The sequence below is a fragment of the Ruegeria sp. AH7 genome, from assembly GCF_056541325.1.
Genome location: NZ_JBQFYF010000007.1, coordinates 1 through 57,671, shown reverse-complemented (window position 1 = coordinate 57,671; position 57,671 = coordinate 1). Strand labels below are relative to the sequence as shown.

Genomic DNA, 57,671 nt, shown 5'->3' with positions numbered 1-57,671 from the left:
TCGCCTCGGCCCAGACCGTGGGCGAGACCGTTCTTGGTGTTGAAGTCAACGTCGCCAAGGTGGTGACCGAAGGCTACAGCGCCAACAAACTGATCGGCGCCAATGTCCACAACGATCAGGACAAGAGTATAGGCTATGTCCACGATCTGATCCTGGCACCCAATGGTGAGCTGAGCTTGGCGATCGTCGAGGTTGGCGGGTTCCTTGGCCTTGGATCCAAATGGGTCGCCGTGCCTGCCGACATGTTCGAACCCGGCAGCAAGGACAACATTGTCGTTCTGCCCAAGGCCAGCGCGGAAGAGCTGACCAAGATCCCTGAATTCAAATACAAGAGCTGATGTTCAGCACGTTCGAAAAAAGGAGAACTCACATGACTTCTTCCATCGAAGCTCAGCGCGGCAACAAATGGTTTGCGGTTCTTGGCGTGATTATGGTCCTTACCGGGATCGGCGCATTTGCATTCCCGCTTGTTGCGTCGCTCTCGGTCGAGGTTCTGCTAGGCTGCGCCTTTCTTGTCGGCGGTATCGCGACATTGGTTCAGTCTTTCCGCGAGAAAGAGTGGAAGGGCATTGTTTGGCTCCTTGCCATCGGCGTTGTCTACCTGATGGGCGGGCTGGTCTTTCTGATCAACCCGTTTGCTGGTGTCATCGCCCTGACTGTCTTGTTGGGCGCGGTTTTCCTTGTCGAGGGTACCGCCCGCATCGTCATGGGCTTTCAGATGCGATCTCAACCCAGATGGGGATTGCTAGTCGCATCCGGAGCCATGTCCGTTCTGCTGGCCATTCTGGTCTTCAGCGGATTCACTACCGGCGCTTCGCTTGGTTTCATCGGCGTGATGCTTGGCATCAACTTTGTCTTTGCCGGAGCGTCCCTTATCGCTCTGGGAAGTGCCAAGCCCGGTCCAGTCAAAGAACAGGTCGCCTGAGATATTCCAGGCGACTGTGGCGATGTGTGGCCTCAAAGTATGATTGAAACAAGCGCTATCGATCGCAAAACCTACTAAGCTTCTAAATCAAAGGCCGTGCCAACGCGGCCTTTGCAAGCAAAACACTCTGCAGGCACTAGGTTTATCAGCCCGAAGTGGAGCCCTGCGACCGTGCAATAATATTGCTAGCTCAACGTCTGATGGATGGCTGTGCGGTCCAGAGCCGACCTTTAGCGACGGCGTCCGATGCTGCGATTGCAGCCAGCTTTCCGGACATTCGCTGCGAAAGCAAAATACACGCAGACTAAATTGGCGAAACGTGAACAAATCTGACGTTAAAAAATGCAGCATAGCAATCTCCGCCTTCGAACTTGGAGTTCGAAGGCGGAGATGTTGTTTCAAGAGATTGGTTCAAACTGTCTGCCAATCCGAAATGAAGGTTTACGACTACATTTGCTGCCGTTTCGTATTTTTAGCGACTTGAACCACTCAAGTAAGGGCGCAGGACATATCCACCTGCTTCACGCACCTTGAGCTGTGATCAATTGGAAATGTAGAACCTGTTCATTTCGTCAGGTTCTACTTTCCATAAACTGGCCCGCGACTAGGCTAGCTCACGCGCAATATGACGTGCCTGGGCCTGAGCTGAGGCAACCGAAGCTTTGTGACGCTCATCGGCGAATTCCTGATACTCGGCCGCAGCTTCGAACATGCGTTCTGCGCCCAGGTACTTGCGCAGTGTGCTGATATGCGCAGAAAGGTGGCCAGAGTCATTGCGAATCCCACCGTTCTCAAAGCCGAATTCGCCAGCCGATGTCAGCAGCACCAGTGTTTTTCCGGACATGATCGGTTCCAGAGGGAAGTCGCCGCGCGCCAAATCAAACGTAAATGTCTTGTTGATCCGGATGATCTGATCAAACCAAGCCTTAAGGGCTGCGGGCATGCCATAGTTGTACATGGGCGTCGAAATCAGAAGGATGTCGGAGCGGTCGAGCTCGTCAATCAGCGTATCAGACAAGCTGACCAAAGCGTTCTGTTCAGAAGTGCGTTCTTCATCCGGTGTAAAGACGGACGCGATCCAGTCGTTGGAAATGAAGTCCGGCGGGGTCATTCCGACGTCACGCACAATAATTTCGACGTCCGGATCAACCGTTTTCCATTCTTCCACGAAACTGTCCGCCAAAGCGCGGGAAATGGAGTTATAGGCCGCAACAGGGTTATCGGTGCGGCGCACGCTGGCGTCAATTCTCAGGATTGTGGTCATCTTGTCACCTAGTCTGTTTGCAATGAACCATTCAAAGGTGAAGCCAGAGACGCAAAGGTACAAATGAAGAGAATTCTGAATAGAGTGAACTGACCTCAGCCATCTCTAATCGCCAAAAAATTCTTCTCCGGATCAGACGCCGTCGCAAGTACATCCGCGTCCCTATTGGGAAGGGTCAAAACTTTGCATGCGCAAGAACTCCTGATTAGGGGTTCAGAAACAAATGCTTCTCGGCAGTTTAGAAATGACAAAAATTCAAGCGGCAGATTAGATCGTTGCGGACGCGCTAATCTTCAAAAAAACCTTTGACCAACGGCACTGTCGCGAAACTCATCTGCTTGGTCCAACAGCCATTCCCGGAACACACGAACGCGAGCACGATTGGCGTATGTTTCAGGGCAGACGAGAAAATAGCTCTTGTTCTTCAATGCCGTGTCAAAGGGGGCAACCAGCATATTACGTTCCAGAAAACGCGCGGCGGCCAAAAGGCTGACCAGGGCCAAACCATGACCATCGCTTGCCGTCAGCAAGCAGATGTGTTCCTCGGAATAGGTGACATAGGGCTCGACATCACCAGTCTGCAAGCCAGCCGCGTCCATCCAGCGTTCCCAACTCGGATCCGCATCGGAGAACCCGCTCCATTGGTATTCGATCAGACGAGACTTCAGAAGATCTTCGGGGGAGCTCAGTGACTTCGCCTTTTCCACGCTGCAGACAGGGGCTACCCAGTCATTCAAGACCCATGCCACATTGCTGTCAGGATAATCGCCAAAGCCATACCGAATGGCCACATCCACGTCGCCGGATTGGAAGTCCACCAGTTGATCGCTGGACAGAACCCTTACCGAAATCTCCGGGTATTTCTCGTAAAAGCCTCGCAGCCGCGGGCTAAGCCAGTTGGCGGCAAAAGACCCGGTTGTTGAGATTGTCAATGTGCCCGCAAGGTCGTCTTCTTCCAGCGCGAGAGAAGCGGCTTCGATGTTCTTGAAGGCCTCAATGATGTGAGGCGCATAATTGGCCCCATCCTCCGTCAGTTTCAAGGCGCGGGTCAGCCGGTGAAACAGGGGCACCCCAAGTTGATCCTCCAGCGATTTGATCTGATGGGAAATGGCAGTCGGAGTGACGCATAATTCATCGGCGGCATCCTTGAAACTCAGATGCCGACAGGCTGCTTCGAAGGCCTGAATGCTTTTCAACGACGGTATCTTCGCCATGACGTGCGGCTTTGCTCTCCTGATGCGATGCTAGTTCACCGCTCCACTCTAACCCGATTGCCAGTTCACATGTGGGCGAAATTCTCAGCCGTGAGGTAAAAACATCTAATTTGAGAAGATAGGGGACCAAGGTAGAGCTTTCGGTTCTTCATGTCTGTAGTCTCCTGCGTGCGGACTTCGTCTGCTTTGCGGACTTTTCCGACATTGGATTTTATCGCTTCGCTAACGCAGCATTTACATGCGTTCGCGTCGCAGTTGTCGCCGCGTCGTGGCGGATGTCATTAGATCGGTCAATCACCGATGCCACGTTGATCAGACGTGAGATCTTACTTTCTCGTATGATTGATCAGAGATGCTTAAGGTATTTCAACATCTCAGCTCAACGGTTCTGAAGATTATCCGCCCTATTGTATCTCGCCATTGTCAAAAACCCGAAACTCAATCGCGATTGGTTAACTGAGATAGTCTATGATTGGGCGGTCGGGTCGATTGTCTCCACGACAGGTTTTCACAAGGTGTGTCAGTTCATCATGCAAGGATTGCAATTCTCTTTGTTTTTGTTCGATTTCGATCAATCGTTTGGAGGCAATGCGTTTTACCTTGGCACTGGAACGCTCGTGATCTTGGTAGAGACCAAGAAGTTCCCGGCACTCTTATATACTGAACCCGAATTCTCGGGATCTGCGGACAAACACCAGTTTCCGAACTGAAGCATCATCGTAGCTGCGATATCCGGCTTCGGACCGCGCAGGTGCGTCGACCGGACCAATGTCGGCATAGTAGCGAACGGTCTTAACAGGCAGTCCTGCTATTTTTGCAGCGGCGGAGATATTCGTGAGCATACCTTCTTGACCTTCCAGTAACTGGAAAGACTACATGTGCAGCAACATCGATTCAAGACCTCTCCTATCGGGCCTATTCGGGACGCTGCCAATGCCAAAAAATTCAGCTGAAACAACAGCCATTTTGCACCGCATGGTGATGAAGGATCACATGTGCCCGTACGGGCTGAAAGCCAAGGACTTGCTGGAGCGCAACGGATATGTCGTCGATGACCACCATCTGACAAATCGCGATGAGGTTGACGCATTCAAAGCAGAACATGGCGTCGAGACCACGCCACAGATCTTCATCGGAGACGAACGCATTGGCGGATATGATGATCTGAGTGCTTATCTCGGGAAGCCTACCGCGTCTGAAGCCGCCACCACCTATCAGCCGGTGATCGCGCTGTTCTCAGTTGCAGCACTTCTGGCGATCGTCGTGACGTGGCTGAGCCTTGGAACAGCCTTTTCCGGACGCACTGCCGAATTGTTCATTGCCATCTCAATGGTGTTGCTCGGACTGCAGAAACTGCAGGATGTGGAGCGATTTGCAACAATGTTTCTGAACTATGATCTGCTGGCCCAACGATGGGTGCGCTATGGCTATATCTACCCCTTTGTCGAAACCGGTGCCGGGCTGCTGATGATGGCGGGGGTCCTGACCTGGCTTTCTGCCCCGGCAGCATTGATTGTCGCGAGTATCGGGACGGTCAGTGTGTTCAAAGCTGTCTATATCGACAAGCGGGATCTCAAATGTGCCTGCGTTGGCGGCGACAGCAAAGTACCGCTTGGATTTGTATCACTCACTGAGAACCTGATGATGGTCGGTATGGCCATCTGGATGCTCTCGAAACTGTGATCCAAAACCGTTTGACCTTCCACTTACTCGAAGCCGTAGGCCTCAAAAGAAACAACATCACCCACGTGGACCAATGAAGAACACAATCTTGATTTCAGCAATCGCAGTCGCAGGCATTTTGGGCTACATTTTCTGGCCTGACGTTGAAACTGACCGATTGACTGCGAACCTGACAACGGCTCAGGGCACGGCGCTCGTTGACATCGTTTTGCCAGAGACTCTTTCCACGAATGCACAGATCGGCCAACGAGGCTTTGAAGCGAACTGCGCGGCCTGCCATGGATTGAATGGGATCGGGCAGCAAGGCATCGCACCGCCGCTGATCCATGTCATCTACGAGCCGGGCCACCACGGCGATGAGAGCTTTCAACGCGCTGTTGCACAGGGCGTCAGAGGTCATCATTGGCCCTTCGGCAACATGCCCCCTGTCGAAGGTTTGACGCGCGCTGATGTTACGATGATCACGCAATATGTGCGCGAGTTGCAACGCGCCAATGGCATCAACTGATCATGCGTATGTTGACCAGAAAACGTATGATCGCGACAACAAACCGGATCGCCATATCCATGTTGTTTGCGTCCCCCTCATTGGCGGATCATGAGCTTCTTGACCGTGACCTCAAGGCTGGTCAAACGCTCTACCAAGAGCAATGCGCTTCCTGCCACGGTAGCAATCTCGAAGGCCAGGAAAACTGGCGTTCACCCAACAGCGACAGCGTATTGCCTACGCCCCCTCATGACGAAACGGGGCATACATGGCACCACGATAACCAACTCCTATTTGACTACACGAATCTGGGTGGGAAGCTTGCGCTTGCAGAAATTGGAGTGCAGGACTTTGACAGCGGGATGCCAGCATTCGGCGACATTCTCTATGATGAAGAGATTTGGGACATCCTGGCTTACATAAGGTCAACATGGCCGGAGCGCGTGCAGAAGATCCAAGCAAGCCGCAACCCGCCACATCCGTAAAGCATAGCAATGCTGGCGGTACATAAATTTGCTCAAAAAAAGTGAAAAACTTGCTTGACCCTCCACCTACTGGAGGCCCTATCTACTACCAAAGCTGAGCAGAAGAGTTACAAAGAACAGGCCCATGAGAGTGAAATGCACAGTCCTGAAGATGCCCCAGATCGTGATGGCGATCGGGCTTTTGGTGTCTGTCGCTTTCTCGTCAACACATGAGCATGTTTCGCAGGCTACGTCAGTGCACACTGAACATACCCAAATGAACCACGCCCCCAATCCGGTGAACAGCACTCATTCAGAGACTTGCCGGGTTCATATTGCGTGCAGTCTCGCCGCGATGTTGGGTCAGACAAACCTGGAGATTGCATTGTCCTTGTCCAAGACGATGACTCTGCCTCTTTACGACATCTTACAACCGTCAGCCTTGTCGCTTACTGAAACGCCACCTCCGCGCGTGTGAGAACGTCCTTTCAGCCGCTCGGTCGATTGACTGAGTCTGACTGACTTTGTCGTTCACCTAATTTCGTTGGTCTTCAACGCGCCATGCCGCGATGCCGACGTCACTCCAAACTAGAGAAAACCAATGACAGCAACGCAATTCATGCGTACGGCTGCCACTTGTCTTGTCGTCGGGATTACCGGAACAACAAGTGCGTTTGCCGACGTGTACGATATCACCGTGGACCGCATCCGGATCGATGCGGGCACATTCAAAAAGAAGGGTATTGGCTACAATGGCAGCCAGACGCCCACGGTTCTTCGTTTTAGGGAGGACGAGGATGTCACCATCCGGGTCAAGAACAACCTGCAACAGTCGACCTCGATCCACTGGCATGGGCTGATCCTGCCTTATGATCAGGATGGTGTTCCGAAGATCAGTTTTGCCGGCATCAAACCCGGTGAAACATTCACCTATCAATTCCCCATCGAACAGGCTGGAACCTATTGGTTCCACAGTCATTCCGGGTTTCAGGAACCCGACGGGGCATATGGCGCCATCGTGATCGAACCAAAGGGCGGAGAGAAGCCCCGCGCGGATCGTGACTATGTGGTGCAACTGACCGATACGCATCCGCATCAGGGCCAGCGCATCATGCGCAACCTAAAAATGTCATCGGACTATTACAACAGAACTCAGCGCACAGTTGCTGACCTCGTCCGGGATTCTCGTGCCGACGGGTTCAAACAAGCTATGGAAGAACGGAAGATGTGGGGTCGCATGCGGATGATGCGCACCGATGTCGAAGATGTTCAAGGCTTCGCCGCGATGATCAACGGTGCGACAACCAGTCAGAATTGGACAGGGTTGTTCAAACCCGGTGAGAAAGTCCGCCTCCGCTTGGTCAATTCGTCGGCCATGACCTACTTCGACCTGCGCATTCCCGGCCTCAAGATGACGGTCATTCAGGCGGACGGGAACGATGTGAAACCGGTGGTGGTTGACGAACTTCGTATCGCCGTGGCCGAGACCTATGACGTGATTGTGCATCCGCGCAAAGCGCAGGCCTACAGCATCATTGCAGAGTCCATGGGGCGTAGCGGCGTGGTGCGCGGAACGCTTGCTCCTGCCGAAGGCATGGTGGGGCCGATGTACCAACGGCGCAAGCCGCCGCTGCTCACCATGGCTGACATGGCCGGTATGATGGGCGGTATGCACATGGAAGGCCATGTGATGCAGGCGGACCACTCCATGATGGACATGACGCCAGCTACCCCGACCAAAATGTTGAACCCGGGCGAGATGGACCACAGCCAGATGGATCATGGCCAAATGAGCGACGGTCAAATGGATCACGCTGCCATGGGACACGGCCAGATGAGCGGTGATCAGATGGATCATGCCGCAATGGGGCATGGCAAGCCATCCAGGGCCGACGCAAAGCCGGCACATGCCGGTCATGGGCAGGCACCCAAAGCGATGAGCGGCATGTCACATGCACAAATGGGCCATGGCGCAGGGAATGGGGCCTCGGCACCGTTTTATGCCGATGGCAGCGGGTTGGTCCCCGAGGCGGCGAATGGCGGGAAGTTCCTGTCATACCAGGACCTGTCGGCAGCAAAGCCGCTCTATCGGGATCGTCCGGCAACGCGTGAAATCGAACTACGGCTGACCGGGAACATGGAGCGCTACATCTGGTCGATCAACGGCAAGAAGCTCTCTGAGGCCGAGCCGTTGGTGCTCTACTATGGTGAGCGGGTGCGCTTCAAATTCGTCAACGAAACCATGATGGCGCATCCCATGCATCTGCATGGCATGTGGTCGATCCTAGATACCGGCAAAGGCAGCAGAGACCCAATCAAACACACGATCAACGTCAACCCCGGCACAACTGTCTACACAGAAACAGAGGTCGATGTGACAGGCCAATGGGCCTTCCACTGCCACCTGTCCTACCATGCCGATGCAGGGATGTTCCGAAAAGTCGTTATCAAAGGAGCACCGGCATGACAGTGCACCGATCACTCAACCGACGGCTAACAGCTTTGGCACTGTCAATCGTGGCGGGTGCGGTCGCGCAGCATGCAAGTGCAGAGGCTTTCACTTACGGCATTCAGGTCGAGCAACTGGAATATCGCTCGACCGATGACGGCGGGACATATGTCTGGGATTTCGATGCTTTGGTGGGCACAGACGAATTGAAGTTCGTGTGGCGCAGCGAAGGCGAAGTAACAGAAGGTTCTGGCGACATCGAGAGTCTGGAAAACCAGCTTCGCTTGCAGATGCCCATCTCCAGGTTCTTCGATGCGGTCATCGGTGTGTACGCACAGACGCCGGACCAACTGCCCGACAGATATGCAGCTGTTCTTGGTGTCAAAGGTCTTGCTCCGCAGTGGTTTGAAATCGACGCAGATCTCTACCTTTCAGACCGGTCATTCCTTCGGTTTGAAGGGGAATATGAAGCTTTGCTGACCAACCGCTTAATCCTGACACCCTCCTTGGAGGTCACTCTGCCACTGCGGGATGACCCGGCTTACATGCAAGCAGCGGGCGGGGCCACTGTCGAGATCGGCGCGCGCCTTAGCTACGACCTCATCGATCGGTCGGTCGCTCCCTACATCGGAGTCAACTACGAAAGATCGTTCGGCGGCACTGCCAACATGATGCGAGCGGCTGGTGAGGAAGATGACGAATTCTCAGTCGTGGCCGGTGTCCGTTTGATGTTCTGAAAACCCCGCGCGGCGGGATCCCCGCCGCGTATCCTCAGTCTCTCCTACCTTAGAAAGGAAAACTCAATGAGAGCAGTATTTGTCAGCACAGCAATGGTTATAGCCATGTCCATTCCAGCGATGTCAGGGCCATCCGGTGGCAACCATGGCTCGGATCATGGTGCGGGCCATGGTATGGACCATTCGGCGATGATGCCAGCGGGCATGCCAGGAGAAAAAAGGTATGCACGCCAAGTGGTTAGCATTAAAATGAAGGAAACCGACGATGGCGAGATGATCTTCACACCCAACAGCTTTGCGGTGAAGAAAGGAGATACTGTCCGGATCAAGATCTCGAACCGAGGTGAACTCGAACACGAGTTTGTGCTGGATACCAGTGAGAACAACCAGATCCACAAGGAGTTGATGGCAAAAGGGCAGGATGAAAACGCTCATCAGATGCCCAATGCGATCACTCTGCAACCGGGTGCGAAAGGCGAAATCGTCTGGACCTTCTCAAATTCCGGCGAGTTCGAGTTCGCCTGCCTGATCCTTGGCCACTATGAATCCGGCATGTTCGGAACGGCCAGCGTAAGCTAATCGAGAAGAGTTGCGCGCCGTTGTGGCGCGCAACCTCACCACCAAAAGCTCCCCAAAAATGGATAGTATGATTCACGCAGCGGTCGAAACCGTAATGCGGTTCTTCGGCATCGCCCTAAACAACGAAGTACCCCAAGTGCTGCACGCTCTGTTGCACATGGTCCTGATTGTTGGACCCGCTCTGCTGTTGGCGTTGGCGGTGTGCTACTTGCTGCGTCTGACAAGGAAATTCAGATCGAGTGGTGCCCGGCGAGCAGAGCCGGTCATCGATGTTCAAGGTATGGAAAGGTCATTGCTCGCGCATGCATTTGTAAGGACTCAACGCAGGCAAATCTACCTTGTCTTTCTGAGTCTTGCGATGATGCCCATTCTTTATATGACGTTAGAGCTGCCCAAGCAAATTGTGAACAATGTACTTGGAACGTCACACCAACAGGACATCCATTGGCTCCTTTGGACATTTTCGCAGTCTGAGCTTTTGAGTGTTCTGAGCCTCTTGTTCCTGGCGGCCATATCTTTGAATGGTTTGATAAAATATCAACTGAACACGGCAAAAGGACGGGTCGCCGAGCGCTTTTTGCGCCACCTGCGTTTGCGTATCTATCGTGGATGGCGATTACGGAAAACGTCAGCAAGAAAGTCGGAGATACACCAAGTCATGGGCCCCGAGATTGAACCTTTGGGAGGGTTCGCGTCAGATTTTCTGGCGCTTCCGATTACCCAAGGCGGGACGTTTGTCACGATTTTGACCTTCATGTTTGCGCAGGATCCAATCCTCGGGGTAGCGGCTATCGCCATTCTACCTGTCCAACTCACGATCCTTCCCAAGCTTCAAGGCTTGGTCAACCGTCTTAGCCGCTTGCGCATAATGCACATGAGGCAGTTGAGCCAAAGGCTGACGTCCCAAATGGAACCAACACGGGATCTCCCCCATGATTTGTACCCAATTTTGGCAACGCTGCGCAAACTTGAAGAAACGCGACTTCGAATTCACCGCGTGAAATTTTTGGCCAAGGTCCTCACGAATTTCCTGACGTCACTAACACCATTCTTTTTCTACCTTTTAGGAGGATTTCTCGTTCTGCAAGATCGCATCACCCTTGGAGCACTGATTGCTGTACTCGCGGCTCACAAGGATTTTTCCGCCCCCTTAAAGGAGCTGTTTCGCTTTTATCAACAGCTCCAAGACACAAAGGTCAGATACCGGGAAGTCCTACGTTTCTTGCACAGCGCATGTCACGAATGACCGAATTGATGGCTGCGCTTTGTCAGGAAAATCGAGTTCACAGGTGGGGCTCAGTCCAGAACTAGGATGCAGCGCAGTATCTGACCTGTGGAAAGCAATCTACACATTCATGAACGGCCCATTCCTGCCATTGACCAATGGGGCGCGATGCTGCGGTCGCGCCCGCTTTGCGGTCATTCGCTGCAAATGCAAAATCCGATGCGGGTCAAACTCACGCAATGCGGGACGAAGCTGCCCTTGGGTACCGCTTAATCAATGTCCGCATTTGTTGTCGGCGGTGTAATCAAATGCTGCCTCCAGCTCTGCACTGAGACTTGCGGCCAAATCAAAAAACTGCCGTCGCACGGTCTCGGCGTAGGGATTGGCCTTCTCAATGGCTTCGAATACTTCTGGCGCATCGTGCTGAACCATGGAAATCGCCTCAGACAGCAAGTCAAAACTCTTCGTGGTCATGCGCGTCGGCAGCGGTCCCATTCTCAGAAGCACTTTGGCGATGAGGTGCGTGAGCCCTTGGACTACTGCTGCTTCTTGGTCGTGATCTTCTGGCGTCGTCATGATGACAGTCAGACCCAGTGTCTTGCGCAAAAACGCAGCAAGTCTGGCATGTTGCCTTCCCTGAATGGGGCAGACGGCAATTTTTAAACCCTTAATACCAGTCGTGGCACTCTGAGGACCAAACAGGGGGTGAGTCGCGATTATGTCTACATGGTTCGGTAGTCGCCGCCGCATGATTTCCGAGGGACCTACCTTTACTGAGCCTACATCAACAATCAGCGCGCCAGGTTTACAAGCAGCTGCAACCTCGCGGACAACCCGCTCAAATGATGCCACTGGTGCCGAAATGAGGACTACATCAGACTGCGATACTGAGTGCATTGATGAAAGACGTACCCCGAGTTTCTTCGCGACCTTGGCAACGTCCGCGGACGGATCGTAAGCCGATATCTCGAAGTGCTGACCGAGATGAAAGGCTGCAAGTTGTCCGAACGCACCAAACCCCACGATGCCGAGCGACTTGTTTTGACTTCTGTTGTTGTTCATTTGTCGACCTTTGAACTTGCCGCCCGGCACAAGGTCGATTGTTTGTTCACCGCTGATAGGGGCAGCGGAAAACCAATGATGAGATACCCGCAGCTATCTAAGCTGAGGATAGTAGCTCTGCGATGCGAAGAACGACCCGATCATGACGCAAGCGATAAAGCACACAAGAGAGTAGAGTCAACGATGTTGATGCCTAGCAAGGCGGGAAAATCGTCTCTGATACTGACGGTTTTCGAAACCTAAAAGGCCAACGTCTTGCATTATTTCCCGGGAAAATGCGGTGTGCTTGGCTCGATACTAGACAACAAAACCACCATACGGCGCCGGTCTAGTCATGAGAAAAAAATAGAGACGGATTCTACATCCAAACAACGGAACCAAGGGGCTGTGGGTCACGTAGACCAACCTAGTTTTCGTCAGAAAGACGCCAAACGTATTGCTCACCGAAACCCCGGATCAATTTTGGCCCGATTTCTTCAAGATCGAACTGTTCTTTGAGAACATGAGCAACCTCGTCCTGCACAGTAATCTGCATCGGTTCGGAAAACTCTTGAAGTCGGGACGCCAAATTAACGGCCGGACCAAAGATGTCGTAGACATACTTCTGGATACCCACGACCGAACCAACCACTGACCCAGAAGCCAATCCAATTCGACAGTGCCACTGATGCGGGTGGCTCAGGTTGCGGCGGTTTAGATAGCGCACGAACCGTATGGCCGTGTTGGCAATCGCTTTGGTGTGATCTGGAGTTGGGTCGGGCAGACCGGCGACAGTGATGTAGGCATCACCGATCGTCTTGATGCGTTCGCAACCGAATTGTTCTCCGATGCGATCAAAGGCACTGTAAATATCGTTCAGTTCGGTGACCGTAACGCTTGGATCCTGCGAGGCGACCATTTCCGTGAACCCAACAAAGTCGAGCATCAGGACAGACACAGGATCATAAAGCTGAGGCGTGACCACACCGAAAGTCTTGTATTCTTCGTATACAGAGCGCGGCATCAGGTTCAGCAACAGCTTTTCCACCTGTTCCTTCTCGCGTTTCAGTTCGCGCGTGTTCCGTTCTACCATCATTGAATAAGAATCGATCATCGACTCGAGTTCTTTGATCCGGGTGATATTCTGACAGACCAGAACCAGCACATCATCATGCGCGACGGTAAAATCGAGCGCGATCACCAGCGTTCTGCGCTTTTTCTTGAAACTGATTTCAGATGTAAATCGCCGCGCCTCAGACAGGCTTTTCTGAACCGCATCGGTATCCAGGTCGGGAAAAAGCTGATGCAAGTGATCCAAGGGGGTATCGCTGCTGAACCATTCATCAAACGTGTCATTGCGGAAACCAAACTGCAGCGTTTCACGGTTTAGTAGTGCGACGCCTACGCCAATTGCGCGCAGCAACTGTTCATTGATGGCTTCAATAGTCATGGCTTACCTAACAATCAGGGGGCGGCGCTTGCCGAATTCCGCGACAACAACAGCTATATCTTCTGCTGCCACGTTGTGTTTTTCCAAAGCATCCTGCAACACCGTTACCAATTCATCGAAATGGGCGTGTGTGATGCTTAGGTGGGCATGCAACTGACGCAGCTGGTTATCTGTGTAGGATGCCGGGCCGCCAAGAAGCGAAGCAATGAACTTTGTCTGGTGATCGACCATACGGCCCATGTCGACATTGTCGAAAAAGGGTCCGACCTCATCATTGTCTAAAAGACTGTCGTAGAATGAGATCACGATCTTGCTAATCTTCGAGAACCCACCGTATTTCTCATAAAGTGTGCGTTCAGCCATCTCAAAACCCTTTTCAAAAACTGGTCAAACAAAGCCAATTCTCACCGCTCTTTGAAACCATGACCCAAGAGCGGTGAGCGCATCGTTCCCTTAGCGGCGCTGGACGATAACCTCGGCATACTCAGACGAAATACACAGCGCATCATTGGTGGAGATATCGAACTTCTCAATCAGAGCCATGATATCCTGGCGCAGGGCCGCTTGCCCTTCCGTATCCAAGGCATCAAAGGCTTTCTGCATTGGTCCATAGAAAGTCCGAAAAAACTCCAGAAAGTGTTCTGCCGATCTGTAACGGAACATGAAGTTCTTGCGCCGGAACGAGACGATATCGCACTTGGTGCCGAAAGCGTCCTCGACCCAGTCTTGACTGCCCCACAAAGCCGGAGAGTTTACGCCAGCCGGCGGAGGAACATGTTTGCCGATGGTTTTGAACAGCTGCCCAATAAAGCTATCGGGCGTCCAGTTTGCCATACCGATCTTGCCACCGGATTTGACGACACGTTGAAGCTCTGCCGCAGATTGCTCCTGGTTCGGCGTGAACATCACCCCGAATGTGGACACGACGGCGTCAAACGATTGATCCGCAAAGGGAAGCTTTTCCGCGTCGGCAACCTTGTATGTAACGAACAGACCTTCGGCTTTTGCGCGTTGCCTGCTGGCTTCTAAAAGGGCCTCAACATAATCTGTCGAGGTGACATCGCAAAAGCGCCGCGCAAAGGCCAGTGTGGCGTTACCGTTTCCTGCCGCGACATCAAGCACTTTGGTGCTCGGTACCATATCCATGGCTTCGGCGAGCTCTTCGCCGGTGATCTGAAGTGTTACGCCAACCTTGCTGTAATCACCTGACCCCCAAGCCACGTTCTGCTTGGCCTTGATCGCTGCAAAGTCCGTTGTGGAATCGATTGTTGTCTGAATACCCATTTTTTTGTTCCTCTTGGTTTAACTGGTCATTCGCCAGCAGTTGAATTGAAGGCCGCATCATCGAATGCGGACGGTTTATGCAGCTTGCCGTTTGGGCCAGCTGATATTCACCACAGGCCGCTCTGCGCTGGCCACGTGTTCAAGTATTCGAGAGTTGATCCACTCGGGCTGAAAAACCGGAGCCATATGGCCGAGCTCTGGCAAAAGGGCGATCCGCGAATTCGGCAGTGTATTGGCAATCGCCGCTGATGCACGCTGCGCGATTTCCGGAGATTCCAGACCCGTCATCACCAGCGAAGGAACCTCGAGTCTGGACAGCTCGTTCAGGTCCCAGGTCTCCGCGAACCCGTTGGCAAAATCTGTCATGACCGACGTGATCTGTTGTGCAAAGCGGACTTGGACCGCAATAGGAAGAGCATCCCAGAACCCCTCTTCGTTCCAGAAATCCAGAAAATGACGCATCCCTGCTGCGGCATCACCATCTGCAGCGGCAGCCGTCACCATGTCGGACAACATTTGGATTTGTCCGAACAGTTGTTGGCTGACCTCGTTGCCTTGTTTAAGAAAGTGAAACGCGGCAGGTTCATAGACCGTCAGGCTTTTCACAAGATCGGGACGCATCAGCGCAACCTTGATGGCAACACCGCCGCCGTTTGAGTGCCCGACAAGATGTACCGCGCGCCCCATGGCCTCAATTTCCCGGATCACAGGAACTGCAGAGACAGCCGCGCCTTTTTGTGAGCTATCCCCGACCAAAGGGGCCTGGCCGTAGCCAGGCAGATCAAAAGCGTTAACCTCGAAACGGCCTCCCAGATCTGTTGCCAATTGGCCCCATTGCGCACCGTTCGATGCAGAGGAGTGTAACGCGACAACCGGTGCGTTGATCGTATCTGTCGGTCTGAATGAAATAGTCATCGTACTTACCCAACTAAATTTGCTATGGGCACAAACTGACCTTCCTCTGTTTCAATGTGATTTCTGAAACTAGGGTTTCGTGTTTCATTTGTAGCTCTGTGAACTGGGTCACACAGTGCGCTATCCGCTTCGAAAACAAACAGGTTTTCGACTGGCACTGGAACGAAACCGCGCAGTCTGAAACAATTGAAACGTAAGATGCTGATTTTGAAATGGCATTGAAACAATGATACCTTAGAAGATCAGGATGAAGACGGATATGGCAAACGATCTTGAAGAAATCGAGAAGGCAAGAGACCTTCTGCGTGACGCCATTGAATCCCTCAAGGAAGGATTCGCCCTCTACGATGATGACCGTCGCCTAGTAATGTTCAACCAGCGATATGCTGAGATGAACAAGGGTGTCTCGGACTTGTTGAAACCCGGTCTAGATTGGGAAATCCTGATGCGTGAGACAGCGCGCAGGGGTATTTACGCCGACGCCATAGGCAACGAACAGCAATGGGTTTCAGACCGGTTGGCGAATGGGATTGAGTTCATACAGGACTATGAACTGACGGAAACCGACGGACGGACGTATCTGGTTTCTGTACACCCAACAAAACTCGGTGGTTTTGTTGTCACGCGCGAAGATATCACCGCGCGGAAACAGGCCGAGGTCGAAGAGCGAGACGGCGATCTTTTGATCCGAAAGGTGCTGGACGCCAGCTCTGCGATTGTGACCATGGCCCGGATTGGCGACGGTCAAATACTGTATCGCACACCCGCTGCTCTTCAGCTGTTCGGTCCCGTTCGCTCAGCGAAAGAGCACTATCTGAATCCGGAAGAGCGTGCCGATTTTATCACGCTGCTCCTGGCCGACGGGCAAGTCAACGACTACAAGCTTGATCTGGTGAATGCGGAGGGAAAGACCTTCCCAGCCTCAATCTCTTCGCAGTTGATTGACTACAAGGGCGAAGAGGTCATCGTGACCAGCATCATAGATCTCACCGTCCAGAAGAAGGCAGATACTCTGATACGCCAAGTTATGGAGGCCTACCCGGCAGCCATAAACATGACGCATGCTGACACGGGCAAAGTGCTTTTTGCGACTCCAGAAATCAAAGCGTTGTTTGGAGACAGCGAAAGTTCAAAGTCCTACTACGCCGATCCCAAGGAACGTGAACGATATCTGAACGACTTAAGGCAGGCAGGTTCTCTCAAAGAGCGGCGTATGGAGTTCGTCGATATCAATGGGCGAGTATTCTGGGGTGCAGATTCTTCGCGTCTCATTAAGTTCAATGGCGAGGAAGTCATTGTCTCCAACACGCGCGATCTGACAGACGAGCTGGCAATTGAAGCCGAGCTTGAAAAGCAACGAGAGCTGGTTTTTCAAAACGAGAAGATGTCCGCCCTCGGCGAACTGCTAGCAGGTGTAGCACATGAGCTTAACAACCCTCTTTCAGTTGTTGTCGGCCACGCGCTCATGCTCAAAGAAGAGATCACCGATCCTGATCTGACCGTCAGGATAGAAAAAATCGGCAACGCGGCAGAACGATGTGCAAAGATCGTGAAGACCTTCCTGGCAATGGCGCGCCAGCAACCCAGCAAGATCGAACAGGTCAATGTACCTAGCTTGATCGAAACAGCAGCCGATGTTGCGGGCTATGGCAGCACATCAGGTGAAATCCAGATTACACGCACCCTCCCTGACGATATTGCGCCAATTGCCGGGGATGCCGATCAACTGACACAGGTCATCCTCAATCTGATTATCAATGCAGAGCAGGCCATGACCTCAACTGACATTGGTGACCAGATCGCGTTGTCCGCCGAAAACAAACCGAGCACTGGTATGGTAGAGATCACGGTTAAGGACAATGGACCCGGAATACCCAAAGCCATTCGTCCCCGCGTTTTCGAACCGTTTTTCACGACGAAAGAAGTCGGCGATGGGACTGGGATCGGGTTGGCGTTCTGTCATCGCATCGTCCTGTCTCATGGCGGTCAGATCAGGTTGGATCAGACCGATGACACCGGCACGTGCTTTCGGATTACACTCCCTGTCGCAGAGCCGCAGAAAAACAAGAGTGATGAGCCGATCAAAAACCTCTCGATCCCAGTTATGCGGCGGATATTGGTCGTAGATGATGAGGTTGAAGTGGGCGAATTGAACGCCGAAATCCTTCGAAGAGAAGGGTTTCATGTTGATTTCGTGACGTCCGGTGAAGAGGCGTTGAACCGCTTGCAGGCCGTTAACTACGATGTGTTTCTGAGTGATCTGAACATGCCGGGAGTTGATGGCCGCAAGATTTACGAAGCGTTGGTGACGCATTTCCCAGAAATGTTGACACGCACGGCGTATGTTACCGGAGACACGATGGGAGAAAACTCACTAGGCTTGCTGAAAGAGGCTGATCTTCCCTTCCTGGAAAAACCAGTCTCTCCCTCAGAGCTCAGAGCGCTCGTCGGAAGGCTGCTCACCGACCATGAGGACGAAGCTGATGGATGATCAAAAAGGACATATACTGGTCTGCGATGACGAGGTCGACGTGCGCGAGATGCTTCAGGAATACTTGGACAAGCGCGGTTACAAGGTCTCGGCAGCGTCAGGCGGCGAAGAGCTTCGCAGCATCGTTTCGGCAGAATCTGTGGATGCCATAATTATGGACATCAACATGCCCAAGGAAGATGGCCTGTCCATTCTCAGATCTCTTCGCCCCGAAAACGCAACGCCGGTGATCATGCTCACGGCGGCTGGAGATGTTGTGGATCGGATCATTGGTTTGGAAATGGGAGCCGACGACTATCTGAGCAAACCCGTGGACCTTCGGGAGCTTGAAGCCCGGATCAAGGCAGTTCTGCGTCGCGGGACTATCAATGAAACGGCATCGGCCGTGAGCGCTGGCAATGATAGAGCACGTTTCGGGGACTATACGCTGGACAAAAAAGCTGCGAAGCTACTTGCCTTAGACGGGTCCGAACTCCAGTTGACCGCGATGGAATACCGCTTGCTCAAGGTGTTTGCGGATAACAAAGGACGCGTGCTGAACCGGGACCAACTTTTGGAACATGCGCATGACCGGTCGTGGGATCCCTTTGACCGCAGCATCGACATTCGAATTTCCAGATTGCGTCGAAAGCTAGAAACTAATCCCGAAAAGCCTGAAATCATCAGAACCGTTCGCGGAATTGGATACTTGTACGATCCAAAGTAAACTTGATCGCTGTCAGCAAAACCAAGTTGGCCTGCATATTCAGTCAGTGATTGGCCAACGATCCGATTGTTTGCCAAGGACATAGTTCACGAACCGAAATTGCCATGGCGCTAGGCCCAGCAAAGTGGTTTCCCGCTTTTGCGGCAGCTAGAGAGTATTAATTAGACATAGGAGGTCGACCCCCGCAAGAACGGCACCGAAGGCACTGCGCACCTGTTTTGTCCGCTTTTTGCTCACTACCTGACAAAATTCCGCCGCGCCGGGCGTAAACGGCAGCTCCTTGAGCCGCATCGCCGCGATGAAGCTACCGCACATGCGGCAATATCTGCGATCCGCGCTTGTAGCGTGAAATCGCAAGGGTCGGGTTAGGCTAGGCGGGGTCATTCGGGCAAATATAGTGAATGTCTACCGTGCAGGACGAAGTGAGCTTTCGCTGCGGGTACACAAATGGCCGTCATTAGGTCTTTCTCGATGCGAAAGCGAGTTGTTCAATTAATAATTCCTGGCAACTGCTGGGGTCATGCGGTCCTTTGTACGCGGCCAAAGCGACGGACTCGAGTTGTGGTAGGCCCAAGGACGGATTGGCAGGAACCAAGGGCGATACAATCGTTTGCGACGGCATCACGGAAAGCGCTAGACCGGCTTGAACCAGCGTTCTGACCCCCACAGGATGCGGGCTGAGGTGGGATACGCGCCCCTTCAGTCCTGCGGCATCCAAAGCGCGCAATGCATAGCGCCTCAGGTCTCGACCATCCGTCAGAAATGCCAATGGGATTGGGCCTTCATCCGGCATTTCAAATGCAGGCGAAACAGCCCAGACCAATTCCACAGACTGTACGAATGCGCGAAAGCTATGGCGACCCTGATCCATCATGAAAGCAACGTCGATATCCCCGTCCTCGAGGCGCTGCAGCAGCCGGTCACTGCGGTCGCATTGGATTTGAATTTGAATGTCAGGCCGCAATTTGGCGAAGGCGTTCAAGGTCTCGGCTACAATTGACATGGCGAGTGTCACTGTCGTTCCCAACCTCAAGACCTGTCGAGCGTTGACTGTTTGTACCGCCTCCACCGCTTCCTCGGTGAGAGAAAGGATACGTTTGGCGTAGACCAGAAAAACCTCTCCATCTGGTGTAAGCGCGACTTTCCTGCCTCTTCCTCGAGATACGAGTTGTTGCCCAAGGCCAGCTTCGAGTTTGTTGATCTGCGCACTTACTGCGGATTGGACGGTATTTAGTCGTGCTGCCACCTGGGTGAAACTGAGTTCGTCCGTCAACATGACGAAGGTGCGCAGTTCTTTAAGGTCGGGTAAAATCTCCATGCGAGATTTTTATATTCAAATATGACTGTTTCATAGATTTCATTTTCTTCGATATCCGTGGACCCGAAAACCGAGGGTATCTCCAAATGGATCAATCAATTGCGTTTTATGTCGTTGCGGTCGTGGCTATTGTTTTGACGGGTGTGTCGAAAAGCGGTTTTGGCGGCGGTCTGGGTGTTATGGCCGTTCCGTTGATGTCGCTCTTTGTGACACCTCAGTTCGCAGCTGCGGTCATGATGCCCATCTTGCTGGCCATGGACCTGTTGGTTGTCTGGCGCTACCGCGCTACCTGGGATAGTCGGATTATCCTAGGGTTACTGCCAGCGGCCTTTGTCGGTCTGGGTCTGGGAAGCATATCGTTTCACTACATGGACGCGAATATGGTGAGGTTCCTGGTGGGGCTCTTGGCGGCGTTCTTTGTGGTGCAATTCATGGTTGCGTGTTCTGGGGAGCTTTCACACCAAAGAACGTCCCGACCGGTTGCTTTTGCGCTAGGGGCGCTCTCAGGCTTTGCCAGCTTCATCGCTCATGCGGGCGGCCCGCCGGTGAAGGGCTACCTGCTTCGACAGCAACTCGAGAAGTCTTGGTTTGTAGGAACCAACACAGTCTTTTTCTTCACGCTAAACTTCCTGAAGACCATTGCCTATGGGGCGTTTGGAACACTTTCAGTGACGAGCTTGCAGATCAGTGCCTTTCTGTCGCCCATGCTTTTGCTTGGTGTCTTCCTAGGCTTTCGGCTTCACACAGTCGTGGATCAGAGGGTCTTTGTGAAAATCGTCTATGGCTTTCTGGCGCTAACCGCCATGAAACTGCTCTTCGACAGCGGGACGTTTTTTCTTTTGTGAACTCGAACTGCAAAGCTGCCATTCGCACAAATTGCAGTATCTGTCGACTTGGGCTCAGTCCAGAACTAGGATGCAGCGCAGTATCTGACCTGTGGAAAGCAATCTGCACATTCATGAACGGCCCAAAGCCAGCCTTTAGCTTACGCATTACGCTCCATAGAGTTTTGGGATTGTTTTTGCAGTTCTCGAAGACATCGCATTGATCGAAAAACAGACCAGTAGCCCCGACCGGGACGCAGCCTTCGCGATGCGAGTTAGAGTTTACTCTTTCGATAAGGCAGATACCGGCCTTGAGTAGCTTGACGTCAAGAAGTAAATTGGGACGAATGCTCTTCGTCGGCCCTTACCAGCCGTTCATCGGGTCACGCATCCCCGCATTGCAGCTTCACCGAACCGGACTTTCGCTGCGAGAGCACAATTCGGCGGTGGTCTAACTCACAGTCCGCGGACTGAGCCGCCATACACCAACTCCAAGGCAATGTCCGCTCGTCGTTTCAAAACTTGTTGCGGCACAGGCTTTCTTCGATATCTGCCCAGTCCGGAAATGGAACGACCCGGCAGATGGAATCGATATTTTCCAACCAAACAAACACCGATAGAAAGGGGTGGTCATATGCGCGTGTGGCATGAGGTTCGCCGGGCGCATTCCATATGATCGATCCGGCCTCGTAGTCTTGCCACCCTTTGGACGACAACCTCCATCCCGAGCGAGGGGACAGGTTCAAGTAAAGCTCGGGTGCATCATGGGCATGATCGCGGTATAGCGTTCGTGGTCCTAGCATGAAAAGGCCAAGACAGAAGTCTTGCGCTTCAAACCCACATGCGTTCGGCCCGATAAGCAGGCTGTGCAAGTTGCAATTGCGATACCCGTCGCCAAGATCGGCATTCGGCGCGTAGAATTGTGCGTTGTCTTCGCGCCAGACCAGATCGCGTCGGGCGCGTTTGAGGCAACTGGCAATGTCACGCAAGTCCGGCGAGGTTATGTCTTCAATCGCTTCGGTCAGAATAGTAGCATGACGTGTGTCACGCGGTGGGACATCCTCGGAGGCCCTCAATGACAGGTCCATGGCCCGCATCTTCTCCAACGCCTGATCTATGCCCATTGCACGGGCACGATTGGCCTCGAAAAACTGCATGATCGCGTGCACGAGCGCATGGATGCGCATGGATTTTTCTGTGTTCGTACCAGACATGGATGATCCTGATGAGCCGGATTTTGCGGCCGTTTTTCTTCAGACAGATTGACCGCCCGGCCTCGCGTTGAGTAGTGAAATGAATTGTTTCACCGTCAAAAGATATTTACCGTTTGCTGCGGGGTTTTTCAGCTGACCCGCACTTCACTCTGAAGGGAAGAACACTTGGCTACGCGCATACCCAGCTTGACGTCACTTCGTGCTTTTGAAGCTGTCGCGCGTTTCAGGAGCTTTCGAAAGGCGGCCGACGAGTTGCATGTCACCCACGCCGCCGTCAGCCATCAGATCAAAACACTGGAACAGACTGTCGGCATCCAGCTTTTCGTCAGAAACAGCCGGTCGGTGGAACTCACTCCGGCAGGGGCGCAATACTATCCGTCGATCCGCGAACATATCCAGGGCATCATGGACGCAACGCAGCGCCTGCAAGCGCCCGACGAAGCGAATGTGCTGCGTGTGCAGTCCTATAACAGCTTCAATACGATGTGGTTGCAGCCCAGGCTTGCCGAATTCCTGCAGGACAACCCAACGATCCGGGTCCGCATCATCTCGTCCTTTGAGGAAGGGAACTACGACATTCACCGCTTTGACGTAGGCGTTTTCAACGCGCCGCCTTTTGATCCCCGGTATGACTATCGGTTCCTGTTCGAAACCGACATCTTCCCGGTGTGCGCGCCGAGTTGGGCGGGGATACAAGAAGGTTCTGCTGATCTGGCCTTGTTGGAAACGGCCGACCTTCTGTCCGTCCCTAACACCGGGAATGTGGCTGATTGGGATCGCTGGTTGCGCCACGTTGGTCTGACTCCAGAAACCATGACCTACGGGTCGGTTTTCGATCACTATCCTCTGGTCCGAGAAGCAGTGTTAAATGGCAAAGGCATTGGGATCGCGCGCGCGTCCTTCGTTGATCGTGATCTGGCCAGTGGTCGCTTGATCAAGCCCTTCGAGCAGACGGTACCCGAGCCTCTACCGTGGTTTGTCGCGACGAAGAAGGAGGGCAAACCTGATCCGAGTGTCGCCCTATTCGTGGACTGGCTGATGGCAGAGATGGAGTCTGACCCAACAGTCAGAACCACACAGACCTCTGCTTGAGACGGCAAGGGATCGGCCTCACCGGCACCGGATGGAGACCGCCAGTCAGGCACTCAATTCACATGCATACGTTTCTTGGTTGCGCGCACACGTTCCGTCGCCTCGGGGCCGCCATCGTGATAACTGCCGAACCAGTTGTCCCACGGCATTTCCGGGCCGCCGTAATTGCATTCGAAATAGCGGTGATGCAGCTGGTGATGGAACGATCCGATCTTCAGGTGGACCTTGTCCCCGATCACCAGTTTTTCAAAACCGGCATGCGACGTGGCAGAAGCAAGCGCCAACGAAAATCCGATGAAGAGAAAGTGGATCGGATGCGCGGGCAGAACCAGGAAGATCAGCAGCAGAGACATGTAGCCGACATGCTCGACCGGATGCATGGAAAAGCCAGACCACGGTGCCACTGAAACGCTGCGGTGATGTACTGAATGAACGCGTCTGTAGATCCATGGGATGTGCAGTGCGCGGTGCAGCCAATAGAAATGGAAAGACTGTACAACGGGTAACAAGAGGAACAGGGCAAAAAACCAGATCGGGTTGCTTTGAAGAGTGATCATCGGTGCCCAGCCATTGGCGTAGCCCATCCAAACGATGGCATCGTAGAACGTCCACATGGTCACGCCAGACAGGAGCGCGTAGGTGACATTGTCCCAATACTGATCGTTCCAAAGGAAGACGCGCGCATTCCTTGCAGGCCCGCGCCGGTCGAACTTGTAATCGTCGCCTTGCTTCTTCCATCCGTAAAGCCACAGGTGCAGCCCTTGAGCAAAGAAGGTCATCAGGATCAGATTGCGCGCCCATAGCTGCAACACCCATCCCCAGCTTAAGTGCTGCATTTGCTCCAAGGGTGGCACCACCCAAGCCCAGACGGCCCAGGCCATCAGCGCGTAGATCAGGTATTCGGTGATCGGTAGCCAGTTGGTTGCAAACCACCGCAATGTTGCCATTGGCCTTGGCGGCCAGGCAAACAGCGGCGTGACGGCGACAGGCAGGTCCGGATGCCAGTTCCATTCCTTGCTAGTGCCAGCGTTCAGCTGCTCACCCCTGGCCGACATGGACGTTGCCTTACCCATCCAACCAAATCTTATCCATGTGGATTTCAAAGGTCGGGTGCATACCCATGCCCTTCACATTGGGACGGCTGTGATTGTAGAGCGACCGCCAGTAAGGCTGCGTCACCACGCCTTCCTCCACCATGATGGTCTGCAGCTTGGCCATGATCTTGCGGCGTGCGTTGGCATCAGGCGTGGCCAACGCGTCGGCCAGCAGGCTGTCGAATTCGGCATTGTTGAGCCCTGTTTCATTCCATGCCTCGCCGGAACGATAAGCCAACGCCAAAATCTGCACACCCAACGGACGCATATTCCAGTTGGTCGAGCTGAACGGGAACTTTGCCCAATCATTCCAGAAGGATGATCCGGGAATGACGGTGCGTTTGACTTTGATCCCCGCATCACGCAACTGAGCCGCCATGGCATCGGTCGTGTTCTTGCGCCAGTCATCGTCGATCGAGATCAACTCATGCTCAAAGTCTGCCATCCCGGCTTCTTTCAGCAGGGCCATGGCCCCCGCCGGATCATATGGCAGGCGGTCGACCTCGGCGTACTCAGGATGGATCGGGCAGACATGGTGGTTTTGAGCCGGAATAGCCAGACCGTTAACCCCGAGCTCCAGAAGGATGCTGTTGTCCACGGCCATGGACAAGGCGCGGCGAACACGCACGTCAGCATATGGGTTGTCAGGGTCTGTGTCCGTGGATTGGTTTGTCCGCAAAACGATTGTTGCCGCTGTGACAGCCTCGTTCTGCTCAAGGCCGAGACCAGTCAGAAGAGCGACAAACTCACCGCTGCTCTCATAATTCGCATCGATCTCCTCGGATTCGTAGAGCGACGCAATGACCGTGGGGTCGGTGCCGACGTCGATGTATTCGATGCGATCCAGCCAGGCCCCGTTGCCCTCGTTCCACCATGTATGTCCTTCTTTTCGGACCAGCACCGCTTTCACGCCAACCTCATGGCTCTCAAGGGTGTAGGGGCCTGTGCCCAGAGGGGCCTTGAAGGGGTCCGCACTGCCGACGCTGGGATGCACGATGGCGGCCGGATAGTCGGCCATGCCAGCGATGAGGGTGATGTCCGGTGCGGGCAGGTTCAAGCGGACCGTCATGTCGTCCACGATCTCAATCGCGCCTTCCGCAGCCTTGCCTGTCTCGGGATCGATCAATGTCCCGAAACGCCCGGCCATGGAGTTGCCCTCGACATCCTTGTCGCACCAACCCGCAATGTTGTGCGCAACATGCTCCGCCGTCAGCGCATCGCCGTTGTGCCACGTCACGCCTGGGCGCACGTTCAGAATGTAGGTCTTTGCGTCTTCGCTAATCTCCCAGCTTTCCAGCAGCATCGGCTCAAACGTGAAATCATGCGTGTACCGCACGAGGTATTCCAACCAGCCACGGCTGATATTGGCCTGTGGACTGTCGTCATAGGATCGAGGGTCCTTGCCTGCCCGAACCACCATGCCAACCCGAAGCGTGCCTCCGGCTTTTGGGGTCTCGGACGCCATAGCGGGCGCATTCATCCCCAGCATGGCATAGGCGGTTGCCGTTGTGGCCCCGAACGTCGTTGCCATAGCCAGAAACTCGCGACGGTTGACATCGTCTGTTCGAGCGCCTTGTGACATAGCGGCGTTTTCGATGCTTGGTGGCAGGGTGTCGTTGCCGGACTTGTAGAATTTCATGGTTTCCTCCCGTGATCTGTCGCGATGGTAGGCCTTGAACAGAGCCTGGGAGAACTGAAAGTCGTTGGGCGATCATAAAGATTTTCTAACCAATGGCCGTTCCCAAATTTGAAAGATAGCGAACTTTACGAAAAGGCACTGCCGACATTTGTGTTCTGTGCAGCATCGGTAACTGTGGGCTCACAGCCAACCTCGGAGGCGGTGCAGCAATCTCGTGATATGTTACCTCGTCAACGTCGGGTTGTCGGTGTGGAGGGCATGGCGGATCGGAGGATCAGTCATGGAAACACCAAACTTACCGGCCATTCGCGCGCTTCGTCCAGCCTGGAACAAAGGACGTATCGTTGGCCAGAAACGGCCGCTGAAGCCAAAGCATGTCTGGGCGATCCGTGTTCGACTTGAATTGGCAGAAAATCATTGCGACCTCGCACTTTTCAACATGGCGATCGACAGCAAGCTGAGAGGTTGCGACCTGGTGAAGATGAAGGTCGTCGACGTTATGGCATCTGGCCAGATCAAAGAACGGGCTTCCGTGTTGCAAAGCAAAAAGCACAAACCGGTGCGTTTTGAAATGTCCGAAGGCACAAGAACCTCGGTAGAGAAGTGGATGGAGGATGAACTCATGGTCGGCTCTGAGTACCTTTGGCCGGGTCGCTTCCATGAGCGTCTTCATATCTCGACACGCCAATATGCACGGATCGTCCGAGATTGGGTCACATCGATCGGTCTGGAAGCGAGCGCATATGGCACGCATTCAATGAGGCGAACAAAGGTGACCCAGATCTACAAAAAACCGGCAACTTGCGGGCGGTTCAGCTACTGCTCGGTCACACAAAAATGGACAGCACGGTCCGATATCTGGGCGTCGAACTTGAGGACGCGCTAGCAATCGCCGAGGCCATTGAAATCTAGTAAATTCGGGCCGTCTTCGAGGGCGGCCCTTGGCAGCCGTTAACTACAGTTTGGACTTTGCATTATAGCATCTCATAAGCGGTCATCGATGTACCGCGCGATTTTTTTGGTAATATCACCTCACCAAAGGTATCAAGTTGAAATCGAGCCGATAATTCGCAAAACGGATCAGGCTTATCCTGCAACTGATCAATACACGTCACCCTTCTTTTTCATCGCAGACCCGAAGCTAGTGCAGAAAGCGAAGGGTCATCTGGATTGATCAAAAGCGCGCGGTCTAGTACCTGCCTTGCAGCACTTAAATCGCTTGTCGCGGCAGCGAGACGTACCTGCATCACCCACGCATCAACACGTTGTGGATCGAGATGAGTTACTTCTTCAAAAGCCATTTGTGCGGCAGCTAAGTTGCGCATCGACAAGGCCATCCCACCCAGAACCAAGTGAGTTTCTGGAAAATCTGCGCGGTTGAGCAACGAGCTTCTCCATTCGGTCATGGCCTGTTGCAATCGCTCTTGTTCCTGGCGAGACATTTGCAATCCATTCGCTGACAGCATTGCCCGCGCTGCTGCAATCCTGACTTTCCGGAACGGATCCTCCAACAAAGGCAAAATTTTTGAAAGCTCGTTTTGGTTGGCATCAGTTAGCAAGCCCACCGCAATGGCGCGAACCATAGGATCGGAATCATCCAACTGTCCAAGAGCCAAATCTCTCACATCCTCCGCCATGTCCTGCTGTAACAACCACAAGGCTGTTGCACGAACAATCGCAGGCTGGGCGGTGTCGCGTGCTAACTGGGCAAGATCATTGCTAGCCGCACCCGAACTGGTGCGCGCCTTAGCGAACACCTGCGCGAAATGTACATCACGATTTACGCTTTGCGGATACCAAGCCTCTACGGTCTTTGCGGCCCATTCGGAGGTTTGATCCGTATGGCAATCGGTGCAAGTATCCGGAGCCCCTGTCTCTACCGTAAGATCTGGTCGTGGGATGCGAAATCCGTGATCCCGGCGCCCATCAACGCCCATGTAAATCTGCTCTGGCATATGGCAGCTTTTGCACTCTGCACTTTCCGAACCCATAGGATGAAAGTGGTGGGCCGGATCGTCATAGAGCGCGCGTGTTAGGCCAGGAAACTCTTCGCGCCCTGCTGGCGAATGACACTGGGTGCATACATCATTTCCTTCGGCGATGAGCGTTGCAGAGTGTGCGTTATGACAATTGGTGCAGCTGACGCCGCTGGCATACATCTTAGACTGCTGAAAAGAACCGTAGACATAGACTTCGTCCAATATTTGGCCGTCCGAATGATAAAGACCAGGTCGCAGTAGCGCGAGGTTGTAGTTGTCGTGATACGATGATCCAGGCAGCGGATTACCGTCTCCAAACGCCTCACGACGAGAATGGCACGTGGCGCATTGCTGGATCGTCGCCTCCGCGCCCGCGTTGAAATCCATAGTCAGTCCGAGCGTGTTCAATTGCCCGTTGCTATTGGTAAGTTCGCTTCCTTTGGCCCAGTCGAGATGAGCTGAGCCGGGACCATGGCAGGCTTCGCAACCAACACCGATTTCAGCGTGGGTTGATGCGTAAGTACGCGTGTTCGGATCATAGTTCTTCTCAAACCCGGTAGCATGACATTCGGCGCATCGAGCGTTCCAGTTTTTGTAAGGCCCGGTCCAATGCAATCCGTCATCCGGCGGCAGGTCCTGATCGGGATAGAGGTGATACCAGCGTTCGTTTTCCACGTCCCAGACCACGTCGAAGCTTTGCAGCCGGCCTGGCTCAGTTTCGAACAGGTATTGCTGAAGCGGAGCGATGCCCACGACGGAATGCACCGGGTATTCAGTTGTGAGACCGTCTTTTTCGGTGACGGTGGCGCGATACTGCACTCCGTCGGTACTGAAACGGACGTTCATGCCATCATGGCTGAAGGAGGTGCCATCGAAATCTGCAATCACCGTATTCGGCTCCGGAGCGCTCCATGCCAGCGCGTGATGCGAACCGCTCCACGCAGCGGCGGCTTCGGTATGGCACTTGGTGCATTGCGAAGAGCCTACATATTCAAGCTCTTGAGCGGATGATCCGGTGGGAAGCCCCAGAACGGTTGTTCCAGCAATGGCAATCCATCTGATCAGGGGCGCTGATAAACGAATGGCTATCTTTATATCCTTCCCGCTACTGTTTCACACCGGTGTAGATGCGCGACCAATCGCTGGCCATATCGACGATGAGCCAGCCCAGATCAGGACCGCTTTCCAGCCCATCGCACAGCCGACCAATATGGCTGTCGCAAGCATAGGCCACTTCGCGTTCACCATCCGTATGATGCACGATCAGGCCCAGCCGAAGTCCGTCGCCCGCCGTGGTCCATTCAATCATCGCATAGTCGCCGTCCGAGTTTCCACCAGCAATGATCGGTCGTTTCCCGATGATCCGGTCGATATTGATTGGCTTACCTTCTTTATCGTCAACAAAACCGATCGCCGGTTGTTTGATGATGGTAGGAACACCGTCGATCACCTCATAGGTGGTTTCGGTATAGGTGCCGATGACCTGTTCGGTCGGGATGCCATAGGCGGCCTCGGCAAAGACCCGCATGAAATGAATCCCACCACCAGAGACGATATATGTCTTGAACCCTTCGTCACGCAGATAACGCAACAACTCCACCATCGGCTGGTAAGTCATCTGGTCGTAACGCAGACTCGTAACCGGGTGAGTTGCGGTGGCAACCCAGTCGCTCACACTTGCCTGAAAATCGTCTACACTCAGACCACTATGGGTCGCCTCTAGAACTTCGATCACGGCTTTTTCGCCACCCTCAGCCAGAGCCTTGTAATCACCTGCGGCAGCAGCCTTGAGCGCATCAGACTTGACCACTTCAGGGTCATCCTGCGCCATCTTCTGAAACGCTTCGACCGCATAGATCAGTTGGAAATATACCGGCTGCTCACCCCATAGCGTGCCGTCATTGTCAAAGACCGCTATACGGTCGGTCGGCGTAACATAACCATCGGAATTGGGGTCGGTGACGCTTTCAACAAACGAGATGATCCGCGCCTTGCTGTCTGTTTCATTCCAGGATGGCAAAGGGTCTGCAAATACAACCGAAGTGATGGAAAACAGCGAAAGGAATAGAAAATACCTGAGCATGAATTGGCACCTTAGCAGGGTCAAAGAAGACAGGCCGCCACGATTGTGGCGGCCCGGATCGGTTCATTATTTAGGATCAATCGCCCACAGGCGCGGTCATCTTTTCCATCACCTGTTCCAGATTGAAGCTGGCGGCTTTCTGGCGTGGTGGGAATTCCTGGAATGTCGCCAGGAAATTGCCCACATATTGCTGTGCTGGGACAAGGAAATAGGCCCTATTAAGCAACCAGTCATAATAGGTGTTCGAAGTCCGGTAGGCGCGCTCATAGGGGTCACGGCGCAGATTGATGATCAGGGGGATGCGCAGCTCGGTCCATGGTTCCATCCAGGCGCGCAGAGTGCCCCATGCTTTCTGCTCAAGGAAAATGAGCTTCCAGTCGTCGTACCGCAGCGCCGTTAGATCACCGTCATCCGAGAAGTAGAAAATCTCTTTGCGCGGTCCCTCTTCCACCTCGCCCTTGAAATAGGGCAGGAAGTTATAACCATCCAGATGCACCTTGTATTCACGTCCGATGGCTTGAACACCGCCCTGAATCAGCTCCTCCTTGATATTGTCACGACCCGCAGCGGCCAGATAAGTCGGCAGCCAGTCCATATGGTGCATAATTTCGTTCGAGACTGAGCCAGGCTCAATCAAACCAGGCCAGCGCACCATCGAGGGCACCCGCCAGCCACCTTCCCAGTTGGTGTTCTTTTCACCCCAGAACGGAGTCATCGCGGCATCCGGCCAAGTGTTCATATGCGGGCCATTGTCGGTTGAATAGTGAACGATGGTATTGTCGGCGATACCCAACTCATCCAGCAGGTCCAGCAGTTGACCAACATGCATGTCATGTTCCAGCATCCCGTCGGTATATTCGTCGTTGCCCGGGTTACGCCGGTCATCAGCCACATGAGTGCGGAAGTGCATCCGCGTACCATTCCACCAGACATAGAATGGTTGCCCCTGCTCATGCGAGCGCTTGATGAAGTCGATAGCCGCGGCAACAGTTTCGTCATCGACTGTTTCCATGCGTTTCTTGGTTAGCGGGCCCGTATCCTCGATCGTGCCATCGGCCTTGGATTTGATCACGCCACGCGGGCCATAGGCTTCGCGGAAAGTGCGGCCATCAGCCAGTACCTGATCGCCGGGATAGTCTTCGTTTTCGGGCTCTTCTTCGGCGTTCAGATGGTAAAGATTGCCAAAAAACTCATCGAAACCATGGTTGGACGGCAGATGCTCATCCTTGTCGCCCAGATGATTTTTGCCGAACTGACCAGTAACATAGCCTTCGGCTTTGAGCAGCCCCGCGATTGTCGGGTCTTCCTCTTGCATCCCGAGATCGGCGCCCGGCAGGCCCACTTTGGACAAACCGGTCCGAAACACCGACTGCCCCATGATGTATGAAGACCGTCCAGCCGTGCAGGATTGCTCGCCGTAATAGTCGGTAAAGATCATGCCATCATCGGCGATTCGGTCGATATTCGGCGTGTGATACCCCATTAAACCCATCGTGTAGGCCGAGATGTTGGACTGGCCAACATCGTCACCCCAGATGACAAGAATATTGGGCTTTTGCTCTTGCGCAGTGGCGGAAACGGCCAGAAAAATCGCGCAGGTGAAAGTTGTTAATGGCCGGATGATGCGCCGGGGCTCAAAGGCTGCAAACATGTTTTCAAACCTTTTTTGTGAGTAATAGGGAACCCTTACAGCTTACACGTAAATTTGAGGCTTTGTGTTAAAAAATTGATTTATGGGATTGCTCAAATTAGTCTGAGCCGCATTCGGGGTTCAACTCCTGCCATATTCTGGATGGTTTGAAAGCGGATTTAATTCAATGTTTTAAACAGAGGAGTGTGTTTTTCGAATGCTCTCAAAGATTGAGTGGAAGTGCGTCTTCTTCTGTTTCGAGTGTAAAATTGGCTCAGGGTAATGACGGAGTATTCCCATGTCCGCACATGATCAGATCCTCGACCTCAAAGCCAGGATGGGTCGGTCTATCATCGGTCAGACTGAGGTGGTCGAGCGCTTGCTGATCGGCTTGCTGGCCAACGGCAACTTGCTTATCGAAGGGTTGCCCGGATTGGCCAAGACACGCGCCGTCAAAGCGATGGCCAAAAATCTGGACGCGCAGTTCAGCCGCATCCAATTTACGCCTGATTTACTGCCATCGGATGTCACCGGTACCGAGGTATACGTCCAGGCCAGCAGCACGTCCGAATTCCGGTTCGAGCCGGGGCCGATCTTTGCAAATATCGTGCTGGCCGATGAAATCAATCGCGCGCCAGCCAAGGTGCAGGCCGCCCTGCTGGAGGCGATGGAGGAACGCCAGGTCACGGTGTCGGGAACGACACATACGATGGAACCCCTTTTTATCGTCATGGCTACGCAGAACCCTATCGAACAGGAAGGCACCTATCCCTTACCCGAAGCACAAATGGACCGGTTCCTAATGCACGTGAATATCACCTACCCCCCGGTTGAGGACGAGGTTGAGGTCATCCGACTGGTCCGGGGCGAGGAACAGTCAACCAATCAGCCCAAAAAATCCAGCGCGTCCAAGCCTTCCGCCATTCGGCAGCAGGCCATCTTTGATGCGCGCGCGGAAATCTCCGGCATTCACGTCGCGGATGCGATGGAGCGTTACTTTGCCGATCTGGTGTACGCTACTCGAACCCCCGCAACCCTGAGCAGAGAACTGGCCAGCTGGATCGAGGTCGGTGCCAGCCCGCGCGCCTCGATCGCCCTGGACAAATGCAGCCGCGCGCACGCTTGGCTGGCCGGGCGAGACTATGTCGATCCGCTCGATGTCAGAGCCATTGCCCATGACGTATTCCGCCATCGCATCACATTGAGCTATGAGGCGCAGGGCGCTGGTCTGTCGCAGGATAATGTGACCGGCGAGATCATCAAACTGGTTGCCCTACCATGATGACAGGCCTTCGGCCGAGGATGTTATGCCAATGAAGCAAACGGCAACGATTACAGAGCTTGGGCATGATCCCCGTATTCATGTCGACCTGCACCAGTTAGTCGCGCTCAGACGACGTGCCTCGCGACTGACCTTTCTGCCTCGGCAACCTGCGAATTCCGTTCTGAACGGTCGCCATGCCTCGAAACTGCGCGGCCGGGGGCTGAATTTCGAAGAACTGCGCGCCTATCTGCCCGGAGATGATATCCGCACTCTGGACTGGAAAGTAACAGCACGCACGGGCACGCCCCATGTCCGGGTCTATACCGAAGAACGCGACCGCCCAACGCTGCTGCTGGTAGACCAACGCATATCGATGTTTTTTGGTAGCCAAGTCTACATGAAATCCGTCATCGCTGCCGAGGCCGCCGCCATTGCTGCGCATCTTTTGTTGGCGCAAGGCGATCGGGTCGGCGGGTTGGTCTTCTCGGACGACACTGTAGCCGAACACCGGCCCGTGCGCTCGGCCCTGTCCGTGCGACAGATGCTAGCCTCGATCGCTGACGCCAACAGTCGGTTATCGGCCAGAAGTCGGGTCGTTCGGCCCAACGTATTCAACCGGATGTTGCGCTCCGCGCTCCGGATTGCCAAGACAAATTATCTGATACTGATATTCTCCGATTTCGACGGTGTTGACGCCGCGTCCGAGCCTTTGATCCGCAACCTCGCCCGGCACAATGACGTGATGCTGTTCAACATCGCCGACCCGATGGCTGCGCATATTCCTGCAAATACACGCCTCGCTATATCGGACGGTACCTTGCAGGCAGAGATCGACACTTCTACTGCCGAGACTCACAAACAAATAGAAGTCTTTGCACAGGACCGACTGGCGCATATCCGCGGCTGGGCGCAGAAATACCAACTGCCCTTCCTGCCGTTGTCGACGCAATCCCCTGCGCTGGATCAAATCTCTCGTTTGTTGGGGGCGTCATGAACCCGGATCTGCACGGCCTCAACCTTGTCGAGTTGATCGACCTCTTGGAGCCCGCGCCGCAACCTTCACCAATCTCGATGATGCCTCAAACTGTTGGGTGGGCCTGGCTTGGGATGGCACTTGCGCTGTTGGCCGGATGGTTGATCCGGCAGGCCATCAAACACCGCCAAGCCAACGCCTATCGCCGTGCAGCCTTGGGCGCGCTGGCCAAAGCAGAGGATGATCCGGCTTGCATCGCCGATATCCTACGCCGCACTGCATTGAGCGGATTTCCACGCGGCGAGGTTGCAGGAATGACTGGCAAAGACTGGCTATACTTTCTCGACCAGACCATGGACAACGACCGGTTTTCGAATGGCCCTGGACGCATCGTTGCGCAAGCTCCCTACCGCCCGGTCCCGGCTTCTCCAGAGCTGACCCGCTTGGCGCACGACTGGATCGTGACGCACAAGCAGCCGAAGCAAGAGGTCTGAAGTGATCAACTTATTGTATCCATGGCTCTTGATCCTTTTGCCGCTACCTTGGCTGGTTTGGCGGTTTCTCCCGCCACACCGTGAAGAGGCCACGGCGATCCGAATCCCCTTTTTCCGGCAGTTGACAGAAGCAGCGGGTGCTACACCAGAGCAAGGTGCAACAGTGCTGCATCGGAGCAGAGTTCAGATCATCACTGCACTACTGGTCTGGACAATGATCGTGATCGGTCTGGCACAACCTCAACGGTTGAGCGATCCCATAGTGATTGAAAAATCGGCGCGAGACGTTGTGCTGGCCCTCGATATCTCGGGTTCCATGGATCAACGGGATTTAATCGGCGCAAACGGGCAAAGGATGCAAAGGCTGGATGCTGTACGCGATGTGCTCAAAACCTTCATCGCAGAGCGCGATGGCGACCGTATGGCTCTGATTGTCTTTGGCACACGCGCTTTCGTACAGGCTCCCTTCACCGAAGATCTGCAAAGCCTTGACGGATTCCTCGATCAGACTCAGGTGGGTATGGCCGGGCCAAACACCGCCATCGGAGATGCAATCGGTCTGGCAATCCGAATGTTCGACAGCAGCGATGTCGATGAGCGTCTGATCGTCCTGCTCAGCGATGGTGCGGACACCAACAGCCGGGTCTCGCCAGTTAATGCGGCGGAGATTGCCGCTGACAAAGGCGTGGTCATCCAAACCATCGGCGTGGGCGACCCCGAAGGGACAGGCGAAGATCGGGTCGATTTGACAGCATTGGAAAATGTCGCGACCCGCACCGGAGGCGCCTTCTTCTATGCCGATGACAGCTCAGCTTTGTCGCAAATCTATGAGCAGATCGACGCCATGGCACCTCGGATCGTCGAAGAAACCAGTTATCGGCCGACCTATTCGCTCGTTTGGGTGGCCAGCCTGCTCGCCGCCTTGCTGGGGATAGCAACGCTTGTTGCTCTGCTCGCTTCACGGACTTGGAGGCGGGCATGACCAGTTTTTTTGATGCTTTCCACTTCCTTCGTCCCCTCTGGTTGTTGCTTTTACCTGCGATTGTGCTGCTTTGGTACATTACAAGGCGACAACCCGGACAGCACAGACATGACACCCGGCATATCGCCCCGCATCTGGCAAAGGCTCTGCAGGTCGGTTCAAACGCCCAGCGGCGTATTGAACCAATTGACAGCGTCATGCTTTGTTTGAGTCTACTGGTACTCTCCGCAGCTGGTCCGTCATGGAACCGCACCCCCAACCCGCTAGTCGCGGAAACCGCACCTCTTGTGGTAGCGCTGGAGGTAACGTCTTCGATGGAGGATACCGATCTGGAACCCACTCGGCTAGACCGAGCGAGGTTCAAGATTTTGGATCTGATCGCTGCGCGGGCTGGCGCGCGTACTGCGCTTGTGGCCTATGCAGGCACCGCGCATCGGGTCGCACCGCTAACCGAAGACCCAGATATACTGCGCCCGCTATTGCAAGGGCTGGACCCCAAGGTGATGCCGGTTGAAGGGGATGATGCCGCTGCCGCATTGGATTTAGCGCGCGAAATACTGAAGGCTGCAGAAACGCCCGGTGCGATCCTCTTTGTGCTGGATGACCTTGATCCGGCAACGGTTGCAGCGTTCATGAATAACGACCCTGAACAGCCGCCTGTGTCGATGTTGGTTGCCGTGCCTTCCGGGCAAATCCCCGCCCAGATCACCGGGCTCGCAGACGTTTCGGCTGTTGGATTAACTGCCGATGACCGGGATATCGCAGAGATCGAACGGCAGTTAACCTCGGTGCAACAAGCGGCACAGCTGAACGATGAGCGTTTGGAATGGGACGATCGCGGCTGGGTGCTGCTATGGCCTGCTGCACTCATTGCTTTGCTGTGGTTCCGCCGCGGTTGGACCATGCGCTGGAGCACTGCACTTGCCGTTGTCTTCACACTTCAAATGCCGGGTAGTGCAAATGCCGATGGATGGAAGGATTGGTTTCTGACACCTGATCAACAAGGGCAGATTGCCTTTCGAAACAAGGAGTTTGCGCAAGCTGCCGATCTGTTCACCGACCCGATGTGGAAAGGTCACGCATTGCTAAGCGCCGGTCGCTACGAGGAAGCTGCCGAGTCATTCAGCGGGTTGGACAGTGCCGAGGCAGCCTTTTCCGAAGGTCTGGCACGGATCGGCAACCGCGAATACCGCGCAGGTGCGCAGGCCTTTGAAGCCGCTTTGGACCGCCAGCCAGATTTTCCTGCTGCTGCCAAAAACGCCGAAATCGCTTGGGCCATTGTCGAACAGGTCGAAACCACTCGTGAGCAATCCGACACTGGCGAGGAAAGTGGCATCGGGGCAGATGACATGACATTCGACAACGAAGCTCAGCGTGGAGTTACCACGCAGGTCGATGCACCTAGGGACAAGGCAAGGGCGCTGTCTCCCGACCAATGGATCGACAGCATCGACACCGATATGGGGGATTTCCTGCGCAGTCGGTTCCTCTACGACAATAGCGAGAAGGGCACATGATCCGTACTCTGATCGCGATATCGTTCCTGTGCATTGGTGCCAGCATCGCCATGGCGCAAGACCCGCGCGTTACGGCCGAGTTGGAAAACGACAGTACAATCGTCGGTCAGCCGCTGCTGCTACGCATTTCAATCCTTGTGCCAACATGGATGCCCGAACCGCCGATCTTTCCGGCTGTCGAAATTCCGTCACTTCTGGTCCGTCAGCCCGAGCGTTCCTCGGGGCCGATCAGCGAAAAAATCGATGGTGAAACCTGGTCGGGGGTGCGCCGCAGCTATCGCCTCTACCCGCTCGCAGGCGGCAGCTATACCCTACCGCCGGAAGACGTAGTCGTTACCTATGCCAACCCGGACACAAATGAACCGGTGACTTTCTCTGGCTCACTTCCAGAACTGACTTTCAATGCCACCATCCCCGAAGGGGCATCTGGGCTGGATCCACTGATCATCGCCAGCGGGTTCGAACTCCAGCAACAGATTGATGGAGATCCCAGTATGGCTGTTGGAGGGGCTCTGACTAGGACCATTACAGCAAAGATCACTGGCACCTCGCCCATCATGATCCCTCGCCTATCTCCTGCACCCGAAGGGGACAGCCTGCGCGCCTATCCAAAAGATCCCCAAATCGACGAGAAAGAAGACCGGGGTCTGCTGCGAGGGACGCGCACGGAAACAACCTCGTATGTCGCTCAGTACGAAGGGGCCGCCGTATTGCCGGAAGTGACACTTGATTGGTTCAACATCGAGACCGAACAGCTGGAAACCGCGATCTTACCGACACTTGACGTGTCTATTCTCGGCGCAGCTTCTGACAATGCGCAAGACGGAAATGCATGGCAATTGCACAAAGTGTTTTGGCTTATGTTGGGATCGGTCGCATTCGTTGCCGTAGCGATCCGGACTTTTTCAGCGCGAATGGTATCGCTTCTGGCAACAATGAGAGCGCGCGCTATCCAAACCGAATGGTACGCCGCGCATATGTGTCTCAATGCCATCTCGCGACGTGATTTGACGGCTCTGACGACTTCTTTTGCCGCATGGACGAAATACTATCCCGGTACTTCTGAACAAAGTTTCTCGGTCGTTCTCGAGGGCATGGCCTCAATTGGCAAGGCACGGTTCGGAGCAAAGACTCAGGAAGCGACCATGCACTGGCGCACGCTACATTCTGGTTTCTCAACCACACGCCGCCGTATGCGAGGTAAAACTAATCGCGCCCGCCGGAGCCCCCAACTGCACCAATTGAATCCGACATGGTCTGGTAGTTAGACCCGCGTTTCAGCTGCAGAGGTCTTCACCAAGACGGACTAACGCGACGGGATCTAAACCAACCGGAACCAAAAAGGCGTTTGGATCACTGCCTTCTTGAACTACATCGTGTTGCGCATTTAACTCCAGTTTCTACCCCTGTTGTGGCTGTGGGCAAGTGAACGTAGTAGTTTTGGTCGGACTGAGAGAAATGGTAGACCTGCGCGAAGGCCAATGTGCCGGGGATATCGTCGGCGCAATTAGTGCGGCGTTGCGCGGTTAATGCCGCGCCAAAATAGGGTGTATCCGTGCCGGCTAGCTCCACCTCGGACAATAACTGCCCAAGCAATTACAACTCGCCCTGGCCCAGAAACCGTTCGCATCTGATTTATCTAGCTTCGTGTTCTTTACTACCATTTCTCGGTGCTCGCCGCTTCGGATCCGAGTAGTAAGCGCGCTTAGCCGCCTACCTTCCATCCAGATATTGTGCATCTGCTTAAACTCGATCCCATCCACGTTGAATGTCCGCTACACATTGGAGCGTTTTTCCATCTCGCACCCGCAGCGAACTTCCGCTTCCCGCCCTTTCCTTCGACACCCCCCCTATAACTTTCGCGCGAAAAAATCTGGTTACCCCCGCCGGTCCCTTGGCTTAAAGCTCGCAACTTTTGACACTCCCCCCTCTCGGTTTCAGCACAGAAAGGCGATGAAACTGTGTAACCTGTCCTAGCCGAGCTCTTGACCATTCGTCGCCGTGACCCATTCGAAGAATGCGAGGTAGCGAGCTGTGTCTTCGTCTTTCGGAAAGCGCGAAGGCAATAGGTAGTTCCCAGCTCTTCTCAGCAATTGCAGAAGCTCGACGTCGTCACCCGGCCAGTGGTTTTCGAACCAGAGCCTCCAACTCGCCAGAGCACCGCTCTCAAGATCGGAAATCAGGTGGCATGACATCGACCGATCAACCAGGCTGCTGTCTTTTATGTTCTTTCCTTGGTTCTTATAGGGGGTGACAGCCATGTCACCCTTGCGCGACAGCAATGTCACCTCTCGGGGTGATAGGCTGTCACCCCTGTTGTCACCCTTTAGGTCGGGTAGGCAGATCTGGTGCGCCCGGTCGGCATTCCGAACTTTGACCCGGCGTAGATACCCTGCCTGTTCCAGCATCTTGATGTATCGCTGCACGGTTCTCTTATCGACGCCCAGGCGCTTTGCGAGTGTTGCATTCTTCGGCCAACAGCGCCCCGTTTCCTTGTTCACAAAGCTATCACACAAACAGGTGGCCATTTGCTTTGCACCACGCGACAGGTTTGCATCTTCATTGACCCGCCTTTTCCATTCGAATCGCAACTTGCCAAACGCAGGGGTATTCTTGGGCTTTTCCATCTGCACCCACCTACACCCTGTTCTCTTCAATCCAGGAATGGATGTCCGCGAGCTTGTATCGGACCAGGCGGCCAACACGCACAAAACGCGGCCCACTACCCCGAAGCGCACTCAGCTCCAAAAATCGTTTAGATATCCCAAAACGCTCTTCAACTTCTGCTCTCGACAGAAGTCTTTCATCATAAGGTTTCATGTAACTGCTCCAATAGCGATCCCATTGCCTGGAGCATCACACAACCCAGCTTACGGCGCATTGGATTGGTTTGGATACTTTTGGAGCAGTTTGGACAGCTCTTCGTTTTTCGCCCATTTACCTTTCTGTTTCAGTGCAGAAGAGATTCCTTTTCTCAAACGCACAACCTTGGCCTCGGAGCTATGCCCTTTGATCTCATTGTCGTGTTTTGCCGCCACCTTCTCAGCCGCTCGATTCATCGAAAGCGCTAGATCAGAAAGACAAAGTTCGACGCCAATTAGAATAAATTTCTCATCGGCACGCCCGAACCCACGCTCGCGCTTGTAAGGTAGATTGTTGTTGTTCGACAGCAAAACACCCATCTCAGTCTTTGCCTGATTGATATCCCGAGACCCGCTATTGGCGCTTTCAGTGACACTCGGTACCTGCTCAGCGCCGATGAACATCCAGGTGCCCTGGCCCGGATATGGATCAGAATGTGGGTAGTTTTCTCGTCCGAGCTCACTTTCTGCTTTTTCGAAGCTGTGAAGATAGGTCGCCCTGTCGATTTCATAGTGACCTCCAGCTCCAAACCCCGTGCCGGGCATCATCGGAAGATATACGCCAACATCTGTTGGCATAAACCCAATCCAATGACCATGCGCGTGCCCGTCCTGCAAATGGCTCCAAAATATCTGGCGACATTCGTACTCTGCGCTCGCATAAGGCCGCAGGACTTGCGAGAGATAGGCCTCGCTCAAGAACTCTCGATATGGGATAGGCAGACCCGGGCATAAATGCGCACCGCGATTTGCTGGCCGTTTGCTTCCGGGTTCGGGAGGCGAGTCGTATCGGCCTTCGAAGCTGCAGTCCTTCTCGCGCCATTTGAGAAACAGCCGCTGAGTGTGCTCCTGGTGGAGCTTTGCTGCTGCACCAACTTGGCCTTCAATCTCAGGGCGACACAGAGAGGCAAGACCTCTATGCCACTGCAAGCTCTGGTCATCCAACGCTGACGCCAAACGCCCATTCGGACAGATCCTGCGTATGACGTCTTGAAAGACCGCAAGATCGATCTTCGGATTATCCAACGCACATGCTGCATAGTCCCGTAAGATCTTATCAAACGGGCCTCGTTTGCGATTTGGCTTCCCGTCCAGGTCCGCTCGCAACGGTTTCATTGGGTCGATCTTTCTACCCTGTGACACGGAAGTGACCTCCCCTTGGCAATCAAATAGCTGTCCGATCACGCTCGCTGCGAACGCTCAGCTCGTCGCACACAGTTTCCATTGCGGGTCTGAGCGCGTCGAGGGATGGTTTCACATAGCGCTGTCCGGTGATCGAAAGTGGTGTGTGGTTCAGCAAACGGCCAACAATCTCTTCGAGTATCCCGGCCTCCATTGCGACTGTTGCAAAGGTTCGACGATGGGCGTGGCTGGACCATTGCATACGCTCAGGTCCCTTCAGATAACCCGTAGGTGATTTGGGTGACGGAAACACCCATTGCCGATGCAGGCCTCGCACGGGAGCCAGTATCTCGTGATGCACCTGTGAGATGGGAAGATCAAAGCTGCGTCCATTCTTGGTTATCGGCAAATGGATGTGATCTTCTTGGATCTGCTTCCATTCCAACGTCAACGCCTCGGTCTTGCGAAAGCCTGTGAACAAAAGCAGCTCGTAGAAGACTTTGTGAATGGGGTTGTAAAGATCGTCCACTGTTTGACGCCAGAGGCGTAGATCTTCGATGATCGCCCCTTCTGGCTTTTCTTCATACCATTCGATGGCCATCGTCGGGCTTTCCGGCAAATCGTGAATACGACGCGCATGGTTCCAGACGGTCCGAAAGTATTTCAGCGTATGATTTGCCGAAGATGGCGTTGCTGCCATGGATCTGTGACGCTCTACCACCATCGACTTGGTGATCTCATCCAGCGGTAGGCGCAGCCAATCTTTTAAATGCAGCTCAAACTGCTGGCGCACACCTGACCGGTGGACCTCAGACCGAAGCTTGGGACGGGCCAGATAGGTTTCCATGGCTGTCTCAAGCGTCGGCGCTCCGATCTGAATACGCTTACCGGCCCCCCTGCCCCAGTCCAGCGCATATCCCAGTGCTGTCTGGCGTGCAGTATCTGCGGAAATCATCGGGTAGCGCCCGATCAACACCCGCCGCGTCTGACCCCCAACATCTTTCTGAAAGTACCAGGTCTTTGACTGTTTCCCGACGAAGAGAACTAGCCCCTTTATCTCGCCATCCCAGTGCTTGGCGGTACCCTGTTTTGTCTGCGGAACCTTGCGCGCGAACGTCTCTGTGAGCTTTGGCATTTTATCGGCTTTTTGTCGGAAATGGTAAGATACGAGCTGTTACCACATGATACGTGATGCAACATGTTATTGAACTAAATGAAAGATATAGCAACTACACGATACTCAGTGAAATTGATCATCATTGCTTGGAAGGCTGAGGTCTTACCACTACACAATGCCCTCTCACGGTTTTCGCGGGTTAGGACATGCGTCTGGGCGCGCCAAATGCGAAGTGGACATTTGAGGGCCAGATTTCTGCGTCGCGCATACCAACCATAGAATCGCCTCCTCCTAAGGGTCAGATACGGGTCTGCCCCGGAGAACGACCGGGGCCGGTTCAGGCCTAGTGGCCAGTTAGAACCAGGGTGTTGACCGGCATTAGGATCAATCGCAGGCGCAGCCCCGCCGCGTGTACCACACCTATGGTGTCAACAACATGAAGAAAAGCGCCTTCCCAGAACCCGAGGTCTTCGTGTTCAAGCCTTTCATGATTGTCAGTATAGACATTCGCCAGACAGTTGCTGCCCGGCGGAATGTCGTCGGCCATGCCTTTGTAAAGCGGCTCCATATAAACCAGAATGGACCCCGGAACCTTGTTGTTCTGCACATCGCGCAGCTCGTCCGACGGTCTGATCTGACCCGAGGGGATGACGTCCTGAACCTCAACCACAACCATTGGGATCACGGTGAAGGGCTTGGTCATGCATCCCAGCTCTCCGATCATGCCGGGTTTGATGACCTGTGCAGATAGCTGATTGAACGCCGCCTGAAACCGATCATGCCCGGAATGGGACGGCACGAGAATACCTGCGGGTCGCAACAGTGGACTGACATAATCCCCCACCTGCAACCCAAACTGTTCTACACGTCCGGTCACACCGGCATTGATCACAGTCTTGTCCAGTTCCGTCATCGCGGCATCGAGTTGCGCATTTGCGCTGGCAAGTTGGGCCGGGATCAATTCTTCGATTTGTTGAACAACCGCTGCCCGCTTGGACTGGGCTGCCGTTACCTGCGCTTCGCGCTCGGCCACGAGATTTTCTAACCGCTCAATCTCGGCCAATCGAACCGCGCTAGAGCCCTCGTCACGCAGCGTGGTGTTGCGCTCAAGGTCTTCCAGCGATTGCGCCAGCGCCGCGCGGGCCCCGGCAATACCTGCATCGGCTTCTGCCAGATCAGTTTCTGCCACTTTCAGTGAGGCCTGGACCTGAGCCACTTGCGCGTGCGCCGACTGAACCTGCGCTTGCTGAGTGAAATCCTCGATCCGGAAAATCGGTTGACCAGCGATCACCTGTTCGTTGTTGCGCACGTAAACTTCTGCCACACGACCGCCCAGTTGCGGCAGGATGGTAACCGTCCGGAAGTAGGATGCGGCACTGGAACTGGCCGGATGAAAGTAGAACAGCGTGGTAATCACCGTCAGGGCCAGGATGGCGCAGGTGGTCAAGCCCCAGCGCAATTCGTACCACATTGTGAACAGGGTGATTTCATGCCCGATGCGTTTGCCTTGCACAAAGCGGCGGAACAGATAATCGGGCAGCACCGTGATCAGGGCGCAGAGCATTGTTTCGATCATTGCCTACTGCTCCCGCGTTTCGCTAGTTTCTGCAACGGGTGCTTCGGCTTGCACAGCTTCGGGCACAGCGTCCGGCACTTGTGACCGCCCCAAAGATCGGATGGCATCTGCGATATTCTTCATCGGCGTTGCAAAATCCGGGAACTGGAACCCTGCAACCAAAATGGCCGCAATCCAGAACAATCCATTATGTGTGAACAAGGCAAGCAGCGCCAGAATACCAACCAACTGGAACTGAGGGTGGTTGTTTTCATGCGCCATTTTTTCCGGAACCGAATGCAGAGTCAGATACCCCACGCCAATCAGCACCACGATGATCACAAAGAACACGACCATAGCAGAGAACAGATAGTCGCTCCCGTCAGCTGCGACGACATATCGGGGGATATGTCCTGTGGCCATTGGATGAAGATCCGCTGCAGTCACTGTACCCTCCTTTTCATTTTGATACTTCTTTGACCGGGTTGAAGCACAAATTCAAGGCTGCTTATAGTCCATGGAACTGACAACAAGACGCGTTGGAACTTAAGGAGCGCCCATGAATTCCCCCAAGCCCGCAATGATCCCGCTTTTGTTAGAAAACAGAGCATGATTGATTTCCTCGTCATCGGCGGCGGGATCGCCGGGCTGAGCGCTGGTGCAAGACTGTCCGCGCATGGATCGGTTACCGTGCTCGAAGCCGAAGATGGGCTGGGCTATCACGCCTCAGGTCGATCTGCAGCTTTGTTCGAGGAAAATTACGGCCCCCGATCAGTGGTCGCGTTAAATCAGGCAGGCAGTCAGTTTCTTCAGGATGGCGGCTATCTGCAAAAACGCGGTTTGATGCTGGTTGCGCGCACAGATCAAGAAGATTTGTTTAAGGCAGACCTCAACAGTCTGGATATGCAAGCGATATCGGTTGACCATGCGCGCAGCCTGATCCAGATCCTGCATCCCAAGAGGCTGGGCTACGCCGGGATCAGCCACGACGCCTTTGACATCGACACCGACCGCCTCCTGCAGGATTTTGCGCGGGTCATTCGCAAGAATGGCGGGGTTGTTCACACTAAATCCTCGGTGACTGCGATCACCAAAGCCAACAACTGGCAGGTCGAAGCGCGGGATGTTTTTGAAGCACGACACGTGATCAACGCGGCCGGTGCCTGGGCGGACGAGGTCGCACAACTGGCCGGGATAGCGCCAATCGGCCTGCAACCCCGCCGCCGGTCAATGGCGCGCATACCGGCGCCGGGCGGGCATGATGTTTCAGATTGGCCAATGATGATTGGTGCTGGTGAGACTTGGTATGCCAAACCGGATGCGGGTAAGTTGCTTGTATCTCCGGCTGATGCCGACCTGGTTGCCCCGCATGATGCCTATGCCGACGATATGGTGCTGGCCGAGGGGTTGGCACGCTATGAAGAGATGGTCAGCGAACCCGTGACGCGGGTTGAAACAAACTGGGCAGGGCTGCGTAGTTTTTCACCAGATGGAACATTGGTGCTGGGTCCTGATCCGCAGGACAGGTCTTTTATCTGGTGTGCCGGGCAAGGCGGATATGGATTCCAAAGCGCGCCAGGCGCGTCTGAGTTTGTGGCCGACCTTGTCGTTGGAAACAGACCCGCGTTCGAGCAGTCGACTATCGATATGCTAACACCGGATCGGCTGCGAAAATGAGCAAACGTACACCACCCCCAAATGCCAGCGTCGCCGCGCCATCAACCGATGGCAAGCTGGTTGCGCCCGCTGCCAGCCGCAACGCTGCCGTCCTATGTGAGCTGGTTTCGCGTTGGGCACCGCCACAAGGCCGGGCCATGGAGATCGCCAGCGGCACGGGTCAGCATGTCTGCGCGTTTGCGCAGAAGCTACCTCAGCTGTCCTGGCACCCGACAGAGATCGACGCGGATCGGCGGCAGAGCATAGATGCCTATGCCAGTGATCAACCGAACATTCAGCCCGCCCAACATTTGGACGCGACCACCTCCGGATGGCATCGGCAATTTAGGCCAAAAGACCTGATCGTTTTGATCAACCTGCTGCATCTGATCAGTTGGGAAGAAACCGTGACGCTTGTCTCTGAGACAGCCAAGACGCTCTCATCAAACGGCAGGTTTATTCTCTACGGCCCCTTTATGCGGGATGGCATGCTGACAAGCGATGGAGACAAGCGGTTTCATGAAGCGCTTGTTCAGCAGGACCCCGAGGTTGGGTATAAAAGCGACGCAGATATAAAACGCTTGCTCGCAGCTAATGATCTGAACCTGATCGAAGTAACAGAAATGCCCGCCAATAACCTGGCCTTTGTCGCTCAAAAGCAGGCTGAATGATCTAGTAGATCGCCCTGAAAGCCCGCATACGCAGTCTTGCCTCCGGCGGGGCGCTGAAGGCGCCCCACTCTTCTTGGGCCGTTCAGCCGTCCTTGCGGATGGTTTCGTTCTTCGGATCATAAGGACTGTCGCAGGTTACAATCGCATCCCACAGCTTGTCCTGCATTTTGACCTGCAGCTTGGTACCTTCAACCGCCAGCTCGGGCTTCACATAGCCCATGCCGATGGATTTCTCGAACGCAACCGAATACCCGCCCGAAGTCAGACGCCCCACACGCTCACCTTCCGGGGTGTACAGCGCCTCGCGGCCCCATGGATCGGCATCGTCCGGTCCGTCGATCAGCAGGGTGCAGCATTTCACGCGTACGCCGGTCTCTTCCAGCTTGGCTTTGCCGTGGAAGTCTTTCGACAGATCAACAAAGCGCGGCAGATCAGCTTCCAGCGGGGTCGCGTCGCGGCCCAGTTCGGTGCCGAAGGCGCGATAGGATTTCTCCTGCCGCAGCCAGTTCTGGGCGCGGGCGCCAACCAGCTTCATACCGTGCTTCTCACCGGCCTTTTCCAGCAGGTCGAACAGGTAGTTCTGCATCTCGATCGGGTGGTGCAGTTCCCAACCCAGTTCACCGGTATAGGCCACGCGGATCGCGTTGACCGGGCACATGCCCAGTTCGATCTGACGGGCCGACAGCCACGGGAAGCGTTTGTTGGACAGCGCGGTTTCCGGATCGGCGTCTTTGATGACTTCTTTCAGAACATCACGCGACTTGGGTCCGGCGATGGCGAAGACGCCCCACTGGGTGGTCACGTCCTGGATTTCGATGTAGCCGAACTCCTCCATCTTGTCCTCGGCGGCCTTGCGCAGATAGTCGGCGTCGTATTCGGTCCAGGCACCGGCAGAGACGATGTAGTAGTTGTTCTCGCCGTTGCGGACGATGGTGTATTCGGTGCGGGTGGTGCCGTGCGACGTCAGCGCGTAGGTCAGGTTGATGCGTCCGACCTTGGGCGACTTGTTGCAGGTGAACCAATCCAGGAACTGGGTGGCACCGGGGCCTTTAACGACATGTTTGGTGAAGGCCGATGCGTCGATCAGACCAACGCCTTCGCGGATCGCTTTGGCCTCTTCGACAGCATATTGCCACCAGCCACCACGGCGGAAAGAGCGGCTTTCCTTGTCGAAATTGTCCGGAGCGTCCAATGGGCCGAAATAGTTGGGGCGTTCCCAGCCGTTGACCCAACCGAACTGCGCACCGCGGGCTTTCTGGCGGTCATAGGCCGGAACAGTCCGCAGCGGACGGCACGCTTCACGCTCTTCATCCGGGTGGTGCAGGATGTAGACGTGCTCATAGCACTCTTCGTTCTTGCGCGCCGCAAATTCGGTGGTCATCCAGTTGGACGAGTAACGCTTGGGGTCCAGCGAGGCCATGTCGATCTCGGCTTCGCCATCGACCATCATCTGCGCCAGATAGTAACCGGTGCCGCCAGCGGCGGTGATCCCGAACGAGAAACCCTCGGCCAGCCACATGTTGCGCAGGCCCGGAGCCGGACCAACCAGCGGATTGCCATCAGGCGTATAGCAGATCGGGCCGTTGAAATCATCTTTCAGGCCGGATTCAGCGCAGGAGGGCACGCGTTCAGCCATCGCCATGTACTGATCCGCGATCCGGTCCAGATCCAGCGGGAACAGGTCGGCGCGGAAGCTGTCCGGCACGCCGTGTTCGAACTGCGCAGGGGCGCCATGTTCGTAGATACCCAGAATCCAGCCGCCACGTTCCTCGCGGGCGTAGGATTCATTGTCTGCGTCACGGACAACAGGGTGTTCAGGGTTGCCCGCTTCGCGCCATTTGACCAGCTCAGGGTCTTTGTCCATGACGATGAAAGTGTGCTCGACCGGGATCGCGGGCATCTTGATGCCCAGCATCTTGGCGGTGCGCTGCGCGTGGTTGCCCGATGCGGTCACGACATGCTCAGCGGTGATAACCACCTGCTCGTCCGAAGGAATGAGGTTACCGCCCTTTTCGACCATCTTGGTGCAGGTGACTTCCCAATGGGAGCCGTTCCAGTGGAAGGCATCGGCCTGCATCTTGCGCACGATGTCCACGCCGCGCTGACGGGCCCCCTTGGCCATGGCCTGAGTCACGTCGGCGGGGTTAATATAGCCATCTTCAGTGTGATAAATCGCGCCCTTCAGGTCGCTGGTCTCGATCAGCGGCCAGCGTTCCTTGATCTGCTCGGGCGTCAGCCATTCATAGGCGACATCGCAGGTCTCGGCGGTCGAGGCATAGAGCATGTATTCATCCATACGCTCCTGCGTCTGCGCCATGCGGAGGTTGCCAACCACGGCGAAGCCGGCGTTCAGGCCGGTCTCTTCCTCAAGCGTCTTGTAGAAATCGACCGAGTATTTGTGGATGTGGGTCGTCGCATAGGACATGTTGAACAGTGGCAGCAGGCCAGCAGCGTGCCAAGTCGAGCCCGAGGTCAGCTCATCCCGTTCAATCAACATCACATCGTCCCAGCCCGCCTTGGCCAGATGATAGGCAATCGAGGTCCCAACGGCGCCGCCGCCAACAACCAGTGCTTTGACTTGGGTTTTCATAACCGGGCGTCTCCCCTTGAATTCAGTTGACACCATATGGCGCAGTTCAGGGGGGCAGCGCGACATTCATCCGACCGGTGATAAGAAAAAAACGACCCGCAGATCAGTTCGAGGTCGAAAAACGGCGATCCGTCCCTAGGGCTGGGCCACCAACCAGGCGTCAATCCACTTACTGGCCCGGAACAATCTTTCCAGGGTTCATGATGTCGTCTGGGTCCAGCGCAGCCTTGATCGCCGACATGTACTGCGTTGCCGCCCCAAGCTCCTTGACCAGAAAGGGGCGTTTGCCCTGCCCGATCCCGTGTTCGCCGGTGCAGGTGCCGTCCATCGAAATCGCCAGATCGTTCAGCCAACTGACAAATTGATCAGCATTGGCAACTTCGGCCTGACTGTCTATGTCGATCAAAGGAAGGGTGTGGAAGTTCCCATCACCAACATGACCAACAATCGGTGCGATCAGACCAAGTTCTGCCGCCTTGTCCTGTGCTGCGCCAACCGCCTCGGCCAGCCGAGAGATCGGAACGCAAACATCCGTTGATATGCCTTGTGCGCCAGGGCGCAACTGCAAGCAGGCCCAGTACATATCATGTCGCGCTTGCCATAGCTTGTTGCGTTCTTCGGTGGTGGACGTTGCCGCAAAGTCCACACCACCAAATTCGCCTGCGATGTCACCGAAGGTCGCCGCCTGTTCGGCAGCCCCGTTTTCTGAGCCATGGAATTCGAGCAACAACAGGGGTGTTTCAGGCAGGGTCAGGCCGGAATAGGCGTTGGCTGCGCGCACGGACATCTCGTCCAGCAATTCAATACGCGCAACCGGGATGCCGTACTGGATGGTCATCATTACGGCCTGACACGCAGCATCAACGCTTGGAAAGGAACAGCGGGCCGAGCTGATCGCCTCGGGGATGCCGTGCAGGCGCAGGGTGAGTTCGGTGATAACGCCCAACGTCCCTTCCGCCCCGATCAGCAATCGAGCCAGATCATAGCCTGCGGATGATTTTTTGGCGCGATTGCCGGTTCGGATCACCTGCCCGTCAGGCATAACCGCCTCAAGGCTCAGCACATTGTCCCGCATCGTGCCATAGCGCACCGCATTTGTGCCCGAAGCGCGCGTTGCGGCCATACCTCCAAGCGAGGCATTGGCCCCCGGATCTATTGGGAAAAACAAGCCCTGATCACGCAGATGGGTATTCAGGTCCTCACGGGTTACGCCCGGCTGAACAACGCAATCCAGATCCCCGGCATTAACGGCGATCACCTTGTTCATCTGCATTAGGTCGACGCAAACTCCACCCGCAGGCGCATTGACGTGACCTTCCAGCGAGGTGCCGGTGCCGAAGGGGATCACGGGCACTTTATGCGTCGCGCAAATCGTGACGATTTCGGATACTTCAGCCGTTGAGGTGGGAAAGACCACCGCATCTGGGCTCTGATTGAGGATCCAGGTCGTGGTGTGACCATGCTGTTCGCGGATCGCGGCCCCGGTTTGCAGCCGGTCGCCAAATCGTTGTTTCAGAATTCCAACTGCGGTTTCAATACCAGCTTCGTTGCGCGGCAAAGCTGTCGCCTGCACCATATCCAACCCCTGTTCATCAAACGGCATTCAGGCCTTTTAGTCATGACTAAAAGGCCTGAATGATCCGCACAAGCCCCTAGCTTATTCGCCCAGCGCGATGCCTTCGCGCCGAGGGTCCGCACCGCCGCTTAACCCGTCGCGAATTTCAATGGCATGTAAGCCCGAGGTCAGGTCACGCGGGTTCACTTCGAATCCCAATGTAGTCAAGGCGTCCACATATCCCTCGGCTACAGTGCCCAATTCCACATCATAAGTGCCGAACCGGTTGACCAGATGCGGCAGGGACACCGCCTGTTGTACGTCCATTCCCCAATCAGCCCAGGCAATGATCGATTTGGCCACATAGCCGATAATCCGGCTGCCTCCGGGTGATCCGATGGCCAAAACCGGGGCACCGTCCTGCATCACGATTGTGGGGCTCATGGACGAGCGCGGACGCTTGCCCGGCTCCAACCGGTTGGCGATGGGAACACCGTTGTTATGGGTTCTGAACGAGAAATCCGTCAGTTCGTTATTCAGCAGGAAACCGTTGGTCATCAAGCGCGAGCCAAAGCCGTTTTCGATGGTCGTGGTCATCGACAAAACATTGCCATAGCTGTCCACAATCGAGATATGCGAGGTCGAAGGCAGCTCCAGCGAAACATCGTCGGCCCAGTTCGACGCGTGATCGAAGGCGGGGTTGCCGGGGGCAACATCGATCAACGCGCTCTCGGCGTTCAGCAGATCGGCACGTTCTGCCAGATAGGCTGGATCAACCAGACCTTCGGTTGGCATCGGGACAAAATCGCTGTCGGCCATGTAACGCCCCCGATCAGCAAAGGCGAGGCGTGAGGCTTCTCCGATCAGCCGCCAGGCTTCGACACTTTCCGGCCCCATCGCCGCAAGATCATAGCTGTCCAGCATGCCCAGGATTTGCCCAACGGTCAGCGCGCCAGAGGATGGCGGCCCCATGCCGCAAACCTCGTAAGAGCGATATGTGGCGCAAACGGGTTCACGCTCGATCACCTGATAGAGCGCCAGATCCGTGCCCGACAGAACACCCGGGTTCCCCGGCGCAGTCCGAACGGTGTTTACAATTCCTGCCGCAATATCACCACCATAGAACCCTGCTGCCCCATCTGCGGCCAGCACCCGCAGCGTTTCAGCATAGTCGGGGTTCATCAGCCGGTGCCCTTGCTGCAACGGTTCACCACCTGGCAAGAAGTACTCTGCCGTAGAAGGGAAACGTGACAATCGTTCAGCGTCATTGGCAGCCAACGCGGCAAGGCGCGGAGAGACCAGAAACCCTTCATCCGCCAATCGGATGCCATCGGTAAACAGCCCGGGCCAGGGTGACCGCCCCCAGCGGCGATGCGCCTCTTCCAGCAACGCGGGCGTTCCGGGTGTGCCAACGGACAGCCCGCCGACAACCGCATCAAAGAATTTGAGGGGTTCACCGTTTTCGTCCTGAAACAGTGTTGGCGTAGCCGCCAGCGGCGCCGTTTCGCGCCCGTCCAAAGTGGTCATCTGACCCGAGGCTGCATCGTACCAAACCAAGAAGGCCCCGCCGCCCAGACCCGATGACTGCGGCTCGACCAGTCCCAGCACAACTTGCACTGCGACCATGGCATCGGCTGCTGATCCTCCGGCGCGCAAGATCTTGGCCCCGGCCTCGACCGCCAGCGGATTGGCAGCAGCAACCATCCAGTTTTCCGATTGTACCGGAACACCTGCCAGTTTCGCCTCGACGGCAGCGATGACCTCCTCGGTCAAGGCCTGAACCTGCCCTTCGGACGCCCCTTCTGGTGCGACTGCATCTGCCGTTTCCTGCGCGAATGCGGGCGCGGTTAACGCAACCGTTGAAACGATCAAACCTGAAATTCGACTGAAACGCATCTAATCCTCCAATTCTACTTTTGCTTTCAACACTGTACAGACGACCGGAAAGCCGCAACCAAAGGTTGAGATTACGCAAGCCAATGGCAGAGTCCCGCCGTATCAGGTCTTGTCAATCCGAACCAACATCCTCGCGATCCATGTCGTATCGCTGCAAGCCCTCAATTTCTGGCAACCAGCTTTCACGCCGGATCGCCCAGCATTCATAGCTTGGTTTGAACTGATTGACCTCATCAAAGCTGCCCAGGTGCACCTCTACCTCGTCATCTGTTTTGGCAAACACCGGCGACCCACAGACCGGGCAAAAATAGCGCCCTTCGTAGCTACGAGTTTCCCCGCTGATCTGCACATTGTCCTGAAGAAAGATGGCAGCGGCATAGAACAGAGCCCCGTGATGCTTTTGGCAATCAAGGCAATGACATAAACCAACCCGCAGCGGAGGGCCCTTGGCAGTGACCCGCACCGCGCCACAGTGGCAACCGGCTTTATGGATCTCGGTCACTGGCCAACCTCCAAAACCTCATAGCATCGCGGGCACAACCTGATCCGGTGGGCGGTGCCCATCTTCGAACGTCTTGATGTTGATGATCACCTTCTCGCCCATCTCGATCCGCCCTTCCAGCGTGGCCGAGCCCATATGCGGCAACAGGACGACATTCGGCAATTGCCGCAGACGCGGGTTTACATCGGTGCCGTGTTCATAGACATCCAGACCCGCTCCAGCGATCTCGCCCGCGCGGATCATGCGGGTCAGGGCGTTTTCATCGACCACTTCACCGCGAGAAGTATTCACGATCACGGCCGAGGGTTTCATCAGCTTCAAACGCCGCGCATTCATCAGATGAAAGGTAGATGGGGTCGACGGACAATTGACCGAGATCACATCCATCCGTGCCACCATCTGGTCCAGGCTTTCCCAGTATGTCGCCTCCAGCGCCTGTTCGGTCTCGGGCCGTAGGCGGCGGCGATTGTGATAATGCACCTGCATCCCAAAGGCACCGGCGCGGCGCGCAACCGCCTGCCCGATCCGGCCCATGCCCAGAATGCCAAGGCGCCGACCGCCGATCCGACCACCTAGCAGGGCCGTCGGGGCCCAGCCTGCCCAATCTCCCTTTTGCATTACGCCCAGACCCTCGGGAATGCGCCGCGTGACCGCTAGAATCAGCGCCATAGTCATGTCAGCGGTATCGTCGGTCAGAACACCTGGCGTGTTCGACACCAGGATGCCGCGCTGACGGGCAGTCGCCACGTCAATATTGTCAACACCGGCACCATAATTCGCAATCAGACGCAGTTGATCCCCCGCCTGCCCCAATACACCGCCATCGATCGTGTCGGTTACGGTGGGCACCAGCACATCCGCCTCTTTCACGGCCGCCACAAGATCATCCCGGGTCATGGGCGTATCATCATCGCGCAAACGGACATCGAACAGCTCACTCAGCCGGGTCTCGACCGCTTCGGGCAACCGTCGCGTTACAACAACACTCAGACGTTCTCTTGGCACCTCGGCCCTCCCACTGCTTTGCATTCGCGCGCGCTCCGTGGCATCGTGGCTCAGGATAAGGCGGGGCACAAGAACCCCAAAGGCATTGAGTCGACCTTTTTTCGAAAGCAGATCAACAGGCACAAGAGCAGGCAGTCAGTGAGTGGTCCTCTACCGGTGAAACGCCGTTGTTTGGCGATCCTAGCCGCGTTCCTCGTAGCGCTCGGTCCCATTGTGGCCGCCGAAGAGGACAATCGCGGACAGGTTACGAATCTGCCCCTGCCCCGTTATGTCTCGATGAAAGCAGCCGAAGGCAATGTACGCCGGGGTCCGTCGCTGACCCATCGGATTGATTGGGTCTTCAAACGGCGTGGGATGCCCCTGCAAATCACGGCGGAATATGGAAACTGGCGCAAGGTTCAGGACCGCGACGGTGCGGGCGGCTGGGTTCACTATGCGCTGCTGTCTGGCGTGCGCACGGTGCTGATCGAATCCGAGATGTTGCCCGTATACGCCCGACCCGACCCCAACGCCCCCATCAACGCCCATTTCGAAACCGGCGTGGTTGCGCGCCTTGGCAGTTGTTCACTGGATTGGTGCCGGATTTCGGCAGGCGGCTATCGCGGCTGGACACTGAAGTCGAACCTTTGGGGCGTCGATCCGGCAGAGATCAGGGAATAACCGGGCTGTCTCCAAACTGGCTTGGGCAGAAACCCATTTTGGGGGAATCCTCTGGAACTCTGATCTGGCGCGGCTAAGCTGCCCCAAAGTCAGAGGAATCACCGTGAAAGCCATTACCTACGCCGCCTTCGGACCAGCTGCAGATGTGCTGAAGCTTGAGGACCTGCCGCCAGAGACACCGCAGCCCGGAGACGTCACAGTCGATCTGGCATATTCCGGCGTGAACCCGTCCGACATCAAAGCGCGGGCCGGGGCAAGACCGGGCGTGACCAAACCGCCTTTTCCTAAGATCGTGCCCCATAGCGATGGGGCTGGTGTCATTTCCGCGGTCGGAGACGGCGTGCCCACCACGCGCATCGGGCAGCGGGTCTGGGTCTGGAACGGCCAGTGGCAGCGCCCTTATGGGACTGCGGCTACGCAGATCACCCTGCCTGCAGACCAGGCCGTGCCGCTGCCTGATTCTGTCTCGTTTCAAACCGGCGCTGTGTTGGGTATACCCGGGCTGACCGCCAGCCATGCGGTGTTCTCGGGCGGAGAAATCTCAGACAAAACCGTGCTTATACACGGTGGTGCAGGAACCGTGGGCTACCTGGCCATTCAACTGGCAAAATGGGGCGGTGCCACGGTCATCAGCACAGCAAGCCCCCGCGATTTTGACAGGGTGCGATCAGCAGGCGCCGACACCGTGATCGATTATGCCAACGCCGATCTGGCTGAACACATCCTTGATGCAAATAACGGCCAGCAGATAGATCGCATTGTCGATGTGGAGTTCGGCCAGAACGTTGAAACCAACATCGCCGTCATTTCTGAAAACGGTCGCATCAATGCCTTCGGCTCTGCCAAAGATATGACCCCAACACTGCCTTTCTACCCATTGATGTTCAAAGCGGTTACACTTGAGGTCGTTCTGATCTACCTGCTCCCTCCCGAACTCCGCACCGCAGCGATCAAGCGGTTGCACACAGCACTTACGGATGATGCTTTAAAATGCCCCATTCAGGACGTGCTGCCTCTAAGCGAGTGCGCACAGGCCCATGACCTTGTCCAAGTCGGCCACCGCACAGGGGCCGTTTTGCTGGAAACGTGATGATACATACCACGGTTACATTTTTTCACAGAGCCGGTTTTTTTACCCAAAAACCTCTTGAACCCCGCCAGCAACAATCGTAGACAGCCGCTCACCGTTGGGGTGTAGCCAAGTGGTAAGGCAGCGGTTTTTGGTACCGTGTATCGTAGGTTCGAATCCTACCACCCCAGCCATGGCTTTCCTTGAATTCGCAAACCGTGAAGTTGTGCGCCGATTATGTCGCGTTTTCAGCGGCTTAAGTCCTGCCTATTTCAACTGAGACCCCGGCGTGAGCGCAACAACGGTCACTTTCCGACCGCAGTCTCATTTCGCGCTTCCAGCGGTACGAGTTTGGTGACTTTGGGAGAGTCTGTAAATCAGAGCGCAGCGAACTGCTTGTGCTGTTCTGACCAGATCGCCGGAAAGCCCGACTTGATCAGGTAATCCGTGGTCAGGCCATCAGGTTGTTCGCCAGCAGCGATGGCATCCAGAACATCGGGCGCCAGCATGGCGAGATCGATAACGTCCTGCACTCGGCGTTTTGACGTGCCCTCTTCTTCCGCGATTTCTGAGAACGTTCTGCCATCTATTATCATCGCCAACCAATGGCGCGCCTTGATGATGTTGCGGACAAGTGTTCGATCGATTTCAGGCGGTGCATTGCCAAGATGTAGTTTCAGCTCCACACCTCTGCGGCGCATCTGGAATGGAGCTTCGATCGTTAGCTCCTCGGCATCAACCTGATCCGCCCTGCACTCGATCATCCCGGCCAGTGCCTGGAGATCCAGCTGCACATTCAGGGACCCCTGTCGCAGATCTGCCCGCGCAATCAGGCCGAGGCATGTCCTGACGGACTGGCAATCTCTGAGACGCTCCGCTGCTGAAGCAATTTCGACCGCTGACATATCACGAACCAAAGATGTCACTTCGTGCGGTCGGCTCAGATGTTGTCTGACCACTTCAGCTAAGAGGCATTCAAGCTGCTCTGCCGGCAGCCGCCACGCATCAGGATGCTTCTGACTGCGATCCGTCACAAGACGACCAGAGATATAGTACCCCAACCGCTTTCCATTTTTGCGACTATGGCTGGGCGTCAGCCGATCTCCGGTCTCATCATAGAGCTTTCCGGCCAGTGCTGATCGCTTTGCTTTCTGCTTAACGCCGCGCTCCCTTACTGCGCCATCTTTCAGCAGCTGCTGCACCCGCTCCCACACTACCGGGTCGATGATGGCAGGATGCTGCCCCTTATAAACCTGACCCTTGTGTCGGATACGGCCAGCATAGATCGGATTGCCGAGCAAATGATGGATGTGTCCGCGGTCAAAGAACTTACCACCTGTCGCGCGTCCACCCGGGCGTTCCCGTCTCCGGGACCGAAGCCCCAGTGCCTCCGCCTGCTCTTTCACATCGAGAACCTTCATTTCGGATTAGCAGACAGTTTCAATCAATCTTTTGAAACAACATCTCCGTATTCGAACTCCAGGTTCGAAGGCGGACTTTGCTATGCTGCGTTTCAACGGCAGATTTGATCGCGTTTCGCTAATTCGACCTGCGTGTATTTTGCTTTCGCAGCGAACGTCCGGAAAGCGGGCTGCAATCGCAGCATCGGACGCCGTCGCTCAAGGTCGGCTCTGGGCCGCGTATGACCGTAACGATAACGGGACCCATCACTTTTACTGACCAATGAATTGGGAAATTGGCTCGCTGAAATACTCTCAATGACGGCATGAAGTGTAAACAAAGACGAGCAGTGGGGACCATCTCAACTAGTGTTTGCCAGAAGAAACCTATTTGATGATGTCAAGTTTCTCAGAAACGGCGACTGATATGACTTGATCATCTCTTTCAAGTTGACCCAGAAGGTTTGAATTGAACTCGGCGGTGAACATTTCATTGTCAATCCTTTGACGCACCTCCACATTGTCAGGAACATAGCCTAGGACATTAACTTTAATTATTGCCCTCAGCCTGTTTGGTTCCAGCTTTTCGAGACTGGCTTCGGCAATCCCGCTTATTTTGCTGTACCGGTTTACCTGAATTTTTAAACCTCCCATGAATCCTACTACCCGCTAGCGCCTCATTCGCATAAAGCATAGAACTTTCAGCTGCCGAAGGCGAGTGGTTCTGGTTCTAGGCTTTTTTCTTCAACCGCTTGGCTCTCGGCTTTTTCACAGAGGCGACTAGGGGAGTGCCGATGCGCCGCTGTGTTTCTTCGATTGCCTTGGCAGCGTCGATCCGACCGATGCCATAGCGTGAATTCCAAGTTTGGCTGGGTGTTGGAGGTGTGATCCTCCCCCACTGAAGTGGTCTTCCGCTATGTTTAGGAAAACGGAGGAGACACATGGCCAACAAGCGACCAAAGCCGGAAGAGATTGTCACGAAGTTACGGCAGGTT

The 57,671-nt window shown here is 55.0% G+C and carries 50 protein-coding genes, 1 tRNA gene and 2 pseudogenes (1 of these 53 running past the window's edge); 25 read left to right on the top strand and 28 right to left on the bottom strand.

All coding sequences use genetic code 11. The features are described from left to right. Positions 1-338: the 3' portion of a PRC-barrel domain-containing protein gene (locus ACR0JX_RS16210; protein ID WP_480544827.1), read on the top strand. It extends 58 nt beyond the left edge of the window; the window shows 338 of its 396 coding nt (coding positions 59-396); its start codon lies off the left edge, out of view; it ends in the stop codon at positions 336-338. A 32-nt stretch (positions 339-370) separates the two neighbouring features. Beyond that, positions 371-925, top strand: coding sequence for an HdeD family acid-resistance protein (locus tag ACR0JX_RS16205; RefSeq protein ID WP_480544826.1), 555 nt, complete (start codon positions 371-373; stop codon positions 923-925). 604 nt (positions 926-1,529) lie between these two features. On the opposite strand, the gene ACR0JX_RS16200 is transcribed toward ACR0JX_RS16205, so the two are convergent. The 4 genes and pseudogenes from ACR0JX_RS16200 to ACR0JX_RS16185 form a co-directional block, all read right to left on the bottom strand. Further along, on the bottom strand, positions 1,530-2,189 hold the full coding sequence (locus ACR0JX_RS16200) for an FMN-dependent NADH-azoreductase (protein WP_480544825.1): 660 nt from the start codon (positions 2,187-2,189) through the stop codon (positions 1,530-1,532). Between the two features lie 293 nt (positions 2,190-2,482). After that, positions 2,483-3,403 (bottom strand): transcriptional regulator GcvA, encoded by a 921-nt coding sequence (gene gcvA, locus ACR0JX_RS16195; RefSeq protein ID WP_480544824.1) that lies wholly within the window; start codon positions 3,401-3,403, stop codon positions 2,483-2,485. 452 nt (positions 3,404-3,855) lie between these two features. Next, positions 3,856-4,044: pseudogene (locus ACR0JX_RS16190) on the bottom strand (MerR family DNA-binding protein); the annotation flags it as partial. A gap of 12 nt (positions 4,045-4,056) precedes the next feature. Then, positions 4,057-4,245, bottom strand: a complete 189-nt coding sequence (locus ACR0JX_RS16185; RefSeq protein WP_480544823.1) for a MerR family transcriptional regulator — start codon at positions 4,243-4,245, stop codon at positions 4,057-4,059. Between the two features lie 91 nt (positions 4,246-4,336). Between ACR0JX_RS16185 and ACR0JX_RS16180 the strand changes: the two genes are divergently transcribed. From ACR0JX_RS16180 to ACR0JX_RS16150, 7 genes are all read left to right on the top strand, one after another. Continuing rightward, the gene (locus tag ACR0JX_RS16180; RefSeq protein ID WP_480544822.1) at positions 4,337-5,086 is read left to right on the top strand and encodes a MauE/DoxX family redox-associated membrane protein; all 750 of its coding nucleotides are present in this window, start codon (positions 4,337-4,339) and stop codon (positions 5,084-5,086) included. A 73-nt stretch (positions 5,087-5,159) separates the two neighbouring features. Next, the gene (locus tag ACR0JX_RS16175; RefSeq protein ID WP_480544821.1) at positions 5,160-5,594 is read left to right on the top strand and encodes a c-type cytochrome; all 435 of its coding nucleotides are present in this window, start codon (positions 5,160-5,162) and stop codon (positions 5,592-5,594) included. Positions 5,595-5,653: 59 nt separating this feature from the next. After that, positions 5,654-6,058, top strand: a complete 405-nt coding sequence (locus tag ACR0JX_RS16170; protein WP_480545027.1) for a c-type cytochrome — start codon at positions 5,654-5,656, stop codon at positions 6,056-6,058. Positions 6,059-6,638: 580 nt separating this feature from the next. Further along, on the top strand, positions 6,639-8,504 hold the full coding sequence (locus ACR0JX_RS16165) for a multicopper oxidase domain-containing protein (protein ID WP_480544820.1): 1,866 nt from the start codon (positions 6,639-6,641) through the stop codon (positions 8,502-8,504). Continuing rightward, on the top strand, positions 8,501-9,223 hold the full coding sequence (locus tag ACR0JX_RS16160; protein WP_480544819.1) for a copper resistance protein B: 723 nt from the start codon (positions 8,501-8,503) through the stop codon (positions 9,221-9,223). The genes ACR0JX_RS16165 and ACR0JX_RS16160 overlap by 4 nt, the downstream gene beginning before the upstream one ends. 66 nt (positions 9,224-9,289) lie before the next feature. Next, positions 9,290-9,802, top strand: coding sequence for a cupredoxin domain-containing protein (locus ACR0JX_RS16155; RefSeq protein WP_480544818.1), 513 nt, complete (start codon positions 9,290-9,292; stop codon positions 9,800-9,802). Positions 9,803-9,860: 58 nt separating this feature from the next. Continuing rightward, on the top strand, positions 9,861-11,048 hold the full coding sequence (locus ACR0JX_RS16150) for an ABC transporter ATP-binding protein (protein ID WP_480544817.1): 1,188 nt from the start codon (positions 9,861-9,863) through the stop codon (positions 11,046-11,048). 252 nt (positions 11,049-11,300) lie between these two features. Here the strand turns inward: ACR0JX_RS16150 and ACR0JX_RS16145 are convergent, their stop codons facing one another. From ACR0JX_RS16145 to ACR0JX_RS16125, 5 genes are all read right to left on the bottom strand, one after another. Further along, positions 11,301-12,119: a prephenate dehydrogenase/arogenate dehydrogenase family protein gene (locus ACR0JX_RS16145; RefSeq protein ID WP_480544816.1), complete on the bottom strand. Its 819-nt coding sequence runs from the start codon at positions 12,117-12,119 to the stop codon at positions 11,301-11,303. Between the two features lie 376 nt (positions 12,120-12,495). After that, positions 12,496-13,518, bottom strand: a complete 1,023-nt coding sequence (locus ACR0JX_RS16140; protein ID WP_480544815.1) for an adenylate/guanylate cyclase domain-containing protein — start codon at positions 13,516-13,518, stop codon at positions 12,496-12,498. Between the two features lie 3 nt (positions 13,519-13,521). Beyond that, a complete protein-coding gene (locus tag ACR0JX_RS16135) occupies positions 13,522-13,881 on the bottom strand; it encodes a group I truncated hemoglobin (RefSeq protein ID WP_480544814.1) in 360 nt (119 codons plus the stop codon). 90 nt (positions 13,882-13,971) lie between these two features. Next, positions 13,972-14,802, bottom strand: a complete 831-nt coding sequence (locus tag ACR0JX_RS16130) for a class I SAM-dependent methyltransferase (RefSeq protein ID WP_480544813.1) — start codon at positions 14,800-14,802, stop codon at positions 13,972-13,974. 75 nt (positions 14,803-14,877) lie between these two features. Next, the gene (locus ACR0JX_RS16125; protein WP_480544812.1) at positions 14,878-15,717 is read right to left on the bottom strand and encodes an alpha/beta fold hydrolase; all 840 of its coding nucleotides are present in this window, start codon (positions 15,715-15,717) and stop codon (positions 14,878-14,880) included. A gap of 247 nt (positions 15,718-15,964) precedes the next feature. On the opposite strand from ACR0JX_RS16125, the gene ACR0JX_RS16120 reads away from it, so the two are divergent. Both ACR0JX_RS16120 and ACR0JX_RS16115 read left to right on the top strand, forming a co-directional pair. Further along, entirely contained in the window at positions 15,965-18,208 is a 2,244-nt protein-coding gene (locus tag ACR0JX_RS16120; protein WP_480544811.1) for an ATP-binding protein, read from the top strand. Then, the gene (locus ACR0JX_RS16115; protein ID WP_480544810.1) at positions 18,201-18,914 is read left to right on the top strand and encodes a response regulator; all 714 of its coding nucleotides are present in this window, start codon (positions 18,201-18,203) and stop codon (positions 18,912-18,914) included. The genes ACR0JX_RS16120 and ACR0JX_RS16115 overlap by 8 nt, the downstream gene beginning before the upstream one ends. 457 nt (positions 18,915-19,371) lie before the next feature. Here the strand turns inward: ACR0JX_RS16115 and ACR0JX_RS16110 are convergent, their stop codons facing one another. Further along, positions 19,372-20,232 (bottom strand): LysR family transcriptional regulator, encoded by an 861-nt coding sequence (locus tag ACR0JX_RS16110; protein ID WP_480544809.1) that lies wholly within the window; start codon positions 20,230-20,232, stop codon positions 19,372-19,374. Between the two features lie 86 nt (positions 20,233-20,318). Between ACR0JX_RS16110 and ACR0JX_RS16105 the strand changes: the two genes are divergently transcribed. Beyond that, positions 20,319-21,077 (top strand): sulfite exporter TauE/SafE family protein, encoded by a 759-nt coding sequence (locus tag ACR0JX_RS16105; protein WP_480544808.1) that lies wholly within the window; start codon positions 20,319-20,321, stop codon positions 21,075-21,077. Positions 21,078-21,571: 494 nt separating this feature from the next. Here ACR0JX_RS16105 and ACR0JX_RS16100 read toward each other — a convergent pair whose 3' ends face one another. Next, complete coding sequence (locus ACR0JX_RS16100; protein ID WP_480544807.1) at positions 21,572-22,270, bottom strand: dimethylsulfonioproprionate lyase family protein; 699 nt, start codon at positions 22,268-22,270, stop codon at positions 21,572-21,574. A gap of 165 nt (positions 22,271-22,435) precedes the next feature. Between ACR0JX_RS16100 and ACR0JX_RS16095 the strand changes: the two genes are divergently transcribed. Then, positions 22,436-23,362: a LysR substrate-binding domain-containing protein gene (locus ACR0JX_RS16095; protein WP_480544806.1), complete on the top strand. Its 927-nt coding sequence runs from the start codon at positions 22,436-22,438 to the stop codon at positions 23,360-23,362. 53 nt (positions 23,363-23,415) lie between these two features. On the opposite strand, the gene ACR0JX_RS16090 is transcribed toward ACR0JX_RS16095, so the two are convergent. Both ACR0JX_RS16090 and ACR0JX_RS16085 read right to left on the bottom strand, forming a co-directional pair. Continuing rightward, positions 23,416-24,435, bottom strand: coding sequence for a sterol desaturase family protein (locus ACR0JX_RS16090; protein ID WP_480544805.1), 1,020 nt, complete (start codon positions 24,433-24,435; stop codon positions 23,416-23,418). Then, positions 24,428-26,095: an ABC transporter substrate-binding protein gene (locus ACR0JX_RS16085; RefSeq protein WP_480544804.1), complete on the bottom strand. Its 1,668-nt coding sequence runs from the start codon at positions 26,093-26,095 to the stop codon at positions 24,428-24,430. Before ACR0JX_RS16085 ends, ACR0JX_RS16090 begins: the two co-directional genes overlap by 8 nt. Before the next feature lie 280 nt (positions 26,096-26,375). Between ACR0JX_RS16085 and ACR0JX_RS16080 the strand changes: the two are divergent. Continuing rightward, a pseudogene (locus ACR0JX_RS16080) lies at positions 26,376-27,007 on the top strand (tyrosine-type recombinase/integrase). A 212-nt stretch (positions 27,008-27,219) separates the two neighbouring features. Here ACR0JX_RS16080 and ACR0JX_RS16075 read toward each other — a convergent pair. From ACR0JX_RS16075 to ACR0JX_RS16065, 3 genes are all read right to left on the bottom strand, one after another. Continuing rightward, on the bottom strand, positions 27,220-29,103 hold the full coding sequence (locus tag ACR0JX_RS16075; protein WP_480545026.1) for a multiheme c-type cytochrome: 1,884 nt from the start codon (positions 29,101-29,103) through the stop codon (positions 27,220-27,222). A gap of 76 nt (positions 29,104-29,179) precedes the next feature. After that, complete coding sequence (locus ACR0JX_RS16070) at positions 29,180-30,157, bottom strand: HAD family hydrolase (RefSeq protein WP_480544803.1); 978 nt, start codon at positions 30,155-30,157, stop codon at positions 29,180-29,182. Between the two features lie 76 nt (positions 30,158-30,233). After that, on the bottom strand, positions 30,234-31,808 hold the full coding sequence (locus tag ACR0JX_RS16065) for an arylsulfatase (RefSeq protein ID WP_475158131.1): 1,575 nt from the start codon (positions 31,806-31,808) through the stop codon (positions 30,234-30,236). 277 nt (positions 31,809-32,085) lie between these two features. Between ACR0JX_RS16065 and ACR0JX_RS16060 the strand changes: the two genes are divergently transcribed. From ACR0JX_RS16060 to ACR0JX_RS16035, 6 genes are all read left to right on the top strand, one after another. Further along, positions 32,086-33,069, top strand: a complete 984-nt coding sequence (locus tag ACR0JX_RS16060; protein ID WP_480544802.1) for an AAA family ATPase — start codon at positions 32,086-32,088, stop codon at positions 33,067-33,069. 31 nt (positions 33,070-33,100) lie between these two features. Continuing rightward, positions 33,101-34,045 (top strand): DUF58 domain-containing protein, encoded by a 945-nt coding sequence (locus ACR0JX_RS16055; protein WP_480544801.1) that lies wholly within the window; start codon positions 33,101-33,103, stop codon positions 34,043-34,045. Then, positions 34,042-34,518: a DUF4381 domain-containing protein gene (locus ACR0JX_RS16050; RefSeq protein WP_480544800.1), complete on the top strand. Its 477-nt coding sequence runs from the start codon at positions 34,042-34,044 to the stop codon at positions 34,516-34,518. The genes ACR0JX_RS16055 and ACR0JX_RS16050 overlap by 4 nt, the downstream gene beginning before the upstream one ends. 163 nt (positions 34,519-34,681) lie before the next feature. Further along, positions 34,682-35,500 carry a VWA domain-containing protein gene (locus ACR0JX_RS16045; protein WP_480544799.1) on the top strand — a complete coding sequence of 273 codons (819 nt, stop codon included), beginning with the start codon at positions 34,682-34,684 and terminating at the stop codon, positions 35,498-35,500. Then, on the top strand, positions 35,497-37,017 hold the full coding sequence (locus ACR0JX_RS16040) for a VWA domain-containing protein (RefSeq protein ID WP_480544798.1): 1,521 nt from the start codon (positions 35,497-35,499) through the stop codon (positions 37,015-37,017). The genes ACR0JX_RS16045 and ACR0JX_RS16040 overlap by 4 nt, the downstream gene beginning before the upstream one ends. Further along, entirely contained in the window at positions 37,014-38,285 is a 1,272-nt protein-coding gene (locus tag ACR0JX_RS16035; RefSeq protein ID WP_480544797.1) for a hypothetical protein, read from the top strand. Before ACR0JX_RS16040 ends, ACR0JX_RS16035 begins: the two co-directional genes overlap by 4 nt. 705 nt (positions 38,286-38,990) lie before the next feature. Here the strand turns inward: ACR0JX_RS16035 and ACR0JX_RS16030 are convergent. The 5 genes from ACR0JX_RS16030 to ACR0JX_RS16010 form a co-directional block, all read right to left on the bottom strand. Beyond that, positions 38,991-39,644 (bottom strand): helix-turn-helix domain-containing protein, encoded by a 654-nt coding sequence (locus tag ACR0JX_RS16030; RefSeq protein ID WP_480544796.1) that lies wholly within the window; start codon positions 39,642-39,644, stop codon positions 38,991-38,993. Positions 39,645-39,887: 243 nt separating this feature from the next. Next, positions 39,888-40,577, bottom strand: a complete 690-nt coding sequence (locus tag ACR0JX_RS16025; protein WP_480544795.1) for a hypothetical protein — start codon at positions 40,575-40,577, stop codon at positions 39,888-39,890. A gap of 466 nt (positions 40,578-41,043) precedes the next feature. Further along, complete coding sequence (locus ACR0JX_RS16020; protein ID WP_480544794.1) at positions 41,044-42,135, bottom strand: tyrosine-type recombinase/integrase; 1,092 nt, start codon at positions 42,133-42,135, stop codon at positions 41,044-41,046. 325 nt (positions 42,136-42,460) lie between these two features. Further along, on the bottom strand, positions 42,461-43,693 hold the full coding sequence (locus ACR0JX_RS16015; protein WP_480544793.1) for an HlyD family secretion protein: 1,233 nt from the start codon (positions 43,691-43,693) through the stop codon (positions 42,461-42,463). 3 nt (positions 43,694-43,696) lie between these two features. Continuing rightward, a complete protein-coding gene (locus tag ACR0JX_RS16010; protein ID WP_480544792.1) occupies positions 43,697-44,119 on the bottom strand; it encodes a hypothetical protein in 423 nt (140 codons plus the stop codon). Positions 44,120-44,281: 162 nt separating this feature from the next. Here ACR0JX_RS16010 and ACR0JX_RS16005 point away from each other — a divergent pair, with 162 nt between their 5' ends. Together ACR0JX_RS16005 and ACR0JX_RS16000 are read left to right on the top strand one after the other, a co-directional pair. After that, on the top strand, positions 44,282-45,349 hold the full coding sequence (locus tag ACR0JX_RS16005) for an NAD(P)/FAD-dependent oxidoreductase (protein WP_480544791.1): 1,068 nt from the start codon (positions 44,282-44,284) through the stop codon (positions 45,347-45,349). After that, positions 45,346-45,999, top strand: coding sequence for a DUF938 domain-containing protein (locus ACR0JX_RS16000; RefSeq protein WP_480544790.1), 654 nt, complete (start codon positions 45,346-45,348; stop codon positions 45,997-45,999). The genes ACR0JX_RS16005 and ACR0JX_RS16000 overlap by 4 nt, the downstream gene beginning before the upstream one ends. An 82-nt stretch (positions 46,000-46,081) precedes the next feature. Here the strand turns inward: ACR0JX_RS16000 and ACR0JX_RS15995 are convergent, their stop codons facing one another. The 5 genes from ACR0JX_RS15995 to ACR0JX_RS15975 form a co-directional block, all read right to left on the bottom strand. Next, a complete protein-coding gene (locus ACR0JX_RS15995) occupies positions 46,082-48,589 on the bottom strand; it encodes a GcvT family protein (protein WP_480544789.1) in 2,508 nt (835 codons plus the stop codon). Between the two features lie 169 nt (positions 48,590-48,758). After that, positions 48,759-50,165, bottom strand: coding sequence for an FAD-binding oxidoreductase (locus tag ACR0JX_RS15990; protein ID WP_480545025.1), 1,407 nt, complete (start codon positions 50,163-50,165; stop codon positions 48,759-48,761). Between the two features lie 81 nt (positions 50,166-50,246). Continuing rightward, positions 50,247-52,040 (bottom strand): gamma-glutamyltransferase, encoded by a 1,794-nt coding sequence (gene ggt / locus ACR0JX_RS15985; protein WP_480544788.1) that lies wholly within the window; start codon positions 52,038-52,040, stop codon positions 50,247-50,249. Between the two features lie 112 nt (positions 52,041-52,152). Then, on the bottom strand, positions 52,153-52,542 hold the full coding sequence (locus tag ACR0JX_RS15980) for a GFA family protein (RefSeq protein ID WP_480544787.1): 390 nt from the start codon (positions 52,540-52,542) through the stop codon (positions 52,153-52,155). Positions 52,543-52,560: 18 nt separating this feature from the next. After that, complete coding sequence (locus ACR0JX_RS15975) at positions 52,561-53,547, bottom strand: 2-hydroxyacid dehydrogenase (RefSeq protein WP_480544786.1); 987 nt, start codon at positions 53,545-53,547, stop codon at positions 52,561-52,563. Positions 53,548-53,685: 138 nt separating this feature from the next. Between ACR0JX_RS15975 and ACR0JX_RS15970 the strand changes: the two genes are divergently transcribed. The 3 genes from ACR0JX_RS15970 to ACR0JX_RS15960 all read left to right on the top strand — a co-directional run bounded on the left by ACR0JX_RS15970 (position 53,686) and on the right by ACR0JX_RS15960 (position 55,470). Then, on the top strand, positions 53,686-54,207 hold the full coding sequence (locus ACR0JX_RS15970) for an SH3 domain-containing protein (RefSeq protein WP_480544785.1): 522 nt from the start codon (positions 53,686-53,688) through the stop codon (positions 54,205-54,207). A 103-nt stretch (positions 54,208-54,310) separates the two neighbouring features. Next, entirely contained in the window at positions 54,311-55,297 is a 987-nt protein-coding gene (locus ACR0JX_RS15965) for an NADPH:quinone reductase (protein ID WP_480544784.1), read from the top strand. Between the two features lie 98 nt (positions 55,298-55,395). Beyond that, a tRNA-Gln gene (locus tag ACR0JX_RS15960) sits at positions 55,396-55,470 on the top strand. Between the two features lie 183 nt (positions 55,471-55,653). Here the strand turns inward: ACR0JX_RS15960 and ACR0JX_RS15955 are convergent. Together ACR0JX_RS15955 and ACR0JX_RS15950 are read right to left on the bottom strand one after the other, a co-directional pair. Next, positions 55,654-56,697, bottom strand: a complete 1,044-nt coding sequence (locus ACR0JX_RS15955; RefSeq protein ID WP_480544783.1) for a recombinase family protein — start codon at positions 56,695-56,697, stop codon at positions 55,654-55,656. Between the two features lie 709 nt (positions 56,698-57,406). Then, positions 57,407-57,671 (bottom strand): hypothetical protein (locus ACR0JX_RS15950; protein WP_480544782.1); only part of this gene is annotated, 265 nt, incomplete at its 5' end.

Excerpts from the sequence above, each read along its gene's own strand:
- ACR0JX_RS16205 (WP_480544826.1), top strand. The coding sequence starts at position 371 with ATGACTTCTTCCATCGAAGCTCAGCGCGGCAACAAATGGTTTGCGGTT.
- ACR0JX_RS16200 (WP_480544825.1), bottom strand. The coding sequence starts at position 2,189 with ATGACCACAATCCTGAGAATTGACGCCAGCGTGCGCCGCACCGATAAC.
- gcvA (WP_480544824.1), bottom strand. The coding sequence starts at position 3,403 with ATGGCGAAGATACCGTCGTTGAAAAGCATTCAGGCCTTCGAAGCAGCC.
- ACR0JX_RS16185 (WP_480544823.1), bottom strand. The coding sequence starts at position 4,245 with ATGCTCACGAATATCTCCGCCGCTGCAAAAATAGCAGGACTGCCTGTT.
- ACR0JX_RS16180 (WP_480544822.1), top strand. The coding sequence starts at position 4,337 with ATGCCAAAAAATTCAGCTGAAACAACAGCCATTTTGCACCGCATGGTG.
- ACR0JX_RS16175 (WP_480544821.1), top strand. The coding sequence starts at position 5,160 with ATGAAGAACACAATCTTGATTTCAGCAATCGCAGTCGCAGGCATTTTG.
- ACR0JX_RS16170 (WP_480545027.1), top strand. The coding sequence starts at position 5,654 with ATGTTGTTTGCGTCCCCCTCATTGGCGGATCATGAGCTTCTTGACCGT.
- ACR0JX_RS16165 (WP_480544820.1), top strand. The coding sequence starts at position 6,639 with ATGACAGCAACGCAATTCATGCGTACGGCTGCCACTTGTCTTGTCGTC.
- ACR0JX_RS16160 (WP_480544819.1), top strand. The coding sequence starts at position 8,501 with ATGACAGTGCACCGATCACTCAACCGACGGCTAACAGCTTTGGCACTG.
- ACR0JX_RS16155 (WP_480544818.1), top strand. The coding sequence starts at position 9,290 with ATGAGAGCAGTATTTGTCAGCACAGCAATGGTTATAGCCATGTCCATT.
- ACR0JX_RS16150 (WP_480544817.1), top strand. The coding sequence starts at position 9,861 with ATGGATAGTATGATTCACGCAGCGGTCGAAACCGTAATGCGGTTCTTC.
- ACR0JX_RS16140 (WP_480544815.1), bottom strand. The coding sequence starts at position 13,518 with ATGACTATTGAAGCCATCAATGAACAGTTGCTGCGCGCAATTGGCGTA.
- ACR0JX_RS16135 (WP_480544814.1), bottom strand. The coding sequence starts at position 13,881 with ATGGCTGAACGCACACTTTATGAGAAATACGGTGGGTTCTCGAAGATT.
- ACR0JX_RS16130 (WP_480544813.1), bottom strand. The coding sequence starts at position 14,802 with ATGGGTATTCAGACAACAATCGATTCCACAACGGACTTTGCAGCGATC.
- ACR0JX_RS16125 (WP_480544812.1), bottom strand. The coding sequence starts at position 15,717 with ATGACTATTTCATTCAGACCGACAGATACGATCAACGCACCGGTTGTC.
- ACR0JX_RS16120 (WP_480544811.1), top strand. The coding sequence starts at position 15,965 with ATGAAGACGGATATGGCAAACGATCTTGAAGAAATCGAGAAGGCAAGA.
- ACR0JX_RS16115 (WP_480544810.1), top strand. The coding sequence starts at position 18,201 with ATGGATGATCAAAAAGGACATATACTGGTCTGCGATGACGAGGTCGAC.
- ACR0JX_RS16110 (WP_480544809.1), bottom strand. The coding sequence starts at position 20,232 with ATGGAGATTTTACCCGACCTTAAAGAACTGCGCACCTTCGTCATGTTG.
- ACR0JX_RS16105 (WP_480544808.1), top strand. The coding sequence starts at position 20,319 with ATGGATCAATCAATTGCGTTTTATGTCGTTGCGGTCGTGGCTATTGTT.
- ACR0JX_RS16100 (WP_480544807.1), bottom strand. The coding sequence starts at position 22,270 with ATGTCTGGTACGAACACAGAAAAATCCATGCGCATCCATGCGCTCGTG.
- ACR0JX_RS16090 (WP_480544805.1), bottom strand. The coding sequence starts at position 24,435 with ATGGGTAAGGCAACGTCCATGTCGGCCAGGGGTGAGCAGCTGAACGCT.
- ACR0JX_RS16085 (WP_480544804.1), bottom strand. The coding sequence starts at position 26,095 with ATGAAATTCTACAAGTCCGGCAACGACACCCTGCCACCAAGCATCGAA.
- ACR0JX_RS16070 (WP_480544803.1), bottom strand. The coding sequence starts at position 30,157 with ATGCTCAGGTATTTTCTATTCCTTTCGCTGTTTTCCATCACTTCGGTT.
- ACR0JX_RS16065 (WP_475158131.1), bottom strand. The coding sequence starts at position 31,808 with ATGTTTGCAGCCTTTGAGCCCCGGCGCATCATCCGGCCATTAACAACT.
- ACR0JX_RS16060 (WP_480544802.1), top strand. The coding sequence starts at position 32,086 with ATGTCCGCACATGATCAGATCCTCGACCTCAAAGCCAGGATGGGTCGG.
- ACR0JX_RS16055 (WP_480544801.1), top strand. The coding sequence starts at position 33,101 with ATGAAGCAAACGGCAACGATTACAGAGCTTGGGCATGATCCCCGTATT.
- ACR0JX_RS16050 (WP_480544800.1), top strand. The coding sequence starts at position 34,042 with ATGAACCCGGATCTGCACGGCCTCAACCTTGTCGAGTTGATCGACCTC.
- ACR0JX_RS16040 (WP_480544798.1), top strand. The coding sequence starts at position 35,497 with ATGACCAGTTTTTTTGATGCTTTCCACTTCCTTCGTCCCCTCTGGTTG.
- ACR0JX_RS16035 (WP_480544797.1), top strand. The coding sequence starts at position 37,014 with ATGATCCGTACTCTGATCGCGATATCGTTCCTGTGCATTGGTGCCAGC.
- ACR0JX_RS16030 (WP_480544796.1), bottom strand. The coding sequence starts at position 39,644 with ATGGAAAAGCCCAAGAATACCCCTGCGTTTGGCAAGTTGCGATTCGAA.
- ACR0JX_RS16020 (WP_480544794.1), bottom strand. The coding sequence starts at position 42,135 with ATGCCAAAGCTCACAGAGACGTTCGCGCGCAAGGTTCCGCAGACAAAA.
- ACR0JX_RS16015 (WP_480544793.1), bottom strand. The coding sequence starts at position 43,693 with ATGATCGAAACAATGCTCTGCGCCCTGATCACGGTGCTGCCCGATTAT.
- ACR0JX_RS16005 (WP_480544791.1), top strand. The coding sequence starts at position 44,282 with ATGATTGATTTCCTCGTCATCGGCGGCGGGATCGCCGGGCTGAGCGCT.
- ACR0JX_RS16000 (WP_480544790.1), top strand. The coding sequence starts at position 45,346 with ATGAGCAAACGTACACCACCCCCAAATGCCAGCGTCGCCGCGCCATCA.
- ACR0JX_RS15995 (WP_480544789.1), bottom strand. The coding sequence starts at position 48,589 with ATGAAAACCCAAGTCAAAGCACTGGTTGTTGGCGGCGGCGCCGTTGGG.
- ACR0JX_RS15990 (WP_480545025.1), bottom strand. The coding sequence starts at position 50,165 with ATGGTGCAGGCGACAGCTTTGCCGCGCAACGAAGCTGGTATTGAAACC.
- ggt (WP_480544788.1), bottom strand. The coding sequence starts at position 52,040 with ATGCGTTTCAGTCGAATTTCAGGTTTGATCGTTTCAACGGTTGCGTTA.
- ACR0JX_RS15955 (WP_480544783.1), bottom strand. The coding sequence starts at position 56,697 with ATGAAGGTTCTCGATGTGAAAGAGCAGGCGGAGGCACTGGGGCTTCGG.